47 protein-coding genes, 14 tRNA genes and 1 riboswitch (2 of these 62 only partly in view) are annotated in these 57,309 nt (G+C 62.1%); of the genes, 35 read left to right on the top strand and 26 right to left on the bottom strand.

Annotated features, from left to right (window positions below):
* Window positions 1-833: the 5' portion of a M28 family metallopeptidase gene (locus E5E96_RS02880; RefSeq protein ID WP_171281514.1), read on the bottom strand. Its footprint begins 235 nt before the window's first position; 833 of the gene's 1,068 nt are visible here — the first part of the coding sequence; it begins with the start codon at window positions 831-833; its stop codon lies beyond the left edge, outside the window.
* A 347-nt stretch (window positions 834-1,180) separates the two neighbouring features.
* On the opposite strand from E5E96_RS02880, the gene trmB reads away from it, so the two are divergent.
* From trmB to E5E96_RS02850, 6 genes are all read left to right on the top strand, one after another.
* Entirely contained in the window at window positions 1,181-1,894 is a 714-nt protein-coding gene (gene trmB / locus E5E96_RS02875; RefSeq protein WP_017410916.1) for a tRNA (guanosine(46)-N7)-methyltransferase TrmB, read from the top strand.
* Window positions 1,895-1,908: 14 nt separating this feature from the next.
* Window positions 1,909-2,241 (top strand): YggL family protein, encoded by a 333-nt coding sequence (locus tag E5E96_RS02870; RefSeq protein ID WP_011707230.1) that lies wholly within the window; start codon window positions 1,909-1,911, stop codon window positions 2,239-2,241.
* A 124-nt stretch (window positions 2,242-2,365) separates the two neighbouring features.
* Window positions 2,366-3,286 (top strand): glutaminase B, encoded by a 921-nt coding sequence (gene glsB / locus E5E96_RS02865; RefSeq protein WP_029299132.1) that lies wholly within the window; start codon window positions 2,366-2,368, stop codon window positions 3,284-3,286.
* Between the two features lie 28 nt (window positions 3,287-3,314).
* The gene (locus tag E5E96_RS02860) at window positions 3,315-4,607 is read left to right on the top strand and encodes a sulfurtransferase (protein WP_171281513.1); all 1,293 of its coding nucleotides are present in this window, start codon (window positions 3,315-3,317) and stop codon (window positions 4,605-4,607) included.
* Window positions 4,608-4,726: 119 nt separating this feature from the next.
* On the top strand, window positions 4,727-5,902 hold the full coding sequence (locus E5E96_RS02855; protein WP_171281512.1) for a S8 family peptidase: 1,176 nt from the start codon (window positions 4,727-4,729) through the stop codon (window positions 5,900-5,902).
* Between the two features lie 114 nt (window positions 5,903-6,016).
* Window positions 6,017-6,226 (top strand): YgdI/YgdR family lipoprotein, encoded by a 210-nt coding sequence (locus E5E96_RS02850; RefSeq protein WP_016351843.1) that lies wholly within the window; start codon window positions 6,017-6,019, stop codon window positions 6,224-6,226.
* Between the two features lie 55 nt (window positions 6,227-6,281).
* Here the strand turns inward: E5E96_RS02850 and E5E96_RS02845 are convergent, their stop codons facing one another.
* From E5E96_RS02845 to E5E96_RS02820, 6 genes are all read right to left on the bottom strand, one after another.
* Complete coding sequence (locus tag E5E96_RS02845; protein ID WP_171281511.1) at window positions 6,282-9,842, bottom strand: ATP-binding cassette domain-containing protein; 3,561 nt, start codon at window positions 9,840-9,842, stop codon at window positions 6,282-6,284.
* Between the two features lie 99 nt (window positions 9,843-9,941).
* On the bottom strand, window positions 9,942-11,219 hold the full coding sequence (locus E5E96_RS02840) for an alpha/beta hydrolase (RefSeq protein WP_171281510.1): 1,278 nt from the start codon (window positions 11,217-11,219) through the stop codon (window positions 9,942-9,944).
* 92 nt (window positions 11,220-11,311) lie between these two features.
* Window positions 11,312-11,620 carry a hypothetical protein gene (locus tag E5E96_RS02835; protein WP_171281509.1) on the bottom strand — a complete coding sequence of 103 codons (309 nt, stop codon included), beginning with the start codon at window positions 11,618-11,620 and terminating at the stop codon, window positions 11,312-11,314.
* A 3-nt stretch (window positions 11,621-11,623) separates the two neighbouring features.
* Window positions 11,624-11,699, bottom strand: a tRNA-Asn gene (locus E5E96_RS02830).
* 4 nt (window positions 11,700-11,703) lie between these two features.
* Window positions 11,704-11,779, bottom strand: a tRNA-Phe gene (locus tag E5E96_RS02825).
* A 186-nt stretch (window positions 11,780-11,965) separates the two neighbouring features.
* Window positions 11,966-14,242: an immune inhibitor A domain-containing protein gene (locus E5E96_RS02820; RefSeq protein ID WP_171281508.1), complete on the bottom strand. Its 2,277-nt coding sequence runs from the start codon at window positions 14,240-14,242 to the stop codon at window positions 11,966-11,968.
* 422 nt (window positions 14,243-14,664) lie between these two features.
* Between E5E96_RS02820 and rraB the strand changes: the two genes are divergently transcribed.
* Window positions 14,665-15,012 (top strand): ribonuclease E inhibitor RraB, encoded by a 348-nt coding sequence (gene rraB, locus E5E96_RS02815; protein ID WP_076360509.1) that lies wholly within the window; start codon window positions 14,665-14,667, stop codon window positions 15,010-15,012.
* Window positions 15,013-15,079: 67 nt separating this feature from the next.
* Here the strand turns inward: rraB and E5E96_RS02810 are convergent, their stop codons facing one another.
* The gene (locus tag E5E96_RS02810) at window positions 15,080-17,053 is read right to left on the bottom strand and encodes a bifunctional diguanylate cyclase/phosphodiesterase (protein WP_171281507.1); all 1,974 of its coding nucleotides are present in this window, start codon (window positions 17,051-17,053) and stop codon (window positions 15,080-15,082) included.
* Between the two features lie 171 nt (window positions 17,054-17,224).
* On the opposite strand from E5E96_RS02810, the gene E5E96_RS02805 reads away from it, so the two are divergent.
* Window positions 17,225-17,719, top strand: a complete 495-nt coding sequence (locus E5E96_RS02805) for a hypothetical protein (protein WP_017410927.1) — start codon at window positions 17,225-17,227, stop codon at window positions 17,717-17,719.
* Window positions 17,720-17,779: 60 nt separating this feature from the next.
* Here E5E96_RS02805 and E5E96_RS02800 read toward each other — a convergent pair whose 3' ends face one another.
* Window positions 17,780-18,697 carry an AraC family transcriptional regulator gene (locus E5E96_RS02800; protein WP_171281506.1) on the bottom strand — a complete coding sequence of 306 codons (918 nt, stop codon included), beginning with the start codon at window positions 18,695-18,697 and terminating at the stop codon, window positions 17,780-17,782.
* A gap of 113 nt (window positions 18,698-18,810) precedes the next feature.
* Between E5E96_RS02800 and E5E96_RS02795 the strand changes: the two genes are divergently transcribed.
* Window positions 18,811-19,140, top strand: coding sequence for a carboxymuconolactone decarboxylase family protein (locus E5E96_RS02795; protein WP_024945875.1), 330 nt, complete (start codon window positions 18,811-18,813; stop codon window positions 19,138-19,140).
* 29 nt (window positions 19,141-19,169) lie between these two features.
* A complete protein-coding gene (gene rclC / locus E5E96_RS02790; RefSeq protein ID WP_367396511.1) occupies window positions 19,170-19,751 on the top strand; it encodes a reactive chlorine resistance membrane protein RclC in 582 nt (193 codons plus the stop codon).
* A gap of 112 nt (window positions 19,752-19,863) precedes the next feature.
* Here the strand turns inward: rclC and E5E96_RS02785 are convergent, their stop codons facing one another.
* From E5E96_RS02785 to rsgA, 5 genes are read right to left on the bottom strand one after another with little or no spacing between them, the layout of a single operon-like run.
* Window positions 19,864-20,262, bottom strand: coding sequence for a hypothetical protein (locus E5E96_RS02785; protein WP_171281505.1), 399 nt, complete (start codon window positions 20,260-20,262; stop codon window positions 19,864-19,866).
* Window positions 20,263-20,264: 2 nt separating this feature from the next.
* Entirely contained in the window at window positions 20,265-20,516 is a 252-nt protein-coding gene (locus E5E96_RS02780; RefSeq protein ID WP_011707214.1) for a DUF2960 domain-containing protein, read from the bottom strand.
* A 4-nt stretch (window positions 20,517-20,520) separates the two neighbouring features.
* Window positions 20,521-20,772: a VF530 family DNA-binding protein gene (locus E5E96_RS02775; protein WP_041217797.1), complete on the bottom strand. Its 252-nt coding sequence runs from the start codon at window positions 20,770-20,772 to the stop codon at window positions 20,521-20,523.
* Window positions 20,769-21,641: an archaetidylserine decarboxylase gene (gene asd / locus E5E96_RS02770; RefSeq protein WP_017410933.1), complete on the bottom strand. Its 873-nt coding sequence runs from the start codon at window positions 21,639-21,641 to the stop codon at window positions 20,769-20,771. The genes E5E96_RS02775 and asd overlap by 4 nt, the downstream gene beginning before the upstream one ends.
* 28 nt (window positions 21,642-21,669) lie before the next feature.
* A complete protein-coding gene (gene rsgA / locus E5E96_RS02765) occupies window positions 21,670-22,704 on the bottom strand; it encodes a small ribosomal subunit biogenesis GTPase RsgA (protein WP_039215125.1) in 1,035 nt (344 codons plus the stop codon).
* Window positions 22,705-22,795: 91 nt separating this feature from the next.
* On the opposite strand from rsgA, the gene orn reads away from it, so the two are divergent.
* The 8 genes from orn (at window position 22,796) to E5E96_RS02725 (ending at window position 24,204) form a co-directional block, all read left to right on the top strand.
* Window positions 22,796-23,341: an oligoribonuclease gene (orn, locus tag E5E96_RS02760; protein ID WP_044800684.1), complete on the top strand. Its 546-nt coding sequence runs from the start codon at window positions 22,796-22,798 to the stop codon at window positions 23,339-23,341.
* 177 nt (window positions 23,342-23,518) lie between these two features.
* A tRNA-Gly gene (locus tag E5E96_RS02755) sits at window positions 23,519-23,594 on the top strand.
* A gap of 25 nt (window positions 23,595-23,619) precedes the next feature.
* Window positions 23,620-23,695: transfer RNA gene (locus E5E96_RS02750), tRNA-Gly, on the top strand.
* Window positions 23,696-23,728: 33 nt separating this feature from the next.
* Window positions 23,729-23,804 (top strand) — tRNA-Gly (locus tag E5E96_RS02745).
* 24 nt (window positions 23,805-23,828) lie between these two features.
* Window positions 23,829-23,904: transfer RNA gene (locus tag E5E96_RS02740), tRNA-Gly, on the top strand.
* A 24-nt stretch (window positions 23,905-23,928) separates the two neighbouring features.
* Window positions 23,929-24,004: transfer RNA gene (locus tag E5E96_RS02735), tRNA-Gly, on the top strand.
* Window positions 24,005-24,028: 24 nt separating this feature from the next.
* Window positions 24,029-24,104, top strand: a tRNA-Gly gene (locus tag E5E96_RS02730).
* A gap of 24 nt (window positions 24,105-24,128) precedes the next feature.
* Window positions 24,129-24,204 (top strand) — tRNA-Gly (locus E5E96_RS02725).
* Between the two features lie 283 nt (window positions 24,205-24,487).
* Here the strand turns inward: E5E96_RS02725 and E5E96_RS02720 are convergent.
* From E5E96_RS02720 to E5E96_RS02710, 3 genes are all read right to left on the bottom strand, one after another.
* A complete protein-coding gene (locus E5E96_RS02720) occupies window positions 24,488-24,697 on the bottom strand; it encodes a cold-shock protein (RefSeq protein WP_011707209.1) in 210 nt (69 codons plus the stop codon).
* Between the two features lie 272 nt (window positions 24,698-24,969).
* Window positions 24,970-25,638 (bottom strand): LysM-like peptidoglycan-binding domain-containing protein, encoded by a 669-nt coding sequence (locus E5E96_RS02715; RefSeq protein WP_024943508.1) that lies wholly within the window; start codon window positions 25,636-25,638, stop codon window positions 24,970-24,972.
* Window positions 25,639-25,736: 98 nt separating this feature from the next.
* Window positions 25,737-27,839 (bottom strand): methyl-accepting chemotaxis protein, encoded by a 2,103-nt coding sequence (locus E5E96_RS02710; RefSeq protein WP_026080472.1) that lies wholly within the window; start codon window positions 27,837-27,839, stop codon window positions 25,737-25,739.
* A gap of 260 nt (window positions 27,840-28,099) precedes the next feature.
* Between E5E96_RS02710 and gltX the strand changes: the two genes are divergently transcribed.
* The 7 genes from gltX (at window position 28,100) to E5E96_RS02675 (ending at window position 30,452) form a co-directional block, all read left to right on the top strand.
* On the top strand, window positions 28,100-29,515 hold the full coding sequence (gltX, locus tag E5E96_RS02705; RefSeq protein ID WP_171281504.1) for a glutamate--tRNA ligase: 1,416 nt from the start codon (window positions 28,100-28,102) through the stop codon (window positions 29,513-29,515).
* A 15-nt stretch (window positions 29,516-29,530) separates the two neighbouring features.
* Window positions 29,531-29,662, top strand: coding sequence for a glutamyl-tRNA synthetase (locus E5E96_RS22465; RefSeq protein WP_253264699.1), 132 nt, complete (start codon window positions 29,531-29,533; stop codon window positions 29,660-29,662).
* Between the two features lie 237 nt (window positions 29,663-29,899).
* A tRNA-Ala gene (locus E5E96_RS02695) sits at window positions 29,900-29,975 on the top strand.
* A gap of 28 nt (window positions 29,976-30,003) precedes the next feature.
* Window positions 30,004-30,079 (top strand) — tRNA-Ala (locus E5E96_RS02690).
* Between the two features lie 63 nt (window positions 30,080-30,142).
* Window positions 30,143-30,218, top strand: a tRNA-Ala gene (locus E5E96_RS02685).
* 48 nt (window positions 30,219-30,266) lie between these two features.
* Window positions 30,267-30,342, top strand: a tRNA-Ala gene (locus E5E96_RS02680).
* Between the two features lie 34 nt (window positions 30,343-30,376).
* Window positions 30,377-30,452: transfer RNA gene (locus tag E5E96_RS02675), tRNA-Ala, on the top strand.
* A gap of 136 nt (window positions 30,453-30,588) precedes the next feature.
* Here E5E96_RS02675 and E5E96_RS02670 read toward each other — a convergent pair.
* Window positions 30,589-32,733 carry an ExeM/NucH family extracellular endonuclease gene (locus tag E5E96_RS02670; RefSeq protein WP_171281503.1) on the bottom strand — a complete coding sequence of 715 codons (2,145 nt, stop codon included), beginning with the start codon at window positions 32,731-32,733 and terminating at the stop codon, window positions 30,589-30,591.
* Window positions 32,734-33,029: 296 nt separating this feature from the next.
* A riboswitch (cyclic di-GMP riboswitch) is annotated at window positions 33,030-33,115 on the top strand.
* A gap of 148 nt (window positions 33,116-33,263) precedes the next feature.
* Between E5E96_RS02670 and E5E96_RS02665 the strand changes: the two genes are divergently transcribed.
* On the top strand, window positions 33,264-36,266 hold the full coding sequence (locus tag E5E96_RS02665; protein WP_171283197.1) for a glycosyl hydrolase family 18 protein: 3,003 nt from the start codon (window positions 33,264-33,266) through the stop codon (window positions 36,264-36,266).
* A 276-nt stretch (window positions 36,267-36,542) separates the two neighbouring features.
* Here the strand turns inward: E5E96_RS02665 and E5E96_RS02660 are convergent, their stop codons facing one another.
* The 7 genes from E5E96_RS02660 to E5E96_RS02630 form a co-directional block, all read right to left on the bottom strand.
* The gene (locus E5E96_RS02660) at window positions 36,543-37,778 is read right to left on the bottom strand and encodes a lipopolysaccharide assembly protein LapB (protein ID WP_171281502.1); all 1,236 of its coding nucleotides are present in this window, start codon (window positions 37,776-37,778) and stop codon (window positions 36,543-36,545) included.
* Between the two features lie 11 nt (window positions 37,779-37,789).
* Window positions 37,790-38,425, bottom strand: coding sequence for an energy transducer TonB (locus E5E96_RS02655; RefSeq protein ID WP_024943514.1), 636 nt, complete (start codon window positions 38,423-38,425; stop codon window positions 37,790-37,792).
* Between the two features lie 16 nt (window positions 38,426-38,441).
* Window positions 38,442-38,849 (bottom strand): biopolymer transporter ExbD, encoded by a 408-nt coding sequence (locus E5E96_RS02650; RefSeq protein WP_010633018.1) that lies wholly within the window; start codon window positions 38,847-38,849, stop codon window positions 38,442-38,444.
* A gap of 67 nt (window positions 38,850-38,916) precedes the next feature.
* On the bottom strand, window positions 38,917-39,444 hold the full coding sequence (locus E5E96_RS02645; protein WP_010633019.1) for a MotA/TolQ/ExbB proton channel family protein: 528 nt from the start codon (window positions 39,442-39,444) through the stop codon (window positions 38,917-38,919).
* A gap of 10 nt (window positions 39,445-39,454) precedes the next feature.
* Window positions 39,455-40,828, bottom strand: a complete 1,374-nt coding sequence (locus E5E96_RS02640; protein ID WP_017410944.1) for a MotA/TolQ/ExbB proton channel family protein — start codon at window positions 40,826-40,828, stop codon at window positions 39,455-39,457.
* Window positions 40,825-41,589 carry a DUF3450 domain-containing protein gene (locus E5E96_RS02635; RefSeq protein ID WP_016351821.1) on the bottom strand — a complete coding sequence of 255 codons (765 nt, stop codon included), beginning with the start codon at window positions 41,587-41,589 and terminating at the stop codon, window positions 40,825-40,827. The genes E5E96_RS02640 and E5E96_RS02635 overlap by 4 nt, the downstream gene beginning before the upstream one ends.
* Window positions 41,590-41,699: 110 nt before the next feature.
* On the bottom strand, window positions 41,700-44,255 hold the full coding sequence (locus E5E96_RS02630; RefSeq protein ID WP_171281501.1) for a TonB-dependent receptor: 2,556 nt from the start codon (window positions 44,253-44,255) through the stop codon (window positions 41,700-41,702).
* Between the two features lie 737 nt (window positions 44,256-44,992).
* On the opposite strand from E5E96_RS02630, the gene E5E96_RS02625 reads away from it, so the two are divergent.
* The 5 genes from E5E96_RS02625 (at window position 44,993) to E5E96_RS02605 (ending at window position 51,146) form a co-directional block, all read left to right on the top strand.
* Window positions 44,993-46,018 carry an ABC transporter permease subunit gene (locus E5E96_RS02625; protein WP_011707197.1) on the top strand — a complete coding sequence of 342 codons (1,026 nt, stop codon included), beginning with the start codon at window positions 44,993-44,995 and terminating at the stop codon, window positions 46,016-46,018.
* Window positions 46,019-46,121: 103 nt separating this feature from the next.
* Window positions 46,122-47,165, top strand: coding sequence for an ABC transporter permease (locus tag E5E96_RS02620; protein ID WP_171281500.1), 1,044 nt, complete (start codon window positions 46,122-46,124; stop codon window positions 47,163-47,165).
* An 81-nt stretch (window positions 47,166-47,246) separates the two neighbouring features.
* Complete coding sequence (locus tag E5E96_RS02615) at window positions 47,247-49,064, top strand: extracellular solute-binding protein (protein ID WP_171281499.1); 1,818 nt, start codon at window positions 47,247-47,249, stop codon at window positions 49,062-49,064.
* Window positions 49,065-49,089: 25 nt separating this feature from the next.
* Entirely contained in the window at window positions 49,090-50,148 is a 1,059-nt protein-coding gene (locus tag E5E96_RS02610) for an ABC transporter ATP-binding protein (RefSeq protein ID WP_171281498.1), read from the top strand.
* A complete protein-coding gene (locus E5E96_RS02605) occupies window positions 50,145-51,146 on the top strand; it encodes an ABC transporter ATP-binding protein (RefSeq protein WP_017410949.1) in 1,002 nt (333 codons plus the stop codon). Before E5E96_RS02610 ends, E5E96_RS02605 begins: the two co-directional genes overlap by 4 nt.
* Window positions 51,147-51,816: 670 nt before the next feature.
* Here E5E96_RS02605 and E5E96_RS02600 read toward each other — a convergent pair.
* On the bottom strand, window positions 51,817-53,268 hold the full coding sequence (locus E5E96_RS02600; protein WP_171281497.1) for an aminoacyl-histidine dipeptidase: 1,452 nt from the start codon (window positions 53,266-53,268) through the stop codon (window positions 51,817-51,819).
* A 917-nt stretch (window positions 53,269-54,185) separates the two neighbouring features.
* On the opposite strand from E5E96_RS02600, the gene gpt reads away from it, so the two are divergent.
* The 4 genes from gpt to proB form a co-directional block, all read left to right on the top strand.
* Window positions 54,186-54,653, top strand: a complete 468-nt coding sequence (gpt, locus tag E5E96_RS02595; protein ID WP_016351815.1) for a xanthine phosphoribosyltransferase — start codon at window positions 54,186-54,188, stop codon at window positions 54,651-54,653.
* A 119-nt stretch (window positions 54,654-54,772) separates the two neighbouring features.
* Complete coding sequence (frsA, locus tag E5E96_RS02590) at window positions 54,773-56,041, top strand: esterase FrsA (protein WP_011707188.1); 1,269 nt, start codon at window positions 54,773-54,775, stop codon at window positions 56,039-56,041.
* A gap of 61 nt (window positions 56,042-56,102) precedes the next feature.
* Window positions 56,103-56,495, top strand: coding sequence for a sigma factor-binding protein Crl (gene crl, locus E5E96_RS02585; RefSeq protein ID WP_011707187.1), 393 nt, complete (start codon window positions 56,103-56,105; stop codon window positions 56,493-56,495).
* A gap of 160 nt (window positions 56,496-56,655) precedes the next feature.
* A protein-coding gene (proB, locus tag E5E96_RS02580; protein WP_011707186.1) for a glutamate 5-kinase crosses the window boundary here: on the top strand, window positions 56,656-57,309 show its 5' portion. The gene runs 450 nt beyond the window's last position; only the first 654 of its 1,104 coding nucleotides appear in the window; it begins with the start codon at window positions 56,656-56,658; its stop codon lies beyond the right edge, outside the window.

Raw genomic sequence — 57,309 nt, 5'->3', positions numbered from 1 at the left:
CCGTTGATGGTGAAGTTGGTGGCCTCCACGTAGGCGATGGGCACCCCGAGGCAGGCGAACGGCGCATGATCGGACCAGCTGCCGGTCTCCCCTTCCGGGTAGCCGCTGTAGCTGGGGTGGATGGCAAACGGGGTGGCGGTCTGCTTGGAGATGGCCAGCAGGCGATCCCGCACCTTGGGATCGAAGCTGTAGCGGCTCGGATCGGCGCAGTTGTACTCGGCCACGTCGGAGTGGGCCGAGTGGACGTAGACGATGTCGCCCCCGGCGATGGTGTCGTAGTTCACCATGGCCAGCAGCCTGGCGACGGCGGTGCTGTCGAGGCTGGCGGCATAGGCCTTGGAGCCGTTGAGGCCGTTCTCCTCGGCGCCGAAGAAGGCGAAGCGCACCGTGTAGGGCAGGGTCTGCCCCTTGAGCGCTTCGGCCACCGCCAGCAGGGCGGCGACCCCGGCACCGTTGTCGGTGGCCCCCTCGGAGCCCTTCTTGTCGCCGGTGCTGTCATAGTGGGCACCGATCAGGATCACCTTGTCGCTGCTGCCCTTGAGCTCGGCGACCAGGTTCTGGGAGGTCTTGCTGGCCCCGCTCTTGGTGTAGGTGAAGGGCTGGTTCTGCACCTCGTAGCCCCAGCCGGCCAGATGGTCCTGGATCCAGGCGGCGGCGCGGGTCTCGGCCTCGCTGCCGGTGGGTCTGGCGCCGATCCCCTCGGCGGTGGAACTCAGCTGCACCAGGTATTCATAGGCCTGCTCGGCGGCAGAGGGGGCCTGTGAATCGTTGCTGGAGGTGTTGCACCCGGTCAGCAGGGCTGTGATGGCAAACGCCAATGCGGTGTGTTTCATACTGCAATCCTTTGTTGTGTATGGTTTTATTTGCGCAGGTCAGCATGCACCCGGCGCCTGGCAGATTCTGTGAAGGGGGTGGCATTTGTCAATCGCAGTGGCGGAATTGGTCAGTGGCGGGGGATTTGTTGCGCGAAACACTTGCGCCCTGAGCCTATCTTGGGATAATTCGCTACCCTGTTTCGCCGAGCGATGAAATGACGAACAAGTTCGCGTTCGTCGGCGAGGTGGAACGATGAAACAACGAGCAATTCATCTCGGTCGTCTGTGACCAGTACGACGAGATAACGAGCAATCCATTTATGTGGTCTGTGACCCAGACCGATGCAATAACGAGCAATTTGATTATGCCAGTGACCCAAGATGTGTTTAACGAAGACGGCAAGTTCATGCGCAAGATCCGCAGCTTTGTCCGTCGCGAAGGCCGCCTGACCAAAGGGCAGGAGAAGGCCCTGGAAGAGCTCTGGCCGGTCATGGGTATCGATTTCGCACCGGAGCCGCTCGATCTGGTTGCCCTGTTTGGCCGCGAGGCCCCGGTGGTGCTGGAAATCGGCTTCGGCATGGGCGCCTCCCTGGTGGAGATGGCCAAGAATGCCCCCGAGAAGAACTTCATCGGCATCGAAGTGCACTCGCCGGGTGTCGGTGCCTGCCTCGGTACCGCCCAGGAGGCGGGAGTCACCAACCTGCGTGTCATCTGCCACGACGCGGTCGAGGTGCTGGAGCACATGATCCCGAACGGCTCGCTCGCCTGCCTGCAGCTGTTCTTCCCGGATCCCTGGCACAAGAGCCGTCACCACAAGCGCCGCATCGTGCAGCCGGCCTTTGCCCAGGACATTCGCCAGAAGCTGGCCATCGGTGGCGTGTTCCACATGGCCACCGACTGGGAAAACTACGCCGAGCACATGCTGGAAGTGATGAGCGCCGCCGAGGGGTATGAGAACACCTCCGCCACCGGCAACTGGGTGCCGCGTCCAGACTGGCGCCCGCTGACCAAATTCGAACAACGTGGCCACCGTCTCGGCCACGGGGTGTGGGATCTGATTTTCAAACGTGTCAACTAACTGAAGGAGCTATCATGGCCAATCGTAGCCGCCGCCTGCGCAAGAAACTGCGCGTCGATGAATTCCAGGAAATGGGCTTCGACATCAGTTTCAACTTCCCGGTCGGTACCGCCGAAGAGACCATCGATGCGGTAGTCGACGCGATGATCGATGAAGTGATCGAACCCCGCAAGCTGGCCTTCGCCGGCTCCGGCCACCTGGCCTGGGAAGGGATGATCTGCACCCAGCAGCTGGGCAAATGCAGCGAAGAAGACCGCGCCGCCGTCAAAGCCTGGCTGGAAGGCAAGGGGATGGAAGCCGTGGTGGTCACCGAGCTGTTCGACCTCTGGTACGGTGAACCGGCCTGATGACAGGCTGGCTGTAGCAGGCGCCCCGGTGTCGACAGCCTGCGACAGCAGATAGACAAGTCCCGCCGCTGGCGGGATTTTTGTCGGTGGTGATGGGATCGCCACGTTAGTTATGGAATCGCTTATGGTGTTGTCATCCGAATTACTGGCCAGCATCCTGGATGAGGTGCGCCCGCTGCTCGGACAGGGCAAGGTGGCCGACTACATTCCGGCGCTGGCCCAGGTGCCGGCCGACCGGCTCGGGATCGCCGTCTGTACCGTGGAAGGGGAGCTGTTCACCGCCGGTGATGCCAGCGAGCCCTTCTCGATCCAGAGTATCTCCAAGGCCCTCAGCCTGACGTTGGCGCTCACCCTCTATCAGGAGGAGGAGATCTGGGCCCGGGTCGGCAAGGAGCCCTCCGGCCAGCCCTTCAACTCCCTGGTGCAGCTGGAATTCGAGCAGGGCATTCCCCGCAACCCCTTCATCAATGCCGGTGCCCTGGTGGTGAGCGATCTGCTGGAGACCCGCCTCACCGCGCCACGCCAGCGTACCCTGGAGCTGGTGCGCCGCCTCTCGGGCAACCCGGCCATCATGGCGGATCAAGTGGTGGCCCGCTCCGAATATCAGCACTCTGCCCGCAACGCGGCCATCGCCTATCTGATGAAGGCGTATGGCAATTTCGAGAACGAAGTGGACAAGGTGCTGCAGAGCTACTTCAATGCCTGTGCGATCCGCATGAGTTGCGTCGATCTGGCGCGGGCATTCATCTATCTGGCCAATCGCGGGGTGCCGCTGGGCGCGACGACTCCCTTGCTGCCGGCCCGCACCACCAAACAGGTCAACGCCCTGCTCGCCACCTGCGGCCTCTATGACGAGGCGGGGGATTTTGCCTATCGGGTCGGCATGCCGGGCAAATCCGGGGTCGGTGGCGGTATCATCGCCCTGATCCCGGGGGAATTGTGCGTCTGTGTCTGGTCGCCCGAGCTCAACAAGGCGGGCAACTCGCTGGCGGGCACGGCGGCGCTGGAACTGCTGGCCGAGCGTCTGGGCCGCTCCATTTTTTAACCTTGTCACTCTGAATCGAGAGATCACCATGAAACGAATAATGAGCTTGTTACGGGCCACCCTGGCAACCTTGCTGCTCTGGCATGCCCTGCCGACCCTGGCTGCCGAACTGCCACCGCTTTCGCTGACGGATGCCAACGCCAAGCAGGCGGTCATTCTGGATACCCGTGCCAGCTACTTCTATCAGGGCTGGCCGATGGAGGGCGAGCAGCAGGGCGGCCACGTGGTCGGCGCCGAGAACCTCTCCGCCGAGTGGAAGTACAGCGATGAGGAGTGGCCGGCGGCACTGGCGACCAAGGGGCTGAAGGCCGATCGGCCGGTGGCGCTCTACGGTGCCCCGCGCGAGGTGGCCGAAGTGGCTCGTCTGCTGCGCCAGCAGGGCATCAAGCAGCTGTTTGAGCTGCAGGGCTGGAAAACCGCGCCGCGCGAGCATCTGGCCCGCTGGCAGCAGCTGGTCTACCCGCGCTGGCTGGCCGACCTGCAGGAGGGCAAGCCGGTGGTGGCTGCGCCCAAGGGCGACTGGAAGCTGTTCGAGGTGGCGTGGGGTTCACCCAAGGCCTATCTGCTGAGCCACATCCCGGGGGCCGGCTACATCGACACCAACCGGCTGGAAGAGGAGCCGCTGTGGAACAAGGTCTCTGACGAGGCGCTCAAGGCGCTGCTGCTGGAGAACGGCATCCGCCACGACACCACCGTCATCCTCTACGGCCGCAACACCATGGCGGCGGCCCGTGCGGCCCACCTGATGATGTATGCCGGCGTGCAGGACGTGCGGCTGCTGGACGGCGGCCTGGATGCCTGGTTCGTGCAGCATCTGCGCACCGAGACCGGGCTGGCCAACAAGTTCACCCCGGCCAAGGAGTTCGGCGTCGCCATTCCGGCCCATCCCGAGTACTACACCACCCTGAGCCAGGCCAAGGAGCTGCTCAAGCAGCCCGACGGCGCCCTGGTCAGCGTGCGCACCTGGGACGAGTTCGTCGGCAACACCTCCGGCTACAGCTACATCAAGCCGAAGGGCGACATTCCCGGCGCCAAGTGGGGTCGTGGTGGTGTCGATGCCAACAGCATGAGCGACTTCCACAACCCGGACGGCACCATGAAGCCGGCCCGCGAGATCCTCGCCATGTGGGACGAGTGGAACATAGAGCCGACCCAGCAGACCGCCTTCTACTGCGGCACCGGCTGGCGCGCCTCCGAGGCGTTCTTCTACGCCTGGCTGATGGACTGGAAGCGGATCAGCGTCTACGACGGCGGCTGGTACGAGTGGAGCGCCGATCCCAAGAACCCCATCGTGACCGGCGAGCGCAAGCCCGCCAAGTAACCGATGACGATGACAGAACAGGCCGGACCCATGTCCGGCCTTTTTGTACCCGCTCGGGCCTGCGCCAGCCGGACACTACACTTTGCGAGTGACAATCAGGTCGATGCAAGGAGTGACTGATGAGACGGATATGGCTAGGCCTGCTGGTGGCAGGCGTGCTGGGACAGGGGGCGATGGCCGCCGAGCGGGATCGCTATCTGGTGCAGCTGAAACCGGGGGCGGAGGCGGCAGTGTTGGCCCAGAGCAAGGGAATGGGGGGCGAGCTGGCCCTGGCGCTGCCCGAGCAGCACGCGCTGGCGCTCTGGTTGCCGGCGGCGGCAGCCACGGCGCTGGCGCACAATCCCAACGTGATCTGGGTGGAGCCGGACGCCAAACGCTATGCCAGCGCGGAGACCCTGCCCTACGGCATTCCCATGGTGCAGGCGCCGCAGCTGAGCGATGCCGCCGCCGGGGAGGTACTGGTGTGCATCATTGACTCAGGCTACAGCGGCGGCCACCCGGACCTGCCCCACGGGGCCCAGGTGCAGGGCAGCAACGATGCCGGCACCGGCAGCTGGAGCAGCGACGAGAACGGCCATGGCACCCACGTGGCAGGCACCATCGCCGCCGTGGGCGGCAACGATCTGGGGGTCGTCGGGGTGCTGCCGAACCAGAGCGTGCCGCTGCAGATCGTCAAGGTGTTCGGGGCCAACGGCTGGGCCTACTCCTCCAATCTGGTGGGGGCGCTCAATGCCTGCAAGCAGGGGATGAGCAACCGGGGATTCACCCGCATGGTCATCAACATGAGTCTGGGGGGCAGCGTGCCCAGCAAGACCGAGGAGCAGGCCTTCAATCAGGCCTATGGCCAGAACGTGCTGAGCGTGGCGGCGGCGGGCAACGCGGGCAACACCAGCAAGTCCTATCCCGCCTCCTACGGCAGCGTGGTGAGCGTGGCCGCCATCGATGCCAACAAGCAGCTGGCCTATTTCTCCCAGCGCAACGATCAGGTGGAGCTGGCGGCCCCCGGTGTCTCCGTGCTCTCCACCGTGCCGACCGGCTACGCCTACTACAGCGGCACCTCGATGGCGACGCCGCACGTGGTCGGGGTGGCGGCGCTGGTCTGGTCACAGCGGCTGGAGTGCAGCAACGATCAGCTGCGCCAGACCCTGCGCAGCAGTGCCCAGGATCTGGGGGCATTGGGGCGCGACAACAGCTATGGCTACGGCCTGGTGCAGGCGAAGGCGGCGGCAGACAGAATGGCGCTCGGTTGTGGGCCGGGAACCGGTGGCAGTGGCAAGCCGGGTGGGCGCAAGTAGCTGATTGTTGACGTTGATCCCGTTGCAGCAATGGCGGCAAACGGGCTCATCTGGTTGAACTAGGCTTCAGACACCACCCTCGTGGTGAGGGTGAAGCGGGAGGCAAAACAGGCGATGAAGCAACTGATGATGATCCTGGTATGTGCCCTGGCACTGGTGGCGTGCAGCTCTCAGTACATCATGAGCACCAAGGATGGCAAGATGATCACCACCGACAGCAAACCCAAGCTGGACGAGAGCACCGGCATGTACCGCTATTACGATACCGAAGGGCGGGAAGTGATGATCAAGAAGGATGACGTCACCCAGATCATGGAGCGTTGAGGCTCTCCTCAAGCAACAAGGGCTGCCCGCGGGCAGCCCTTGTCATTTTCGGTCCTCACACCGTCTGGGGCACCTGGCGGTTCACCTGACCCACGAACAGCTGGTGGAAGCGGGAGTGGGAGTTGGCCAGCAGGCTCACCGGCGACCCCTGCTCCACCACGGTGCCGGCCTCCATCACCACCACCCGGTCCACCGACAGCAGCGGCTCCAGATGGTGGGCGATCACCAGATAGCTGGCCTCGGGCCGGTAGCGATAGAGCAGCTCCGCCATCTTGCGCATGCCGATGTGATCGAGATCCGAGGTGGCCTCGTCCAGCACGATGAGCGGGCGGCGCGACAGCAGGATGCGGGCGATCACCAGCAGCTGGGTCTCGCCGGCGGAGAGCTGCAGCTTGTCGAGCTCCTCATCCAGCCGGCCGGCGCAGCGCTCGGCCAGCCCGACCCGGGCCAGCGCCTGCTCCAGTGCGGCGTCGTCGTGCTCGGTCAGGGGAGCCAGATTGGCACGCAGGGTACCGAAGAAGGTGAGCGGGATCTGGGAGACGGTGTCGTAGAGATCGCGCACCGCCTCCGGTGCCAGCCGGGACAGTGGCTGCTCGCCATAGTAGATCTCCCCCTGGGAGGCGGGATACATGGCCTGCAGCACCCCCAGCAGCGAGCTCTTGCCGGCGCCGGTGCGGCCGCACACGCCGACCTTCTCGCCGGGGGCCAGCTCGAAGTTGACCTTGTGCAGCGCCCACTGGCTGGCCTGCGGATAGCGCAGCCCCAGGTTGTCGAAACGCACCGCAGGGTGAGGGGTGGCGAGGGCCTCCCCCTCCTGACGCTCGCTCTCTATTTCGCTGTATTCGCGCACCCGCTCCACCGCGTTCATTACCTGCTCCACCTCGGCAAAGGTACGGATGAGGGAGTTGAGCATGGCGGAGGCGGTAAAGGCGTAGGTGATGGCCACGGCCCCCAGCAGCGAGCTGTTGCCAAAGGCCACCATCAGCGCCACGGCGCCCACCAGGGCGGCGGAGAGCAGGGTCTGGTGCATGCCGAGCCAGCGATTGATGGAGGTGGTGGTGTACCAACTGCGCAGGTTGTTGTCATAGTGCAGCAACACCTGATCCAGCGCGAAGCGCTCGGCCCCGGCCAGGCGCAGGGCGGGGGCACCGCGGATGGTCTCGCTGATGCTGATGTAGAGCGGCGAGCGCAGCACCGATGCCTGTCGCCGCAGCTTGAGCTGCACCGCCCGGTAGCGGCGCTGCAGTACGTAGAGGGCCCAGCCCACCAGGGGGGCGATGAGCAGTAACAGCGGCATGTTGACGCCGATCACCACCACCTGCAGCGCCACCGACACCAGCATGCCGAACAGCCCCATCAGCATCGACAGCAGGATCTCCTGGGCTTCCCCCAGATCCCGGTCGAAGCGGTTGAGGATGCGCCCCTGCGGCACCTTGTCGAAGAAGGCCATGGGGGCGCGGCTGATGCGTCCCAGCATGCCGTCGAACAGGGTCCAGGCCAGCTTGAGGCCGAGTTTGTAGTTGATGACCCGCACCACCATGATGCAGGTGAGAGAGCCCGCCCCCAGCAGCACATAAATGCCGAGCAGCTCGCTCACCCCGGTCACCCCGGCCTTGCCGCCGAGCCAGAGATCCGAGGCGATGCGCAGCCCCTCCTGACCCAGGGTGAGCAGCAGGGCGAGCAGGATGGCGCCGGGGGCGGCCAGGCGCTGCCACATGAAGCCGAACAGCCCCCAGTCCACCTTGCCTTCCACCACCTTCTCTTCGCTGAACTGCTCCGCCTCCTGAGGCGGCACCGGCGGGGTGGGGCGGGGATGCTGGATGAGATCCGCCAGCTGGTGGGCATCGAGTTCCACCAGTCGGCCCTGCTCGATGCGGATCACCCGATCGCAGTGGGCCAGCACGTCCGGATCGTGGCTCACCAGCAGCCGGGTCGGCCCCGGCTTGAAGGCGAGCCCCTGCTCCAGCACCTGGGCCGAGACGATGGGATCGAGCGCCGACAGCGGGTTGTCCAGCAGCAGGATGTCGGCTTGGGCGTAGAGGGCGCGGGCAAGCGCGACCCGCTGTTGCTGGCCGCCGGAGAGGCGGGTGCCGAGCTCGCCCACCAGGGTCTGGTCGCCGTGGCTGAGCAGGGTGAGGTCGGCGCCCAGCGCACAGGCCCCCAGCACCCAGCGATAGCGCTCGCCATGCCAGGGCTGGCCGAACAGGATGTTGTTGCGGATGGTGTCGTTCATCAGCCAGGGCTTGTGGCCCAGATGGGCGACCCGGCCGTGGCGACGGATGCTGCCCTCGAAGCCGTTGTCGAAACCGGCGATGAGGTGCAGCAGGCAGCTCTTGCCTGCCCCGGTGGCACCGGTGATCCCCACCAGTTCCCCCGGCTGGATGTGCAGACTGATCCCCTCCAGCACCGGTTTTTGCTGGTGCAGGGCGGTGACGTTGTCGAGCCGCAGGCCGCCCACCGGCAAGCTGGGGTCGGTGAGATCCCGGTGCTGCTCGGGGCCGTTCAGGAACTCGCACAACCGGTTGAAGCCGGTGTTGAAGTTGATCAGGGTGCGGATGAGGTAGGGCAGCCGCATCATGGGGATGCGCAGCACGGTGAACAGGGCGATGGTGGTGAACACCTGGGGCAGGGTGAGCTCTCTGCCCGAGACCAGATAGGTGGTGAAGGTGGCCAGGGTCACCAGCAGCGGGGTGCTCAGCATCAGGCTCTGGTTGATGGCATCGAGCCTGAGCACTCGCCCCAGCCCCCCCAGCTCCTGCTGGCGCTTGTGGCCGGCGGCCCGGGTGAAGAAGGCGCCGAGCCCGTTCTGGCGCACCAGCCGCAGCTTCTTGATGTACTCCGCCAGGATGCCGTTGCGCTCGTCCTGTTGACGCTTGAGCTGCTGCTCCTGCTGGTTCATGCGTCGCACCACCCGGGTGGAGATGAGCAGCAGCAGGGTGAGCACGGCAAAGCCGACCAGCCCGGCGCTGCCCACCTGCCACACCAGCAGGGCGATGGTGCCGAGCAGTTGCAGCAGCATGGTGAGCGGCATGGCGGGGTCCGCAAGAATCCAGGTAATGTCCCACACGTCCCGGTTGATGAGGTTCTGCACCCGGCCACCGGCCCGGTCGTCGAAGCTCTTGCCGCCGAGCTTCATCACCTTGGCGAGCAGGGACTCGGCCAGCAGGCGGCGGATGGGCACGTGCATCTTGAGTGCCAGCTGCAGCGAGTGCTCCGCCAGCATGCCGGAGGCGAGCACCGAGGCAAACAGGGCGAACGCCAGCAGCAATTTCTGCTCGGTGGGGGCGCCGGCACCGAGCTGGGTCATGCTGTGGTTGAGCAGCCAGGGGCTGGCCAGGGTGGCCAGCATGCCGAGCATCTGCAGCAGGGTGAGCAGACCAATGCGCCCGCGGTAATGGCGCCAGATGAAGGCGGTGATGGGCCAGGGGCGCACCGGCTGGGCGGCGGTGAGTGCGAGGAAGGCGTCGGCGCGGCCATCGCGCCTGTCTTCCGGCAGCAGGGGATAGAGATCGTCGAGGTTGACCTGGGGCTCGCTCAGCCCCTTGCGCTGCAGCGGGCCGGTCCAGTGATAGAAGAGGCGGCTCAGCCAGCCGGCCGAGATTTCCGGATGATCCAATGGGTGTCCTTATTATTTTGTGCTGCTTCCAGAGGGGCGGGGCGACTCATGGGCCGCCCTCGATATTGTCGTCTTGCTGCGGGCGCGAGCCCGGCGGGATCAGCGATCCCGATTCATGCGGATGAGCCGGTCCAGGATCTGCTCACCATCGACCCGCAGGCCGTTGTGTTCGTATTCGTTGGTGATCCAGGCGCGGCTGTTGCCAAGCCCCTTGAGGGTGTCGCGGCAGTAGTCGAACTCCACGTACATGTCCTCGGCATAGACGGCGCAGGCCACCGGCACGGTGTTGCGGGCCAGCTGCACCGGGTCGTAGAGGGGGCCCCAGTCCGCTTTCTGGGCCAGCAGGTGGGCGGCTTCCTTCAGCGGGATGAGCTCGCGGAACTGCTCGAACATCCAGGGGAAGATCATCTCGCCGGTAAAGGCGAAATCCTTGCCCGGCGCCCAGGCCAGGGCCGGGTATTCGCCTCTCACCCGCTCGGCCGCCCAGTTGCTGGCGCTCCCCTCGCAATAGATGGACTCGTGCAGGATGGCGAACACCGGGTTGGTGTTGAACGGCTGCATCGCCTGCACTTGGTAGAGGAAGGCGGGGTTGAGCCGCTCACCGATGAAGGCGTCCTCCAGCAAGTAGTAGAGCTCCTCGAAGGCGCCGCTGGCACCCAGATCCAGCCCCTGCTGCTGCAACTGCTCCACCGTCAGGCGCTGGCCGTTAGGCAGGCGCACCTCATGGCTGTGCAGGTGGTTGGCCAGCCGGTTGGCGATGGCCTGGGCGTGGGGGAAACGGGCGAAGAAGGCGCGGTTCTTGTCTGCCACTCGCTGGTAGGTGGCGCGGTAGACCTCGTCTGCACGGCGGCCGATGGGGGCCACCCCGCCGGTGAGGTAGACCTCGTGCAGGCTGTCCGGGAACAGGGAGAGGTAGGTGAGGCTGCAAAAGCCGCCGAAGCTCTGGCCGAGCAGGCTCCAGGGACGCCCCGGGCTCAGCACTTCGCGAATGTATTCGGCGTCGCGCACTATGCTGTCGGCGCGAAAATGGCCGAGGTACTCCGCCTGCTGTGGGGCGGTGAGCTGGGCCAGCGCCTCGGCGCTGATGGGGCTGGAGTGGCCGGTGCCGCGCTGATCGAGCAGCAGCACCCGAAACTCCTGCAGAGCCCGCTTGATCCAGCCGCTGTCGGCGGTCGGACGCGGGGCACCAAAGCCGGGCCCGCCCTGCAGGAACAGCAGCCAAGGCAGATCGTCGTGCAGCCGGTCCTGGCGACAGAGGGTGCGGCCGAACAGGGTGAGGGTCTCCTCGTCATCCGGTCGCTGGTGGTCGAGGGGCACGGTGAAGAAGCGGGGCTCGCAATGGATGCCATCCAGCACGTAACGCAACGGGCTGCTCATCTGGGGTCTCCCTGAGGGTAGGAAAATCGTCGGCCTCATCATAGCCCCGGCGTGGGAACGGGTCACGCCGGTTTTCCAAATTGTTAACATTGTCACGAAGGGAAAACGGGCGGTGGCAGCGTGATGAATTTATTGTCGGCAAGGGAGTTGACGGCGCCGGGCGGCTGCACAAAGATGGCTCGCCTGCCGACGGGGCAGGGGTCGTAACAGGACGAGGTGGGCTTGATGAAGCCTAAGTGGATACGATTTCGCAAAAAAGAGAAACGGGTAAACCCGGAGGGTGTGCTGCAGACAGGATTGCTGCTGTTCAGTGCCACCTGCGGAGCGACCCTGCTGCTGGCAACCTGCAACGGCAGCTGACCGAAATGAAAAAAAGCCCGCTCGATGAGCGGGCTTTTCAAATTTGGCTCCTCCTACTGGACTTGAACCAGTGACATACGGATTAACAGTCCGCCGTTCTACCGACTGAACTAAGGAGGAATTGTGGTGCCCAGAGACGGAATCGAACCGCCGACACGGGGATTTTCAATCCCCTGCTCTACCGACTGAGCTATCTGGGCAACGGCGCGCATTAAACCCTTTCTGAACGGATGTGTCAACCGCAGGGCGCAGATAGTCGGACTGTTCGCTCGACAAGTGAGCAATCAGGGCGTTTGTTGGGCGGTTTGGCCCGTTTTCATCTTGGGCGGCAGGTCAGCAGATAAAAAAAGGGGGCCTGAGAGGCCCCCTGCTCATAACTGTCGTGCTCAGTGGCGGCTGACGATGATCCGCCCGGTGCTCATGTCACGGGCCTGGCCGGTGACGCTGATCTTGAGCCCATATTCGGGCAGCAGGCGACCGGCATCCGGGATCTCCTTGCTCTGGTAGCTGCGGGAATCCTTGAACACCCGGTTCGGGGTGATCCAGAAGTCGCGCAGCAGGGAGCCGCTCGGGTGCTTGAGGTTGAGCGGCTGCTGGAAGCCCAGGCTGAAGGTGGCGTCGTGGATCTGGTAGCGGGTGCCGGCCACGGCGCCGTCGCTCCACTTGAGGGTGCGCTGATCCGCATCCACCACCCCGAGGAAGCCCTCACCCGGATGGACACCCACCCAGTTGTTGGCCTGGCTGTTGTCCACGTACCAGAGCAGCATGCCCGGCTCGTAGCGCATCAGCTGGTCGGCCACGTTGATGTGGGCCAGCCCCTTGTCCACCCCGGCGTGGTTGCGCCACTCGGCCAGGTAGTAGTGATCCTTGGCCTCGTTGCCGTTGCTCTTCACAAAGCCGGCCAGGGTAAAGGCAGAGCTGCCCTCGGCCCCGTCGCTCAGCAGGGTGTCGCCATCGGCGAGGATCTGCAGCTCGTCCACGAACAGCCCGTTTTCGGCCACGCCGCCATCGCTCTGGTATTGCAGAGTGAGGGTGACCTGCTGACCGGCCCAGGGGGTGAGATCGAACTCGGCATCGGTCCAGCCGTTGGAGTTGCCGGTGATGCCGATCCCAAAGCCCACCCCGTTGGGATCGTCGCTGGTGGTCAGGTTGCCCGCGATGGGCTGGCCATTGACCAGCACCCTGGCGTAGTCGTACCCCTCTTCAATCTGATACCAGGCCTTGAAGCCGAGGCTGGCGCTCTGTTTGCCGCTCAGATCCAGCTTGAGGCTCATGCGGTTGTCGAGGTTGTTGCCCTTGCCGCCATGGTATTGGTACTGGCCGGCGTAGGGCGGGTTGAGCGGGATCTGCTTGGCCGGCAGGTTGATGCGCACCACGTCGTCGTTGCGCCCCTTGTCGTTGGCCTGATCCAGCATGTAGACGTTGCCGCGGGGGCTGAGATCGGCGAGCTGCACGTTGCTGCCGTGCAGCCAGTTGCCGCCGAGGGAGGCCTGCAGGAACTCTTTGGCCCAGGCGGAGAACCCGGTTGGCTCGGTGCCGCCGATGACCCCGGCCCAGGAGCCGGAGGACATGATGGACCAGGTCGCCACCGGTTCACCCTTGCCGGTGTACTTGGTGTCGTACTCGTCCGGCAGCCCCAGGTCATGGCCATATTCGTGGGCACAGACCCCGGCCGCCGCATCGATGGGCTGGATGGTGTAGTCGTAGGCGGCAAACTGGCCGCCGAAGTTCTGGCTCGGGCTGCTGGTGCCGGGGATGGGGTAGGGGGCACCCAGGTTCCAGCGATGGGCCCAGATGGCGTCTTCGCCGAGATCGCCGCCACCGGCCTCCTCGCCGACGCTGGAGTGGAAGATCATCAGGTGGTCGATGAGACCGTCCGGCTCGTTGCGGTTGCCGTTGCCGTTGAGATCGTAGCGATCCTCCTGGTCAAACTGCGCCAGATCGATGGAGGGGTCGTTCGCCACCTGGATCAGCGCCTCCTTCACCAGCTCCCGGATGGTGTTCGGGGTGGCGTTGGCGCCGTAGTAGGCTGCGTTCTTGTCGGCGGTATACCAGCCCGCCACCTGACCGCGCACGCTGTAGCTCTGGCCGGACTGCTGCTCGTAGAACTGGCGCATGGAGATGAACCGCTCGCCGTTCGGGCCGGCATAGCCTTTGGACGAGAACAGCAGATCGTTGTAGTGCGCCGGGGTGTAATCCGGGTAGTACATCTTGGTGAGCTCGGGGCGCACGCTGTTCTTCGGGTAGTCGGGGAAGTCCACCAGGATGGCGAGGATCTTGTCCTTGCGCATCTGGCCCTGGTAGTGCTCCCGCTCGATGGCCTTGAGCAGCAGGGTGGGTACCCGATCGCCGGGACGGGCGGTGCCGTTGAGGCGGATCTTCTTGAGGATGGTTTCGCGCACCTTGCCCTCTTTCACCGCCAGAGTGCCGCTGTTGCCCTGATAGGCTCGCGATTTCTCGCGATAGTAGCTGGCGAGGGCCGCCTGCTCCTGCTCGGGGGAGGCCAGGGTGGGGATGCGGCCGCTTTTTTTAAGCATCTCCAGCACCTTCACCTCGTCGGCCAAGGGGGCATCGAACGGACCGTGGACCGGGGCGGCCATGGTCTGGTTTCCAATCATAAGGGTTGAGCCGACAAGCAGGCTCATTATTGTTTTTTTAGGCATTATCTATGTGCTCCTTCACATGATAAAAAGGGAGCCTGGCTGGCTCCTCTTTCCGTACGGGCAGTGCTCCGCCCGCGTCCCTTGATACACCTCGTCCATGGCCTTTGTCACCGGGGCGATGCTGGTGGATCCTGCTGATTTAAAACGGCTTGTTGCGGGGGTTGTGCGGTTTTCCCGTGTCTCTCTGAAGCTCCATATGGAGCAATTCATTCCCGGCAAAAGATTACGCTTTATTAACCTTTTGTGATGGCACCCCATTTGGGGTGGCCGCCGCCAGCTGCTTATCTTGGCTTGCCGCATTGAGCCAAGGTGGCTGTGCGGGTATGCTTTGCCGCAACCATGCCTGCGGGGCAGGGGCACAGCCGCTACGGCGCTCGCCCGCGCGGGCATTTGATACCAACACAGTCGCATCTGGGGTTAATATGAGTCTTGATATGCAAGAGTGGCGCGAAGAGACCACCGCCATCGTCAACGAGTTGCTGGCCGATGGCAGCAACCCGGATCTGGAATACGAGATTGAGCACCACTTTGCCTGCCAGGATTTCGATCTGCTGGAGAAGGCGGCGGTCGACCTGTTCAAGGCCGGTTTCGAAGTGACCGATGCCGAAGAGATGGAGCTGGATGACGGCGCCACCATCTTCTGCTTCGACGCCACCACCGAGTGCAAGCTGGACATCGAAACCATAGTCGCGGACATCGCCAAGATGCTGCCCATCCTCGAAAAATACGGCGTGGATTACGACGGTTGGGGCACCTACTTCCAGGAGTAAGGTACCCGCTCACGCACGCGTTGCAAAAACAACAAGGCCACCCTCGGGTGGCCTTGTTGTTGCTGGCTTACTGCTCCGGCAGCTGGTAGCTGCGGGCAAACTCGGCGGGGGGCAGGGGGCGGCTGAACAGGTAGCCCTGCAGCCGATCGCAGCCGGCCTGCACCAGCCACGTTTGCTGCTCCTGCGTCTCCACCCCTTCGGCGGTGATCTTGATGCCGAGCTCGTGGCCCAGCCCGATGACGGAGCGCACGATGGCGGTGGTCGCCTGGTTGGTGGCCAGCCCCTGGGTGAAGCTGCGGTCCAGCTTGAGGGTGGCCACCTGCAGCCTGGGCAGATAGGCCAGCGAGCAGTAACCGGTGCCGAAGTCGTCGATGGCAAGCTGAAAGCCGGCCTCGATCAGGTTGGCCAGGTTGCTCTCAATCTCGTCGGCATTCTCCATCAGCACCCCTTCGGTGATCTCCAGCTCCAGCTGCCAGGGGGCGAGCCCGTGGCGTTCGATGCAGGCGAAGATCTGCGGGCAGAGCTCGGGGTCGCGAAATTGCAGCGGCGACAGGTTGATGGAGAGCACCAGATCCGGCGCCGCCACCTGCCAGCGGGCTAGCTGGGCACAGCCCTGCTCCAGCATGTGGCTGCCGAGCAGACCGATGAGCCCCAGCTCCTCCGCCAGCGGGATGAACTCGTCCGGCGAGATCATGCCAAGCTCGGGGTGGGGCCAGCGGCAGAGCAGCTCGGCCCCGTGCAGCTGGCTGGTGCGGGTGCTGATGATGGGCTGGTAGACGGCGGTCAGCTGGCCGGATTTGATGGCCAGCGGCAGTTGGGCGGCGATCAGCTGGCGGCGCTTGAGCTTGGCATCGAGTTCGGGATCGAACAGGGTGCAGTGCTGCTGCTGGCGCTTGCCCTGGGCCAGCGCGGCTTCGGCGTGGCTCAGCAGGCGTTCGGCGTCATTGGCCTTGCCGTGGGCGATGCCGAGGAACACCGGGATCTGGATCCTGTGCTCTTCCACCTGGTAGGGTACCATCAGTGCCCCCTGCAGGCGGCGGCTCCAGCTGGTCAGCGGCTCGCTCAGTTCGGGTAGCAGCATGGCAAAGTCGTCGGCGGCGACCCGGCATACCAGCGACTGGGGCGGGGCCAGCTGTTGCAGGCGGCGGGCCACCTGATTGAGCAGCCGGTCGGCGACCCGGATGCCGAAGCGGTCGTTGATCTCGCGAAAGTGCTGCAAATCGACCAGCACCAGGCTCGCCTTGCGGGCGCCGAGATGGCGGCTGGTCTGCAGAAAGTGGGAGAGCTTGAGCAGGCCGGTTAGGCTGTCGTAGTGCTGCTCCTGCTGCAGCTGGGCCTGGGTGGTGCGCAGCCCGGTGATGTCGCGGCTCAGGGTGAGGATACCAAGGGAGTTGCCCTCGTCGTCCGGCACATCGACCCGGGTCACTTCCAGATGGCGACCCTGGCCGTTGGCGTCCACCAGGCAGTATTCACCGCGCCCCATCGGCAGCTCGGTGGAGAGACGGTGGGCGACCCGCTGGCCGAGCGCCTCGCTCGCCACCATGCCCATGAAGTCGAGAAAGGCCTGGTTGCAGTCGATCAGCAGCCCCTGGTGGTCTTCCAGCCGGATCGGATCCGGGATGGCATCCAGCAGGCGGCGTTGCAGCAGTTGCTGCTGGCGAAAGGTCTGCTCCAGCTCCTTGCGCTGGCCAATTTCATTGACCATGCCGAACAGGGCCACCGGTTTGCCTTGCACATCGTAGAGCGGGATCTTGTGGATCTCCATCCAGCTGGTGGCATCACCGCTGCTGCAGTGCAACTGCTGATAGAGCAGCGGTTTGCCCTCCGCCAGCAGGCGCAGATCCTCTTCCCGAAAGATGTCGCCCCAGGGCATGTCGGCATCGGTCTTGCCGATGAGATCCGCCGGTTGCGGCAGGCCCGCCTGCTCCGTGAAGGCACGGTTGGCAAACAGGTAGCGCCCATCCGTATCCCGGCAGAAGATATTCATGGGTAGCTGGTCGATGATCTGCTGCAGCAGGGGCAGGGTGAGCAAGGAGTTCACACAGACACTCACGGGGGAAATTTCGAGCAAATCTATGATAGCAGGCTGGTTTTGTAAAGCTTGGGTTAAGGCTGACTCATTTCTGCCGATCCCTGCTGACAGTCTGTGTCGCTGACGCCATAATAGCCGCCGGTCGGCCGATGGCCGGATTATATGGATGAGAGAAGCAGCATGAAAAAGATTGTGGGAGTAGCACTGGCCCTGTTGATGGCCGGTTGTGCCAGCGATAACAATGGCGGCGAACAGTACCGCTATACCCCGCCGGTAGCCAAGGCGACCAACAACACCCAGGAGATGCAGATCCCGGTGGATCTGGTGTGGGCCCGTGCCGAGAAGTGGTTTGGCGATCACGGTCTTAACATCGAGAACAGCCAGCGTGGCTCCGGCCTGATGACCGCCAACGTCGAGAATTCGGCCGACGGTCTGGAGTGGCTGGATTGCGGTACCATGGGTTCAAAGGTCGCACTGGGCAACCCCAACCTGCAGATCAACCTGATCATCACCCAGAGCGGCAACAACAGCGTGGCGACCGTCAACGTCAAGGGCAACACCCAGCTCTACTTCGTCGAGTCCTCCGGCGAGCGGGTGCTGGCACCCTCCATCACCCCGGTGTGCGTCTCCCGTGGCAGCCTGGAACAGAGCCTGTTCTCCACCCTCGGCAATTAAGTCGCGCCGAGTGCCAGCAAAAACCCCGTTGCCTGCAACGGGGTTTTTGTTTGTGGCCCGCTAGCCGGGCAGGGCCGGCCAGCCCTGCTGGCGAAAGCGGCCAGGCGCCATCCCGCTCGACTGTTTGAATGCCTTGGCAAAGGAGGCCTCCGACTGATAGCCGACCCGCTGCGCGACCTCGCCGAGGGGGAGCTGATCCGGGTGGCGCAGCAGCTCGGCCGCCCGCACCATCCGCACCCGCACCATGAACTCCCAGACGCTGCAGCCCAGCCGTTGGCGAAAGTGGCGAAAAAAGGTGGCGCGGGACATGGCGGCCCGCGCCGCCAGTTCATCCACGTTCCAGGGGTGGGCCGGGTCGGCCAGCATGGCCTGCAACGAGCGCCCCAGCCTGGGGTCCTGCAGGGCGCCGACCAGCCCGAGCGCCCCGTGCGGATCGCTGGCATGGGCCCGCAGCCCCATGGCCAGCAGCACCTGGCTGAGGGCCGTCAGCACCGCCCCCGAGCCCTGCTGCTCGCGCTGCAGCTCCTGGTGGATCAGCCTGAGCACCAGGCTCAGCGCCTGTTGCGACTCGCTGGCGAGCAGCGGGATGCAGAGCGGGCTGGGCAGGGCATCCAGCAACAGCGGCCGCAGCGGCCCCTGATAGCGGTACTCGCCGCACAGAAACTCCACCTGATCGCCGCCATCGCCCCTTAGCGGCAGCAGCCCGTCGCCCGGCTCTGCCAGGGCCAGGGTATCGCCTTCGCGCCAGATGGTATGGGGCTCGCCACCGGGCAGCAGCAGCAGATCGCCCGGCCGCAGGACCACGTCATCGCCCTGCGCCGTGCTGACCCGGATCTCTCCTTTCATCAGCAGGTGAAACGGCATCACCCCGGCCGGGCTCTGCTCATGGGGCAGTCTGAAACCGCCGCGATAGAGGCAGCGCACGTCGAACGTGCCCTGGATGCCGGCCTGACTGATCAGCTGGTCTATCTGGTTCATGATTCTATTTGACGGTTATTTGCGTCTTTAAAGTATTAAACGACTCACTCCTCGATGCAATACTGGCTTCATCGAGCAGGCAGGGGCCTGTTCTGCCAAACCGGAGAGTCAAGATGCAAGACTGGGATCAATACCGTAAACAGTTGATGGGCCGCGTCATGGAGCTGGGCACTCTGAGCCCGGATACCCTCAAGGGCTATCAGCAGCTGTCATCCGCCGGCAGCAAGAGCGGCGTGCTCGATGGCAAGACCCGCGAGCTCATCTCGCTGGCGGTGGCCGTCACGACCCGCTGCGATGGCTGCATCGCCGTCCATGCCGATGCCGCCCTCAAGCAGGGGGCCAGCCGGGCGGAGATCGCCGATGCACTGGGCGTCGCCGTTGCCATGAATGCCGGAGCCGCCATGGTCTATTCCGCCCGGGTGCTGGATGCCATCGATCGTTGAGGCCGTGCGGGGCCGGCTGCGGCCGGCCCCTGAGGAGTAAGGATGTTGATATTCAATCGCTTGCTGACCGTGCTCGCGGGGGTGATCGTCTGGGCGCGACCCTCTGTCGCATTGCCGTCGGGGTCGTGTTCATCTGGATCGGGCTCTTGAAGTTCATCCCCTACGAGGCGGACAGCATCACCCCTTTCGTGGCCAACAGCCCCTTCATGTCGTTCTTCTATGAACATCCGGACCAGTATCGTCAGCACCTCAATCACGAGGGGGAGCTGGTGCCGGAAAACCGGGCCTGGCACGAGCAGAACAACACCTATGGCTACTCCCATGGCCTGGGCGTGGTGGAACTGGTGTTCGCCCTGCTGATCCTGGCCAATTTCCGCTTTCCCCTGCTGGGATTGATCGGGGCCTTGATGGCGTTTCTGACCCCCTTCGTGACCTTCAGCTTTCTGGTGTTCACGCCGGAAACCTGGGTGCCGGCGCTGGGCGATGCCCACCACGGTTTCCCCTATTTGTCGGGAGCGGGGCGGCTGGTGCTGAAGGACATCATGATGCTGGCGTGTGGTTATATCGCCATGGTGGATTCGGCCAGGACCCTGCTGGCCAGACGTGGATGAGTGACCCTGCCTGCCGTTTGCCGCACCCTCTCGGGTGCGGCTTTTTTATGGGGCGCGAGGCATGCATAAAAAAGCCCCCGGCGGGGCTGGGGGCTTGCAGAAGATTGCCGCGTTAGCGGGCGACGTCGCCGTGAAACAGCGTCTGCTCGCCGGCTTTGAGCACATAGCCCTTCCAGGGGAAGAGGGTGTAGCCGCCGCCTTGCCACGACCAGTTGCCTTCCGCCCCCTGGCGGGTGAGCAGGTGCTGCTCGCCGCTTGGCAGGGTCAGCTCGGCCTGGCTCTGATCGGCGTTGAACAGCACGAAGGCGCTGCTGGTCTGGCCGGCATCGGTCGGATTGAGCCGGATGCCCTGCTCGAACAGCCGCACGCACTGCTTGGTCAGCGCCGACCACTGATAGCCCGCACTGCCGATGCAGCCGTGGCTGTCGCGATCACTGCCAACCAGATGTTGTTCCGGGGTACTGCAGGCCGCCAGCAGCAGGGAGGCGGCCATCAGGGTCAGGGTGCGCATGCTTACTCCTTGGCGTCCCGCTCGATGACGATGTTGGAGAAGCCCAGCTCCTTGAAGTAGTTCTCCCGGTAATCCTTCACGCTCTTCTTGTCGCGCCGGCACACCTGGGCCAGCTGCTCTTCCATGGCGTGGAAGCTGGCCAGGTTGATCCCCTCGGCAGCGGCAATGGCATCGTAGATGCTGTTGAATTTGTCGTTGGCGTAGCCAATCTCTTTGGTTTTTTTGCCGTAGGTGTAGGTAATCTTGAACGCCATGGCGTTATTCCTTTGATTTGGCCTGCTTGCGCTGGACATATAGATAGAGGCTCTCGACCTTCTCTCTGGCCCAGGGGGTCTTGCGCAAGAACTTCAGGCTGGACTTGATGCTGGGATTATCGGTGAAGCAACGGATATTGATCTGCTGTCCCAGCTCTTCCCAGCCATAGTATTCGACCAGCGCGGTGACGATGGCTTCCAGCGTCAGCCCGTGCAGCGGGTTGTTCTTCTGCGAGGAGGCGGGCTGTTCGCTCATGCCTGCGCCGCCAGCTTGGCAAAGGGCTGACCCATGCGGGTGGTGACCCCGTTGGCCAGATGGGGCTCGAAACCGGCCAGCATGCCCGGGCCAAACAGGCAGACCACGGTACTGCCCAGTTTGAACAGGCCCATCTCGGCACCTTTTTGCAGGGTGATGGCTTCGTCGCCGCTGTAGTCCCAGCGCACGACGCGCTTCTCTTTGGTCGGCGCAATGTTGCCGGCCCAGATGGTCTCGATGCTGGCCACGATAGTGGCACCGACCAGCACCAGCGCCATGGGGCCGTGCGGGGTGCGGAAGGTGGCCACCACCCGCTCATTGCGGGCAAACAGGTTGGGCACGTTCTCGGCGGTGAGCGGGTTGACGGAGAAGAGATCCCCCGGCACGAACACCATGCTCTCCAGCACGCCATCCAGCGGCATGTGGATGCGGTGGTAATCCTTGGGCGCCAGGTAGATGGTGGCGAAGTCGCCATCCTTGAACGGCGCCACCAGATCCTCATAACCGCCCAGCAGCTCACGGGCGCTGTAGTCGTGGCCCTTGGCCTGGATGATGCGACCCTGCTGGATCGGGCCGAGCTGGCTGACGGTGCCATCCACCGGCAGCGCCAGGGTCATGGCATCCTCGACCAGGGGGCGGATCCCCGGCTTGAGTTCGCGGGTGAAGAATTCGTTGAAGCTCTTGTAGTGGGCCGGACTCTCGTGCAGCGCCTCGCTCATGTCGACCTGGTACTGCTTGATAAAGGCCTCGATCACCCTGGTGGTGAGGTTGCCTGCTTCGGCAGCCGCAAGTTTGCCGACCAGGCGGGAGAGGGCGTGTTTGGGCAGACAATATTGACCGGCAATTTTCAGGTTGTCAGTAATGCTCATGTTCATCATCAAGGTAGGTTGAATAGGGTCACAGGCGCGCCTGTTGGCGACCGTGACGGGCTTCCTGCATGGTTTCCAGGATGCGGTGATAGTTGTGGAAGCGATCGGCGCTGATGGCGCCACTGTCGACGGCGGCCCGCAGGGCGCAGCCGGGATCGTCCTTGTGGGTGCAGTCGCGGAACTTGCAGCCACCCAGATAGTCGCGAAACTCGACGAAGCACCAGGTGATGCGGTCGGCTTCCAGATGCCAGAGGGCGAACTCGCGGATCCCCGGGGAGTCGATGAGATCGCCACCGCTCGGGAAGTGATAGAGCCGCGCCGTGGTGGTGGTGTGCTGGCCGAGCCCCGAGTTCTCGGAGATCTCGCCGGTGAGCACATCCAGCCCCGGCATCAGGGCATTGGTGAGGGACGACTTGCCGACCCCGGACTGGCCGACGAAGATGCTGATCTTGTCGGTCAGGGCGGCTTTCAGCTCATCGAGCCCTTCGCCGCTCTCGCAGCTTACCAGCAACACCTCGTAACCGAGCTTGCGGTAGGTTTCGAGCTGGCGCTCGATACGGGCACGGGCCGCGTCATCGAGCATGTCGACCTTGTTCAGCACGATCAGGGGGCGGATCTCCACATCCTCGGCGGCCACCAGATAGCGGTCGACGATGTTGGTGGAGAACTCGGGCATCACCGCCGAGACGATGATGATCTGGTCGATGTTGGCGGCGATGGGTTTGACCCCGTCGTAGAAGTCCGGCCGGGTCAGCACCGAGTGACGCGGATGCACCGCCTCGATGACGCCGGCAGTCGCGGCATTGAGGCCGGGACGCCACACCACCTTGTCGCCGCACACCAGGCTGCTGATGCTGCTGCGCCGCAGGTTGCTGCGGTGGATGGCACCATCGCTTGCCTCGACATCTGCGTGCTGACCAAAACGGCTGATCACCACCCCTTCGATGGCCGGGCCAAACAGGGTGTCATCCACGACCGTGGTGTGCTCTTTCTGCAGCCGCCGCTCGCGGTTGGCCTGGACGCGCCTTTGTTGACCCAGATTGAGTTTTGCTTTCTTTGCCACTCGATTCGCCAGTTTATGAACAGATCCAAAGCCAGTATGATACATGCAAATTGGCAAAATTCCGCCATTCCTCCCAATAGAGAGAGCAATCATGACAGTCAGCGCGCAGAACCTGGTATGGATCGACATGGAGATGACGGGTCTGGACCCCGAGCAGAATGTGGTACTGGAGATCGCCACCATCGTCACCGACAAGGACCTGAACGTGCTGGCCGAGGGGCCGGTCATCGCCATTCACCAGAGCGATGAAGAGCTGGGCAAGATGGACGACTGGAACGTCAACACCCATACCAACAGCGGTCTGGTGGCCCGGGTCAAGGCGAGCCAGCATGATGAGGCGAAAGCCGTCGCCGAGACCCTCGAGTTCATTCGCCAGTGGGTGCCGGAGCGCACCAGCCCGCTGTGCGGCAACAGCATCGGTCAGGATCGCCGCTTCATGGTCAAGCACATGAGCGAGCTGGAAGCCTTCTTCCACTATCGCAACGTCGACGTCAGCACCATCAAGGAGCTGGTACGCCGCTGGCAGCCGGCGCTGCTGGACCAGTTCAAGAAGAGCGGTACCCATCAGGCGCTGGACGACATCCGCGAATCCATTGCCGAACTGCAGTTTTACCGCAGCCACGTCTTCAAGATCTGAGTCTGCGGCAAGGGCTTGTGCTCTCCCGGTTGCTAAAATCGACAGTTCGACCAGCTTTTGAGCGAACGCGCGCAACCAGACAAAAAAGCCCTTGCAATTGGAATGTCTGCTCTTATAATTCGGCTCCCGTACAGTAGCGCAAGCAACCAAATGCTGTACGGCCGTTTTAAGGTAGTTGCGGGAATAGCTCAGTTGGTAGAGCACGACCTTGCCAAGGTCGGGGTCGCGAGTTCGAGTCTCGTTTCCCGCTCCAAAAAGTTTGCTGATGACGTTCCGATGCGGGAATAGCTCAGTTGGTAGAGCACGACCTTGCCAAGGTCGGGGTCGCGAGTTCGAGTCTCGTTTCCCGCTCCAATCATCAGCACAGCCTCAAGACAATCTAATGTTGCGGGAATAGCTCAGTTGGTAGAGCACGACCTTGCCAAGGTCGGGGTCGCGAGTTCGAGTCTCGTTTCCCGCTCCAAAAATTTGTAAGTGATATTCCGATGCGGGAATAGCTCAGTTGGTAGAGCACGACCTTGCCAAGGTCGGGGTCGCGAGTTCGAGTCTCGTTTCCCGCTCCAATCACTTGCAGATGACATCCTGTTGCGGGAATAGCTCAGTTGGTAGAGCACGACCTTGCCAAGGTCGGGGTCGCGAGTTCGAGTCTCGTTTCCCGCTCCAAAAATTTGTAAGTGACATTCCGTTGCGGGAATAGCTCAGTTGGTAGAGCACGACCTTGCCAAGGTCGGGGTCGCGAGTTCGAGTCTCGTTTCCCGCTCCAATCACTTGCAGATGACATCCTGTTGCGGGAATAGCTCAGTTGGTAGAGCACGACCTTGCCAAGGTCGGGGTCGCGAGTTCGAGTCTCGTTTCCCGCTCCAATCTCTCTTAATTTCTTCAATATCTCCCCCCAATTTGAATTGCCCATCACATCGCGCCGCGATGATTTGCCGTATCCGGCGTTTAGCCAGATCAGGCCCATGTCTTCTGTACCCGCGTGGTACACAGGTGCTGGGGAGGGCTGTGGTTATAGGCAAGCCTATGATTGCCGTTGGGAAAGTTGTTGTTGCTGCGGGCAGGTTTATTGCCGTGGCGGGGAAGGGGGAACGGCGGGCAAAAAAATAGGAGGGCCGATGGCTCCTCCTACAGGCTCACTGGCGTGGCTTAGAGCAGGGTAACGTTCTCAGCCTGAGGGCCTTTTTTGCCCTGGGTCACAGTGAACTGGACTTTTTGACCTTCAGCCAGGGTCTTGAAACCGGCGCTCTGGATGGAGGAGAAGTGAACGAAAACGTCCGGTCCCTGGGATTGCTCGATGAAGCCAAAACCCTTGGTCTCATTGAACCATTTTACTTGGCCGGTGCGAATGTCAGACATGTGGTAAGTCCTATCTATAACAAAATGAAACTAAGCCTTGTTGGGCAGCATTTGCCTAGAAATCAGGGGTTGAAGCATGACTGACCACGTCAATTTGTCCCAGTAGCATGTAGAACAATCCCTGTCTAAAGCACAAACGATTGTACGTGAGCGCGATCCCTTGTCAATTTGGCACTTTTCATTTTTTGAGCAAGCTAAAAATATTGTGAACTCAGCGGCTTATTTCATGGATTCAGGTCAAAAAAACGGGAGGCACCAGGCCTCCCGTTGTTTCATTCCTTGAGGGCGAATCCTTCACCCTGTCGGTCGTAGCGGTAGATGGCCTGACCGTAGGAGCGGATCTCGACCCGCTGGATGCGGCGGGTGTCATCGATCAGGATGAACACGGCCCGCCCCGATTGCAGGCGGGTCAGCGGCCGATCAGGCCCTTCGATGGCGATCAGGCGGCTCAGCTCGGCGCCCGGCAGCTCGAACTTGCGGAAGATGGAGTAGAGGGTCTCGCCGGCTTGCACGTCGTGCTGCAGCCAGGTGCCATCCACCTTCTCTTCGACCGGTTTGGCAGCGGCCGGTGCACTGCCTGTGGCGCCATTGCCGACGGTGAGGGCCTGCGCCGGTACGGCGATGGGGACCGCCAGCGAACCGGACGGCGCGGCTTTGGGCGCGGGGACTGCCGGCTCCCAGGCCAGCACCAGCAACCAGAGCGGGATCAGGATCAGCAGCCCTATGGTGTGCTTGCGCGGCAGCGGGCTGGCCAGCTTGAACTTGCCTGTTTTGGCTTCCTGGCCGCGTTGGCCAAGCCCGCTCATGCCCTGGCCGATGCGTTGGCGCAGGGGCAGGGTGGCGGCATTGATACGATGGAGCAGGGATCCTTGTGATTCGTCTTGGCGACGCTGCTGGGCTCGTCTGTTGTGGCCACGGGGGCGACGGTCCGGGGTGGGCACGGCATTTACCTCTCACTACATTGCCTGCCATCAGGCAAATTCGTGCCTATGGTAAACGGACTCGCCCCCGAGGGGGAGAGTCCTGAGGTGGAAAATTATCAGCTGAGACGAAATTGTCCCAGTAATTGCTGTAAACGCTCGGCCGCCTGGCGCAACGCCTGACTGGCTTTGGCCGTTTCGGTCGCATCCAGTGCGATATCGTTGGCCAGTGCGTTGGTTTTTGACAGGTTGCCGGAGACGGTCTCGGAAACCGAGCTCTGCTCTTCGGCGGCGGAGGCGATCTGGTAGGTCATGTCGTTGATGGTGGAGATGGCCTGATAGATGCTGCCGAGCGCCTCTTCCGCCAGATCCGCCTCGCCCACCGCCTGATGGGTCAGCTGCTGGCTCTGGTTGATGGCATTGACCGCGTTGGCCGAGCTGTGGCGGATCTTCTCGATCAGCTCCTGGGTATTCTGCACCGCCTGCTGGGTGTTGCCCGCCAGCTTGCGTACCTCGTCGGCCACCACCGCAAAGCCGCGGCCCTGCTCGCCGGCCCGGGCCGCCTCGATGGCGGCGTTGAGCGCCAGCAGGTTGGTCTGATCGGCGATCCCCTGAATGACGGTGAGGATGCTGGTGATCTGCTCGCTGTCGTGGGCCAGCCCCTCGACCACCTCGGCACCCTTGCCGGCCTCGGCGGCCACCTTGTGCATCGACTGGATCACCTGCTGGAAGCGGACCTTGCCCTGATCCGCCGCCCCCTGGGCCTGCTTGGCCGAGTCGGCGGTGTTGTTGGCGTGGGTCGCCACCTCCTGGCTGACGTAGGACATCTCTTGCACCGCGGTCAGCATCTGCTCCATCTCCGCCTGGTGGTGCTGCAGGTTGGTGTCGGTCTGGCCGGCGATGCGATCCGTGTCGCCGGCGTGACGGTTGACCTCGCTGGCGGTCTTGAGCACATCCCCCAGCAGCACCTGCAGCTTGTCGATGAAGCGGTTGATGCCCTTGGCCAGATCCCCCAATTCATCGCGGGACTGGGTATTGAGCCGCTTGGTGAGATCCCCCTCGCCATCGGCGATGTCATCCACCAGGCTGACCATCTGGCGGATGGGGCCGGTGATGCTGCGGGCAATGACCAGCATGGTGGCCAGCGCCAGCACCAGCACGACGACGGCGCCCACCAGTTGCTGGGTCATGGCGGCCCGGTTCATGTCGCTCAGCTGGGCTTCCAGCTGGTCGGCCCCGGCCAGCACCACCTTGTAGGGCAGGGTGACGATGATGGCCCAGTTGCGGCTCATGCCCGGCACCGCGATGGGTACCGAGATACGAAACGCATCGTCGAGCTCCTGGCGCTGAACCTCGGGTTTGAGGTACTGCTGCCAGCCGTTGCCAAGCAGCTTGTCGGCGCGGCTGCCGAGCAGGCTGGCATCACCGCTGGTGCCGGTGATGACGCCGGCGGCGCTGACGATCAGGGTCTCGCCCTTGCCGTCATAGATGTTGCTGTTGAGGGACTGGGCCTGACGGCTGATGGAGTCCACCGCCAGATCGAGCGCGGCGATCCCCTTGAACTGGCCGCCCACCATGATGGGGGTGGTGATGGTGCTCACCAGCACCTGCTGGCCGTTGATGTCCACCTTGAAGGGGTCGATCAGGCAGGAGCGTCCCTCCCGTTTCGGGCAGGCGTAGTAGTCGTTGGCCGGATTGCCGAATTCATCCGGATCGCTCTTCTCGATGGAGAGCAGCAGGTCGGTGCCTATGCTCTCCTTGTCGCGATAGAAATAGGGTACGAAGCGCCCCTTGCTGTCACTGCCCAGCGCCGTCTGGCCGGCGAAGCTGGCATCCTGGCCGTCGAAGCCGTTGGGTTCGAAGCCGGCGAAGGCACCGTAGAGCTGGGGTTCGAGGGCGAGCTGGGCCTTGAGCAGGTCGGTGGCCTGCTGGCGATCTAGCGGTAGCTTGCCCTCCTGCTGCAGGGCGAGGGCACTGGCCATCTGCTGGGTATAGGAGAGCCCTTTTTGCAGCAACTGGGTGATGGTGGCGGCCTCGGCACGGGCGTTGGCGCTGACCTTCTGCCATGCCTCCTGCTGCAGGGCGGCGCGGCTGGAGCTGATGGTCAGCTTCTGGGTCTGTTGACCCGAGTACTGGTTGAGCAGGATCAGGATGACCAGGGCGGCGGTCATGGCGATCCCGGCCATCACCAGAATGCGATTCTGGATAGAACGGAACTGCATCGTCTCTTCCTTGTTGGTGAGCGTTATTTGGATATCGGCCGGAGGAGGCAGCTCTCCAACACTTGTCATAGCAAAACGGAAACCGGGATTTTGTTTTGCGATCCCCTTCAAATATCAGGCGGCAAGCGGCTGGGACGCCTGTGCAACCCCCTACTTTTGCCCGCTGCGGCTGCATGGTTTTCCCATCCGTCATTGTCGGTGCTAAAATGCGACGGTTTTTTTAACGAATTGGCCCAAGGCCCTCTACACAAGGCTTAAAGATGAAAGTCAAAACCCGTTTTGCTCCCAGCCCGACCGGCTTTTTGCATGTCGGCGGTGCCCGTACCGCACTCTATTCCTGGTTGTTTGCAAAGAACCAGGGCGGTGAGTTCGTGCTGCGTATCGAGGATACCGACCTGGAACGTTCCACTCAGGAGGCGATCGACGCCATCATTGAGGGCATGGAATGGCTGGAGCTGAACTGGGATGAGGGCCCCTACTACCAGACCAAGCGCTTCGATCGCTACAACGGGCTGATCGACGAGATGCTGGCTGACGGCCGTGCCTACAAGTGCTACTGCTCCAAGGAGCGGCTGGAAGCGCTGCGCGAAGGCCAGATGGCCAACGGCGAGAAGCCCCGCTATGACGGCAAGTGCCGCGATCACGCCCACGATCACCCGGCCGATGCGCCGCACGTGATTCGCTTCCGCAACCCGACCGAAGGCTCCGTGGTGTTCGATGACCACGTCCGTGGCCGCATCGAGTTCGCCAACACCGAGCTGGATGATCTGATCATCCGCCGTACCGACGGCGCGCCGACCTACAACTTCTGCGTAGTGGTCGATGACTGGGACATGGAGATCACCCACGTGGTGCGTGGCGAAGACCACATCAACAACACCCCGCGCCAGATCAACATCTACAAGGCGCTGAACGCGCCGGTGCCGGAGTTTGCCCACGTCTCCATGATCCTGGGTGACGACGGCGCCAAGCTCTCCAAGCGCCACGGTGCGGTCTCCGTGATGCAGTACCGCGATGACGGTTACCTGCCGGAAGCGCTGCTGAACTATCTGGTGCGTCTGGGCTGGTCCCACGGCGATCAGGAGATCTTCAGCCTGGAAGAGATGATCAAGCTGTTCAGCCTGGATGCCATCTCCAAGTCTGCCTCCGCCTTCAACACCGACAAGCTGCTGTGGCTGAACAACCACTACATGCGCAGCCTGGATCCGGTCTATGTGGCCAAGCATCTGGCCTGGCACATGGCCGACCAGAAGATCGATACCAGCAAGGGCCCGTCACTGCCAGAGGTGGTGACCCTGCTGGCCGAGCGCTGCAACACCCTGGTCGAGATGGCTGCCCAGAGCCGCTACCTGTTCGAAGATTTTGAGGCCATCGACGAAGCGGCTGCCAAGAAGCATCTGCGCGGCGTGGCTGCCGAGCCGCTGACCCTGGCCAAGGCCAAGCTGGCTGCCCTGGATAGCTGGACCACCGAAGCGCTGCACGAGCTGATTGAAGCGACCGCCGCCGAGCTGGGTCAGGGCATGGGCAAGGTCGGCATGCCGCTGCGTGTGGCGGTCACCGGTCTCGGTCAGTCCCCCGCCATCGACGCCGTGATGGCGCTGGTGGGCAAGGAGCGGGTACTGGCCCGCATCGACCGCGCCCTGGCGTACATCGAAGCACGCATGGCTGCCGAGTAAGCTTGCCGTCGCACATTGCCGTCAGCGGTCTGGGGTAATCTCCCTCCCGCCATCGACGCCGTGATGGCGCTGGTGGGCAAGGAGCGAGTACTGGCCCGCATCGACCGCGCCCTGGCATATATCGAAGCGCGCATGGCCGCCGAGTAAGCGCCAGTCAACGCTTGAGAAAGGGCTCCCGTACGGGGGCCCTTTGTTTTTGGCCAAAGGCCGGTTTTGTGACATAAAACAGCGAGATAGCTGTGTCATTGCCGGTTAAATCGGCTAACTGCTTGAATTTTGACTAAACGCGCGAATAGGCGCTATTTTTGGGTTGACAGCAAAGCGGTCGGTGCCTATCATGCGCCTCCGTTGCCGGAGATAACTTTGGTAGCGCCGAGGTGAGTTGGGGTTATAGCTCAGCTGGGAGAGCGCTTGCATGGCATGCAAGAGGTCCGCGGTTCGATCCCGCGTAGCTCCACCAAATTCTCCTCGAACAATCTGGAATCCAAGGGGTTATAGCTCAGCTGGGAGAGCGCTTGCATGGCATGCAAGAGGTCCGCGGTTCGATCCCGCGTAGCTCCACCAGGTTCCTGATTGAAATGAAGTACCCAGGGCAGTGCGGTGTGTATCACCCAGGCCGACCTTTGTGGGGTTATAGCTCAGCTGGGAGAGCGCTTGCATGGCATGCAAGAGGTCCGCGGTTCGATCCCGCGTAGCTCCACCATTATTGAGGATGAATGGCCGCCAGAACCATTCGTTCAGTGCCGAATTTGGGGTTATAGCTCAGCTGGGAGAGCGCTTGCATGGCATGCAAGAGGTCCGCGGTTCGATCCCGCGTAGCTCCACCAAATTCAGAGTGACTCAACGTTACTCACACACATCGGGGTTATAGCTCAGCTGGGAGAGCGCTTGCATGGCATGCAAGAGGTCCGCGGTTCGATCCCGCGTAGCTCCACCATCTTTCGTAATGAAAGTAGAAAAGGCCACCGCACTGCGGTGGCCTTTTTGTTTTTCGCTCGGCACACCGGTTATGCCGGCCGGCCCATAAAAAAGCCCGCATCGCTGCGGGCTTTTGGTTTGATGGCGATGAGTCATCAGCCGTGGCGACGGCGCCAGGCCAGCGGCAGCAGTGCCAGCAGCAGGGCGCCCATGGCACCGCCACCGCCGTTGCTCTCCTCTTTCAGCTTGAGGTCGACGATGATGGGGTCGTGGTCGGAGGCGCTGAACGGGTTGTCAGATTTGATCATATCGCCGGTGAAGTCCCGGCCGTACTCGAACAGGTTGCTCTCGAACGAGTTGATGTGCCAGTCGGCCACGGCGATCACCTTGCCGGCCAGCGCCGGGTTGGCGAGGGCATAGTCTAGGGTGCCGAGCTCGGCCTCGTAGCTGTAGGAGATGGCCTTCTCCTTGTTGAACTTGACGTTCATGTCCACCAGGCCGTAGCTCTTGGCCACTTCGCTGCCGGTCTGCTCAAAGACCTGGTCGCCGAGGAAGGTCTGGGAGGCGGAGACAATCTTGCGCTGGCCGTCGGTCGGCACATAGTCGGTCAGCACCCGGATCGCATCTTCCCGGGCGTAGGAGTTGAAGTCGCCCACCAGCAGCACCTGACCGGGCAGCTTGCTCACCGCGTCGCCCAGCACCTTGGCGGCACTGACCCGGAACTCGGTGCACTTGCCCTGCAGGTCGGCCGGCTCCTTGCCGTCCAGGTTTTCCAGGCAGCCTGAGCCCTTGGACTTCAGGTGGTTGACCACCAGGGTCAGCGGATCCTTGCTGCCCTCGACGGTGAAGGTCTGCACCAGGGAGTCACGCTGGGAGGCCTGTTTCTCGACCCCTTTGGCATCCAGGTATTTCTGCACCGGCAGGGTGATGACGTTGGCGTCCCCTTGCGGAGCCAGCTTGGCCGGCCGGTAGATCATGGCCACCATGATGGCGTCGCCACCGAAGTAGTGCTCGTCCTGCAGCAGCGCCTTGGGCAGGGTGACGAAGGCGTACTGCTTGCCCGCCTCTTTCTGCTGGGCGTTGAGGGCCTGTACCAGGTCGCTGATGGCGGAGTGGCTGTCAAAGCCGTTGTTCTCCATCTCCATCAGGCCGAGCAGGTCGGCATCCATCTCGGTGATGGCATTGACGATCTTGGCGCGCTGTTTCTGGAAATCTTCCAGGTTCTTGGCGCCGCGGTTGCAGCCCTTGGCGCTGTCCGCATCCGCCTGATCCTTGCACAGCACGTTGAGGGCACCGCCCACGCTGGAGTGGCTGGTGAAGTAGTTGAGCACGTTGAAGCTGCCGACGCGCAGATCGGTGCCGTCGGCACGGGCCGGGGCGCTCTGGCGGTCGTTGTCGCTGGTGCGCAGCAGATCGCCGGCGGTGATCACCTGATCTTGCGGCACGATCAGCCGGTACTCGTTGTAGCTGTAGCCCACCATGGCGTCCAGATTGACCGGGGCGTCGCCGATGCGCAGGTAACCCTGCTCCGGCTCCCAGGCCGGCAGCCAGGGCAGTTTGCCGTCGGCGGCCTTGAAGTCCGACTCGAGGAACACCCGGTTGCCGGCGTTGGCCTTGGCCAGCGCCTTGGCGGCCTTGCTGTCGGCGTCGTGCAGCTGGGTCGGTTTCATCAGCGGCGCCTGGTGGGAGAGCACCAGGTTGTTGCGCCGGGCGGCGTAGTCATAGCTGAAGTTGCGGCTGATTTTGAGCGCGCTGTCGGCATCGAGCCGTACCCGCATCCCTTCGTGGCGCTCCAGCGCCCGGGCCAGGGTCTCGTTTTCCAGCACCCGCAGCGGGATGGCGGCCGGGACCGCCCCCTGGGCGACGACCTGCAGGCGCGGGGTACCGCTGTCAAACACCGGCTTGAGCTGGGTGTGGTTGTAATACTCCTCGACCTTGGCCTCCAGGCAGACTTCGGCACCCGGCTTGATGTCCGGGTACTTGCTGGCGAAGTTCTTGTCGTTCAGGAAGACGAAGATGCCGTCCGAGGTCTGGGGGTTGCCGTCGCCCTGCACATCCAGCAGGTAGAACCCCTTGTTGAGGCTCTCGCCAAGGCCAGAGACCACCGCCTTGACCGTGACGCTCTGGGGGCTTTCGAACTTGTCGGCGGGAATGAGCGGGCTCTTGTCGCCGCTGCCCTGAATGACCGGGATCGGGGTGAGGGCGCTGTCGGCCGGGCAGCTGAAGCCGGCGGCATAGACGGACGGGGAGGCGAGCGCAAGCCCCACGGCCAGCGACAGCAGGGTACGTGTTCCTTTCATAACTGTTCCTTTTTTATTTTTTGCCAGTGTTTCCATAGCCTTGGCGCATTGGCCAAGGGCGCGCATTGTCACATTTCTGGCATGTCATACCAGTGAGCCAACGCACATTACGGGGATACAAATGAGGGCAATGCCGGTTTTTTTGACTTGGCTAACAGTATGAAATTAATGACAAAACAGTTATTTCGTCACATCAGTGAAAATGTGATCTGGCTGGCATCCACATATTTTTCCTCGAGAATGAAGATTGAGACTCGGCTGGTTGATTCCTATACTCGGCTTGTTCCTCACGGAACCCAGGTAAAGGGCAAACCGGTCGAGATGCCGGGACGCAATGCCTCCGGTCTTCAGATCGCGCGATCCAGATAGCGTGGCTTCCCAGGGTGAGGGTGACGTTTGTGGCAGGTCCATTGCCAGTTGTCTGCGCCCATCACGCAGGTTGCGCTTGTTCTTTGCCTTGGTGACCAATGCCAAGACAAAACAAGGAAGATAACAATATGCAACAGACCCTAAGGCCCAGCAGGCTTGCCATGCTGGTGGCTTTGGCTGCCATGCCCGCCTGGGCACAGGCCGCCTATCCTGCCTATCAGGCCGGTACCGCCTACAAGGCCGGCGACATCGTCAGCAACGTCGGCAATCTCTATGAGTGCAAAGAATTTCCCTACTCCGGCTGGTGCGGGGCTTCGCCCTATCACTACGCCCCCGGGGTGGGTGTGGTCTGGGCCGATGCCTGGAAACTCTATGGTGGGGACGTGCCACCCCCAGCACTCGGCGTAGCCGTCAGCTCGCCGGCTGCCGGCGCCAGTTTCAACGAGGGGGCCAGCGTTGCGCTGGCGGTGACCCTGAGCGGCCCGGTGACGGCGCTGGTTAGGGTGGAATACCTCATCGACGGCAAGCTGGTGGCCACGGCGAGCGCCTCGCCCTGGAACGGCAGCTGGAGTGCCGCCGGTGTCGGCGCCCACGCCCTCAAGGCTCGGGCACTGGATAAAGATGGCAAGGTGCTGAGCGAGGCGGATTCGAGCTTCAACGTCGCCGCCGTGGTGGCGCCAGAGGCGCCCAAGGTGAGCATCAGCAGCCCGGCCAGCGGCGCCAAGGTGACCCTGGGTCGCAGCGTGGCGGTGAGCGGCAACGTCACCGATGCCAACAACGACGTCGCCAAGGTCGAGCTGTTCGTTGATGGCAAGAAAGTGGGCGAAGACACCAGTGCCCCCTGGCAGGTGAACTGGACGCCCCAGAGCAAGGGGCTGGCCGGCCTCAAGCTGGTGGCGACCGACAAGGAGAACCTGAGCGGCGAATCGAGCCAGGTCGACGTACAGGTGGAAGAGGCGGCCCTACCGCCCACCGGCGGCAACCTCTCCTGCGACATTCGCCAGATCTACCGCCCGGACGGCTACGAGTGCATGGGGGATGACCATGCCCGTCGGGTCATCGGCTACTTCACCTCCTGGCGTACCGGCAAGAACGGTCTGCCCTCCTATCTGGTGAGCGACATCCCCTGGGACAAGATCACCCACATCAACTATGCCTTCGCAGCGGTGGATGAGCAGAGCCACACCATCAAGGTGGACGACTCGGCGACCAAGATGACCTGGGACGGCGTGCCGGGTGCCGAGATGGATCCGGAGTTTACCTACAAGGGTCACTTCAACCTGCTGTCGAAGTACAAGAAGCAGTATCCGGACGTGAAGACCCTGATCTCGGTGGGGGGCTGGGCCGATACCCGTGGCTTCTATACCGCCACCACCAAGGGTGACTGCTCGGTCAACAGCGACGGCATCAACGCCTTTGCCAACTCGGCGGTGAGCTTCATCCGTCAGTACGGCTTTGACGGGGTCGACGTCGACTACGAATACCCCACCTCCATGAAGGATGCGGGCAACCCCAATGACTTCCCGCTCTCCAACCAGTGCCGCGGCAAGCTGTTTGCCAACTACAAGGTGCTGATGCAGACCTTGCGCAGCAAGCTCGACAGCGCCGGCAGCGAGGATGGCCGCAAGTACATGCTGACCATCGCCTCGCCGGCCTCGGCCTACCTGCTGCGCGGCATGGAGAACTTCCAGGTCACCCAGTACCTCGACTACGTCAACCTGATGACCTACGACTTCCACGGCGCCTGGAACAACTTCGTCGGTCACAACGCCGCCCTGTTCGACAACAAGGCGGATGCCGAACTCGCCCACTGGGGCGTCTATACCCAGAGCCAGTTTGGCGGCATCGGCTACCTCAACGCGGCCTGGTCTGCCCACTACTTCCGTGGCGCCCTGGCGGCCGGCAAGATCAACGTGGGTGTGCCTTACTACACCCGCGGCTGGCAAGGGGTCAGCGGTGGCACCCACGGCCTTGCCGGCAAGGCAGCCCTGCCGAGCCAGAGCGATTGTCAGCCGGGTACCGGTGGCAGCACCATTCCGTGCGGCAACGGGGCGGTCGGCATCGACAACATCTGGCATGATCTCGACAAGAACGGCAAGGAGATCGGTGGTGGCGCCGTGCCCATGTGGCATGCCAAGAACCTGGAGAACGCCGCCAGCCTGGGTATCACCACCATGCCGAGCTACGGCCAGGCCTGGGGTCTGGATCCCAACAACCCGGCTCACGTGATGCAGGGCAAGTACGTGCGTTACTACGATGACAAGGCGCAGGCGCCCTGGCTGTGGAACGAAGAGAAGAAGGTGTTCCTCTCCACCGAAGATGAAGAGTCCATGGGCCACAAGCTCGACTACATCGTCAAGCGGGGCCTGGGCGGGGTCATGTTCTGGGAGATGGCGGGTGACTACGCCTTCGATCCGGCCAAGAACGAGTACGGCATGGGCAGCACGCTGACCACGCTCGCCTACGAGAAGTTTGCCAAGGCAGCCAAGTACAACACCAAGCAGAACGATCTGGCGGCGCCAACCACCCAGCTCGACATCGCGGTGAGCCTCTCCGGCTTCAAGGAGGGGGATTCCAACTACCCGATCAACCCGACCCTGAAGCTCACCAACAACTCGACCCAGACCATTCCTGGCGGTACTCGCATCGAGTTCCTGGTGCCCACCTCCACCTCCGACACCATCACCGACCAGAGCGGGATGGGGCTGAAAGTGGTGGAGAGCGGCGGCAACCAGAACTCCGACGGCATCGCGGGCGAGAAGGACTTCCACAAGGCGGCCTTTACGCTGCCGACCTGGAAGGCGTGGGCACCGGGCAGCGACGTGGAAGTGGCGATGACCTACTATCTGCCAGCCGCCGGTGTGCCGAGCGGTATCCGCATCATCAGCGGCACCCAGACCGCCGGCCTCAAGGCCGAGTTCCCGACCCTGCCGGAGGCCGTATTGGGCAGCAGTGGTGGCGGTGAGAACCCGGGCGGCGCCACCTGCAGCAGCCAGAACGTCAACCCGGCCGCCTACAAGGCCTATCCGACCTGGCCGCAGGGGGATCACGCCAACGGCGGTGACCGGATGACCAACAACAAGGCGGTGTGGCAGGCCAACTGGTGGACCAGCAGCGAGCCCAAGGCGGGCGATGGCAGCTGGAAACTGGTATGCAGCTACTGAACTGATGGCCGTTTCAGAGGCAGGCCGGTACTCAGCCTGTCCTCTCGCAAGGCAATGACCCAATCCGGAGCCCAGGCTCCGGATTTTTTTATGGCGGGATAATAAAGGCAGAGTCATAAAAAAGACCGCTCCGGGGAGCGGCCAATTGCCACCAAGGCAATCTGCGGGGTGACCCCCTTGTTGTTGGCCGGCAGGGCGGGGAGGGTGCCTGTCCTGCCGGGTGTCATTGCGTGTCATGCCGGGAACAGATGCCCCAGGCCGGCACGCCTGGGTTGCTTATTGGGTGACGGCGCCGCCCTGCTGCTCTTTCAAGAAGCTGATCCAGGGTGACGCGCGACCACTGACGTTGCCGTTCTGGGCAGCCTGAGTGAAGGCGCTGAGCGCCTCCTTCGGTTTTTGCTGCTCAAAATAGGCGACCCCGGTCAGGAACTTCAGATCCGCCCGCTGCTCGCTGCTGGCATTGGCGGCGGGCTTGGCGGCGAAGGCAACCAGATCCTGGTAGCGCTTGCTCTGGATCATCATGCGCGCCATCTTGAGCTGCAGCTCGGCGTTGGGGGCCAGCTTGTAGGACTTGGCCAGGGTATCGATGGCCGGGTCCAGCTCCTTGGCCTGGTGCCAGTAGTTGGCCAGCGCCTTGTAGTTGGCCGCGTTGCTCTCGATGGTCCCCTCCTTCATCGCCTTCTCCATCACGCGGGCGGCGCGGTGGGGAATGCCGGCGAAGGCCAGGTAGTTGGCCAGACGCTGCAATTCGGCCGCCTCGGTCAGCATGCCGAGGTTGTAGGCCCCCTCCAGCGCCGCCAGCGCCTTGCCATCGTTGCCAGCCTGCATGTGCATGGCCGACAGCTGGGTCCAGTACTTCTTCTTCTCCGGATAGCGGTCGACCAGCGCGGTCAGCACCTCGGTGGCCGGCTTGTACTGCTTCAGCTCGTAGTGGGCCGCCATCTTCAGCAGATACCAGGACTCTGGCGCCTTGCCGGCGGAGAGCTTGATCGCGTTGTCCACCGCCGGTATGGCTTCCCGATACTGCTTGAGCTGCACATGGGCGTTGGCCAGCGTGATGTAGGCGTGCGGGGTCGGCTTCTCGTCCTTGCCCAGGCTCGCAAACCACTGGTTCATGGTGCTGATGGAGGCCTTGAAGTTGCCCTCCGCCATGTAGAGCTGGGCCAGGTTGTAGCGCACCTGCTGGGCCACCGGCTGGGGCAACCCGCCGGTGGCGATGGCGTCGGCGAAGTACTTGGTCGCCTGACCGTACTTCTCCTGCTGCGCCGCCACGAAGCCCAGGGTCTGCAGAATGACCCCCTTGTCGTAGACCCGCTCGCCGGCGCCGGACAGCGCCTCCTGCAGCTTGGTATTGGCCTCGCCGTATTTCTTCTCGGTGATCAGTGCCTGCGCCTTGTTGACCGCGCGGTAGGCGCGATCAGAGAGAGCAGGCTGCTCGGCGGCCCAGCCGGCGGTGCTGAGCAGCACCGCCATGGCGACCGGGGCGAGGATCAGGGTATGTAACTTTTTCATCGCCACCTTCCTTAGTTGACCGCAAACTCGATTTCTTGCTGCATGCGGGTGGCCTGCGGCTTGCCATCGACCATGGCCGGCTTGAACGTCCATTTGGCGATGGTCTTGCGGGCCTCCTTGCCGAGGTCGTAGCTGCGGGGATCCTCTTTGACGATCCGCACGTTGCTGACGGTGCCGCGCTCGGTGACGGTGAACTCCACCAGCACCTTGCCGGAGGCAAGGCCGGCCAGCGCCGCCTTGCGGGGCATCATGGGCTCGAAGGTCGCCAGCGGAATGGCGCCGTTGTTGCCACCCATGCCACCACCACCGCCGCCGGTGCTGTAGGCGCCGAGGGCGTTGCCGCCACCGATGTTGACCGGGATGTCGAGTTTGGGCATGTCCATCGGCGAGCTCTCCATCTGCGGCCGATCCGTGCTGGCCACTTCCATCTCGGGAGGGGGAGGGGGCCGGTTCGGGGGCGGCGGCTTGGGCAGCTCGCGTTGTCTCTCTTGCAGGGTCTCCTGAGGCTTGATGCGGATGAAGTCGGTCATGCTGACGTCCTCCTTCTCCACCAACTCCCGGTGATCCGGTGTGATGAGCTTGTTCATTCCCAGAAACAGGAAGAACACCACCACACAGGAGACCGCCAACGATATCAGGTATCTCATGGTGCTCGCTCCGGCATCAGCTGCTCTTGCTCGCCGCGATGGAGATGTTCTGGACACCGGCCATGCGGATCTGATCCATGACCTGGACCACCAGACCTGAACGGGATTCGGTATCGGCCTGGATCACCACGGCGCTCTCCGGGTTCTCGGCCCGCAGCCGCTCGATGTTGGCGCGCACGGCACCCACTTCGACGATGCGCTTGTCGACCCAGACCTGGCCGTTTTCACGGACCGCGACCATGATGTTCCCCTTCTTCACCGTCTCGGCCGTGCTGGCGCTCGGGCGGTTGATCTCCACGCCGGACTCCTTGACGAACGAGGTGGTGACGATGAAGAAGATCAGCATGATGAACACTATGTCCAGCATGGGGGTCAAATCGATGGCCGCCTCATCAGCACTGCTGTCGCTGTGACGTTTTCTCATGGCAAAAACTCCTTGCTTGTTCTGTGCCCCCGCCAGAGCCGGGCCCGGCGGGGGAGTGCATCCTGCATCAACCGTGTTTCAGGTTGTCTTCCAGCTTCTCGACCGCCAGCTTGGCCTTGTGATCGAGCTGGTTGACAAAAAACAGGCCGGAAAGGGCGGCAATCATGCCCGCCATGGTCGGTACCGTCGCCTTGGAGATCCCCGAGGCCATCGCCCGCGGTGAGCCGGTGCCGGTGATGGCCAGGGTGTCGAACACCTGTACCATGCCGACCACGGTCCCGAGCAGCCCCATCAGCGGGCAGAGGGCGATCAGCACCTTGATGACCGGCATCCCCTTGTCCACCGCCATGGCCACCCGGGAGACCAGCTCGCGCCGGATCTGCTTGGCAGACCAGGAGAGGTGATCGCTGCGGGCCAGCCAGGCGGCCTTGGTCTGTTTCACCTGCTTGGGGTAGACCGCCATGAAGTAGAACCAGCGCTCCAGCAGCAGGGCCCACATCATCAGGGTCAGGAAGAACAGGGCGACCAGTACGTCGCCCCCCAATCCCAGAAACCGGCGGACCGACTCGACTTCTTCAATCAACCAGAACCACATGGGTGACTCCTTACGCTGCGGCTTTGGAGGCGTGCAGACGTTCTTGGTAGCGGGCGACGAAACCGGCGCTCTGCTCTTCCAGCACCTGGATCAGACGACGGCTCTGGGTCTGTACGATGGTGTAGAGGAACAGCATGGGCACGGCGACCACCAGACCCTGCATGGTGGTGACCAGGGCTTCGGAGATACCGCCCGCCATCAGCTTGGGATCACCGGTACCGAACAGGGTGATGGCCTGGAAGGTGGCGATCATGCCGACCACGGTACCCAGCAGACCCAGCAGCGGCGCGACCGAGGCGATCAGCTTGATGATGCTGATGCCCTTCTCGAACTTGGGCACGTTGCGCAGGATGATCTCGTCGAGCTTGGACTCCAGATCCTCGATGTTGTCGCCACGATGGCTCTGGTAGGCCCCCAGCATCTCGCCGATGGGATTGCCCTTGATGATCTGATCGGATTTGAGCTGCTTGCGCATGGATCCGCCGATGAGGGAGAGGCGAGCGCCGCAGAACAGCGCCAGCAGGGTGCCGAGCACGCCGAGCACCATGATGACGTAGCCCACTTCACCACCCTGGTCGATCCGCTCCTTCAGGGTTGGCGACTGCACCAGCAGGGAGAGGATCACGCCGCGGGACGGGTCGACGAAGATCGGCTTGACGCCGCCGCCACCCTGTTCAAAGTCGGCGATGGGTTCCAGCACCCCCTTGTCGGGTTGGCGGGGCAGCTGTTCGAACTTGCCGGTCTCCGGCACGAAGGTCAGGTACTTGCCTTCGGAAACGGTGTTGAACTCGCCGATCTGGGTGACGGTCTTCTCGGCCTGGTTGCCCTCGCCATAGACCACGGTGGCCGGGATCTGGCTCACCTTGCCACCGTCGACCATGCGGCTGAGGGTGGTGGTCCAGAAGGCGGTCAGGTCATCGCTGGAGGGCAGCTCCTTGCTCTCGGCCAGGCGGGTCAGCAGGGCGGTCTGTTCCGGATGCTCGACCCGGCGGGCAGAGGCGTTGAAGATCCCCTTGAACTCGCCGGCGAACTGGCGCAGTACCCCGAACATCTCGCCCATGTTGCCGGCACGCTGGCGCAGGGTCTCGGTCAGCTCGGTCAGCTGCTTGTCGTTGGCATCGAAGGTGGCCTTGAGCCGCTCACCCTTGGCCGTTTCGGCGGCCAGTTCTGCCTTGGCCTTGGCCAGCAGGGCAGCCTGCTCGTTCTTGTCGGCCAGGAAGCGGGCTTCCCGCTCCTTGTTGAGCTGGGATTCGGTGGTGCTGGCGGCCTTGACCTGATTGAGCAGGGCGTTCAGGTCCACCGGTTTCTCGGCGGCGGTCACCGGCAGGGTGATCAGGGTGGCGCCCGCGATCAGCGAGGCGATGGCAAGTTTGATTCCTTTCATGATGCTTTCTCCGCAGTTTGAACCGGCAGCTTGATGAGGGCGGGGGGCGCCTGCTTCTTGGCGATGCGAAGGCCCTGTTCCACTGCACTGCGATACTCCTGGGGCAACTCTTCCCACTGACGGGTCTTCTTGTTCCACATGCCGGTCTCATTGCCGTCCGGGGACTGGTAGAGCAGGGCGATGCGGCCGACGCGCAGGAACTCGTAGGTCTTCTCGCCACCATCCTTGGCCAGGCTGGCCTTGTAGGATTCGATGGTGCGGCTGAAGCCCTCCTCGATCTGGTAGGCCTCCAGGATCTTGCGGTACTTCTCGGAGATGGTGACGTCAGCCCGGTTCATCAGGTCGGTCAGGGCCGCGACGCGATCCTCCCGCTCGACCTTCTGGAACGGCAGATCCAGCGCCACGAACTGCTCGAGGGAGTCGATCATCTTGAGCATCAGCGGCACCACTTCGGTGCTGGTCTGATCGATCTGGGCGATCTGGCGCTGCATCGAGGCCAGTTCGCTGCTCTGGGAGTCGACCATCTTGCCCACCTGCTCGTTGTAGGTACGCAGGCTGTCGACCTGACGCAGGGCGGCCTTGTACTGGGCGAGGGCGGATTCGGCAGAGTCGGCATAGTTGTCGATCTTCTGCTGGGACACTTTGGATGCATTGTCGGTGGCGGCTTGAGCGTCCACTGCCTGGCTGGCAGAGGCGGCACTCAGATTGAAGCTGGTCAGCAAGGCAGCGGAAACCAGGCTGCCGAGGAGCGCTTTCTTCATTGTAATTGTCCTTGTTTTCATAGGATTACCCTATCTCCGTAACTTCCTTGGACGTTGGGCAAAGCCGGCCCGACCGGGCCGGCTTGGGTTTATATCTCAACGGGAATTGATTAGAACTTCTGGGTGTAGTCGAGGTAGACGATGCGCCCGTCGATGCTGTAGAGATCGTCGTCGTAGGTGAAGCCGTCGCTGGAGAGCGAGGGGCCTACGTTGAACATGTTCTTCACACCGGCTTGCAGCTTGCCGTTCCAGGGGGTGTCCACACCGACGTTCAGGTTCCAGGTGGTCTGGGAGGCGATATGGCCCTCTGTCTGACCATCCACGTAGTCCTGGCTCTGGGAGTCGATGTAGTTGGCACTCAGGTAGGCGTCCATGTTCCACCACTGCGGCACATTGACCCCGACACCGGAGTTGAAGCGCAGTTCAGGCTTGGCGTTCCAACCTTTCTTGTCGACCATGGGACCACCGGCGAACAGACCCTCTTCGTATTTCAGGATGTAGGTGCTGCCGAAGTCGTAGCGCACGGTCACGACGTTGAAGTCGTACTTGTAGTCAGCCTTGAAGTCCAGACCGCTGGTCTTGAGCTGACCCAGGTTGACCATGCCGGCGTAAACCTGTTCCACATCGCCATTGGCATCGCGGATGACGTTCGGGTTGCTGCCGGTGTTCAGCTCCTGATAGAACTGGGTCTGGGTGGTGGCCAGCTGGATCACGTCATCAATCTTGATGTAGTAGTAGTCCAGCGAGAGGTTGAGATCGTCGATCGGGCTGTAGGCCGCGCCGATGCCGAAGGTGTCAGCCGTCTCTTCCTTCAGGTTCTTGTTGGATTGACGCACCGTGGTGTACTGCTCTTCCGGACAGTTGGCGACACCGTTGGCCTGGCAGGAGACATAGTCCTTGGCGAAGTCGGCTGAGTCGGCATCGGCTGCATACAGGTCATCCAGACCCGGGGCACGGAAGGATTGTGACCAGGAGGTACGGAACAACAGGTTGTCCAGCGGCTGGTAACGCAGGCTCGCCTTGGGCGAGAAGGCGCTGCCAAAGTCGCTGTACTTGTCGAAACGGCCGGCCAGGTTCAGCTCGATCTGCTCGGTGATGGGGATCAGGCTCTCGATGTAGGCGGCGAAGACGTCGCGCACGCCACCGCCCGAGTTGCCGGAAGAACCGATGACGTTGCCGGCCGCAGACTGGCTGTCATAGGTGTCGGAGTAGACCCAGTCGTTGTACTCGGCCCCCAGGTACCAGCCGATGGGGCCGGCTGGCAGTTCACCCATGCTCCAGCCCAAACCACCGTACCACTGGAAGAAGTCCATCTTGGAGGTGCGGCTGGTGTCGTAGGAGAGGCTGTTGGTGGCGGCACTGGAGAACTCGCCGTTCTTGAAGTTGCCGCTGTCGACCTCCTGCTGGACCGCCGGGTTCAGCACATAGCCGGTGCCGCGGTTCTTGTTGTCGGTCTTGGAATACATGTAGCCCGCATTCCACTCCACATCGCCCACCGCTTCGGTCGGCAGGGTGCCTTCGAAGCCCAGGTTCATGCTGCCGGTCATGTCGGTGACATCGTTGTCACGGGGACCGACGTTGCTGAAGCGGTAGTAGACGGTGGCCTTGTCGCCGATGAAGCCGTTTTCGGCCAGCAGTTCGGCGCCGCCCGGAGTGGTGCCGTCGATGGAGAAGGGGCCGGCGGCCGGGGCGAAGCGGCCGAAGCTGGTGACTCGCGAGCCGATCAGCTGGGGTACGAAGTCGACGTTGTCATTGATGTGATAGCGACCGTTGACGTAGACGGTGTCCCGGGTACGGGAAGCGGTCTTGGCGGCGACCTGGGCAAAGTCGAAGCGGCAGGCGGTTCCGACCGGCACGAAGCCAGGGCCGGTATTGGCACAGTCGATGCCATCCAGGGTACGGGTCACGGTCTTGCCGGTGGCGGCATCGATGCCCTTGATGTTGCGGCCATACAGGCTGGGAGCGGAAGAACCCTGCAATGCCAAGTAATCGCGATCCTTGTAGTAGATCTCGTCCTTGACATCGTGCTCGTAGACCATCATCAGGGCGCCTTTCTCCCCGGTGATGCCGCTGACGATGGAGCCGCTCTTCTCGTCACCACCCTCTTCGGTGGGAGATCCGATACGGCCCTGGAATTCCAAGCCTTCATAGTCCTGTTTCAGGATGACGTTGATGACGCCGCCGATGGCATCGGAACCATACAGGGCAGAGCCGCCATCCAGGTTCACTTCCACCCGCTCCACCGCCGCCATGGGGATGGAGTTGAGGTTGATGGAGCTGCCCCCCATGGAAGGAGAGCCGGCGACCCGCTTGCCGTTGAGCAGCACCAGGGTGCGCTCTGAGCCAAGGCCGCGCAGGCTCACAGTGGCCTGGGATTGGGCAGAGTTGCCGGAGGAAGGGGAAATACTGCCGAAGGAGTTGTAGGAGGCTTGTTTCAGGTAGTCGGCCACGGTCTGCTGACCAGATTGCTCGATCTTGGCCTTGCTGATGGCGACGACCGGAGTGGCGCCTTCCACGTCGACACGGGAGATGCGTGAACCGGTAACCTTGATCTTCTGGAGTTTTTCGACGTTTTGGCCTTCTTCGGCCAAGACAGGGGTGGCCACTACTGCCGCGCTCGCCAAGGCAAACGCTACGGCAGCAGAGAGTCTGCTTTTCCTAAGCATCGCTATATCCTTCCTGGTTGTTTTTTTGTTTGCTTCCATACCGCCCTCGTTGGAGCGATGCGTAAGGCTTATCAAGCTTTGACGGCTGACGTCAATTGAGGCGGTGCGGATGGGGAAAGAGAGCGCAATAAGCTGACTATGTTTTAATACTTCTGGTTTTGCAGCGATTTATTCTGACTTGATGATATTTTACGATGTGAAATCGATGTTAAAATGAGAGGTTTCCATTTTATTGATTAATTTTGAACTTATCGATAAGGGGGATGTCTCGCTAGTTTTTATATTGTTAACCAAGACTTTTTTAGCATTATTTTCTGTTTTGGTAGCGTGTTCGGCTGAGGTTCAGATTGCATAGTCGAAGCGGATTTCAGTTTGTGCATATAGAGAAGGGATTTTTATTTTGGTTTTTCACTATGTCATTGTTTTGTAATTTAAAATAACTTTTCTGAGACTGTTTTTATGGATTTTATTTAAGTTTTAAACGTTATTTAAATTGTTCATCTCGCAGTTTTTTATCTTGAAGTTGGCTTTTTCATAAAAAACTCACAGTAAATTCCACGGTTTGCCAAAGGGGCATGTCATGCCCTTCGTTCTACTTGATTTTTGTTGCAGAGCTTTTACAGTGACCAAGCGGATAGTCTGTCAATAACCGGCTATCCAGTGAGTAATGCCAGGAAGGACAGGCCCGTCGCCGGATGTGACTGGCCATAAAAGAACAACAAGGACGAGGTTCCACCATGCTGTCGTATTTCTTACGTCGGATGCTTTTGATCATCCCGACGTTTCTCGGTATCACCCTGCTCGTCTTCACCATCACCCGCTTCGTGCCGGGCGGCCCGGTCGAACGCATGCTGCTGCAAGCCCAGGTTTCTCAGAACGAATCGGGCCGCTCCAGCGGCAGCAAGGGGGCGCAGGCGCTCTCCGACGAGCAGATCGAGGAGCTCAAGGCCTTTTACGGGCTAGACAAGCCCATGCTGGTCGCCTATTGGGAGTGGCTGCAGAAGCTGGCAGTGCTGGATCTTGGCGAATCGACCCGCTATTACGAACCGGTGTGGGGCCTCATCAAGGACAGGTTGCCGGTGACCGCCTTCTTCGGGCTGGCGACCTTTCTGCTCAGTTATGCCGTTTCCATTCCGCTCGGGGTGGCCAAGGCGCTCAGGCACAACAGCCGCTTCGATTCGCTCAGCTCCATGCTCATCTACATGGCCTATGCGCTGCCCGCCTACGTGGTGGGGATCTTCCTCATCACAGTGTTCGCGTTTCATCTGGAGTGGCTGCCGATGGGGGGCTTCCCGGGGGACGAGTTCGACGGCATGGAGAGCAGCTGGGATCAGATCCGCACCGTGTTTGCCCATGCCCTGCTGCCGCTTATCGCCTACGCCATCGGTGATTTCGCCATCCTCACCATGACCATGAAGAACAGCCTGATGGAGAATCTGTCGGCGGATTATGTGCGCACCGCCGTGGCCAAGGGGCTGCCGTTTCGCAAGGCGGTGACCGATCATGCCATGCGCAACAGCCTGATCCCCATCGCCAGTCACCTAGGGTCGGTGCTCACCGTCTTCTTCGGCGGATCCTTTCTCATCGAGACCATCTTCAACATCGACGGCATCGGTCTGCTCGGCTACGAGGCCATCGTCGAGCGGGATTACCCCACCGTGATGGGCATTCTGGCCATCACTTCCATGCTGATGCTGGTGGGCAATATCGTCTCCGACATCTGCGTTGCCCTGGTCGATCCCCGAGTACGGTTTGGAGAGTGAGCATGAATCCAATCTCTCTTGTCATGCCGATGCTGATATCACGCCATATCGTCTCCGATATCTGCGTTGCACCTTTTGTTGCCCCCCGCGTGCGGTTCGGAGAGTGAACATGAACCCTGTCACCTTAAAAAAACTCAAACGTTTCAAGTCGATCAAGCGCGGTTACTACTCCTTCATCATCTTCACCACCCTGGTGCTGCTCTCCCTGCTGGCGGAGCTCTTGGTCAACAGTCGGGCACTGATGGTGAGCTATCAGGGGGAGCTCTATTTTCCCACCTATGGCGACGTGATCCCGGGTCAGCAGTTCGGGCTCGATTACGAGTACGAGACCAATTATCGCCAGCTCAAAGACAAATTCGCTGCCGATGGCAAGGAGGATTGGGTGGTGTTGCCGCCGGTGCCTTGGAACCCCTATGAGCAGGATTTCAAGCAGGATGCCTACCCACCCTATGCGCCGAGCCTGGCCGAGCGCCACCTGCTTGGCACCGACACCAGCGGCCGCGACGTGTTGGCACGCTTGGTCTACGGCTTTCGCATCGCCATCGGTTTCGCCTTCATCGCGCTGGTGGCCAGCTATGCCATCGGGGTCACCATCGGCTGCATGATGGGCTTTCTTGGCGGGCGGTTTGATCTGGTGCTGCAGCGCTTTATCGAGATCTGGTCCCAGGTGCCGTTTCTCTACGTCATCATGATCCTGGTGTCGCTGGCCAAGCCCAACTTCGGCCTGTTTGTGGCCATCAACGTGCTGTTCGGCTGGATGGGCATCACCTGGTACATGCGCACCCTCACCTACAAGGAGCGGGCGCGGGACTACGTGATGGCGGCGCGGGCCCAGGGGGCCGGCACCGGGCGGATCATCTTCCACCACATTCTGCCCAACACCCTGATGATGATCGTGACCCTGGCGCCGTTTGCCGTGGTGGGCAACATATCCACCCTGACGGCGCTGGACTATCTGGGCTTCGGCCTGGCTCCGCCCACCCCGAGCTGGGGGGAGCTGCTCTCCCAGGGCATCAACAACCTGGATGCCATCTGGATCGTGAGCTCTGTGGTGGCGGCGGTGAGCCTGGTGCTGATCATGGTCTCCTTCATTGGCGAGGCGATCCGCGAGGCGTTCGATCCGCGTAAATTTACCCGTTATCAGTGACCTGGGGCGGGCTTGTGGCCCCGGTTGCTCACCCTTGAATCGACAAGCCCCCAGTGCAGGGGTATGACCTGGAAGTCAAACATGAAAAATAAAATCAAATGGATAGGTGCTCTCTTTGTGCTGGTGAACGGCTCCTGGGTGTGGGCGGCCAGCCTGCCTGCGGATCTCAAGTGGGAGACCAATGACACCGACCCCGTGTTCGCCTCGCCCAAGGCGCTGCCGGGTGGCAGCATCACCATGTTCGTGGACAGTTTTCCACTGACGTTTCGCACCGTGGGGCCCGACTCCAACGGCGCGTTCCGCTCCTTCATCATGGACAACCAGCTGAGGCTCATCAGCTTCCACCCCAATACCGGCAACCCCATTCCGTCGCTCGCGACCCACTGGGCCATCGCGCCGGACAACCAGACCGTCTACTTCAAGCTGGATCCGCGCGCCAAGTGGTCGGACGGCAAGCCGGTGGTTGCCGATGACTACACCTTCGGCTACGAGATGATGCGCTCCAAGGACATCAAGGGGCCCTGGTTCAACAACTACTACACCACCGAAGTGGTGGCGGTGGAGAAGGTTGACGACCACACCATTCTGGTCAAGGCGGGTACCCGCAAGGCCAAGCTGGACCTGCTCAACACCACCGAGCTGTGGCCGCAGCCCAAGCACTACTACAAGCTGACCCCCAACTGGGTGAAGCAGTACAACTGGGCCGTGGTGCCCACCACCGGCCCCTACGTGATGAGCGACGTGAAGAAGGGCAAGTCCATCACCTTCAGCAAGCAGAAGGAGTGGTGGGCAAAGGACGATCGCTACAACCAGCACAGGTTCAACCTCGACACAATCAAGGTGCAGGTGATCCGCGATCACAACATCGCCTTTCGTCACTTCCTGAAAGGAGAGCTGGATACCTTCGAGATGATCCTGCCCAACTGGTGGCATGAAAAAGCGGTCACTCCCGAATACAAGCAGGGATACGTGCAGAAGGTGATGGCCATGACCGACACCAAGCAGGGCGGTCAAGGGCTGCATCTCAATATCGCCACTCCCAAGCTGGCTGACCTCAACGTGCGGCTCGGCATCCAGCATGCCCTCAACATCGACAAGATGATTAAAACCGTGCTGCGTGGCGACTACGACAGAGCCACCACCTTCGGCTCGGGTTTTGGCGAGTTCACCGACATGCAGCTGCCGGAGCGGGCCTACGACATCAGCAAGGCGCGCGACTACTTTGCCAAGGCGGGTTACAGCAAACCGGGGCCGGACGGCATCCTGCAGAACGACAAGGGGGAGCGGCTGACCCTCGCGCTCACCTACACCAGCCAGGAGCACTCCAAGCGGTTGACCGTGCTCAAAGAAGAGGCCAAGAAGGCGGGGCTGGATCTGGAGCTCAACCTGGTGGACGGCGCCACCGGCTTCAAGGCGATGCTGGAGAAGAAACACGAGGCGGCCTGGATGGGCTGGGCCGGCGGCGGTCTCTATCCGCAGTATTGGGAGTCGTTCCACTCGGCCAACGCCAACAAGCCGCAGACCAACAACCTGTTCAACGTGGCCGACAAAGAGCTCGATGGGCTGATCGACGCCTACAACGTCGAGTTCGACATGGCCAAGCGGGCCGAGCTCTCTCGCCAGATCCAGCAGCGTATCTATGATCTCGCCATCTTCGTGCCCGGGGTGCAGCTCAACTACGTGCGGGCCAGCAGCTGGCGCTACGTGATGCTGCCCGAGGTGCCCGCCACCAAGAACACGCCGGATCTGCTCTACTGGCCCATGGATGGCTACCCTCACAGCAGCGGCGGCCTGCTCTGGCTCGATTCCAAGGTGAAGGAAGAGACCCTGAAGGCCAAGGAGGCAGGGGAGGCGCTGACGCCCATCAACCTGCTCGACAAGACTTATGCACGTCATTGATATGGCGCAGAAGGGAGCAGCAGTCATGTCCAACACACAGGCTCCTCACCCCGAAACCCGGGATCATGGGGGGCAGCTCGGCGTTGATGATGACCAGAGCAAGGCCCCCATTCTGGAGGTGCGCGATCTGGCGGTGGAGTTTGCCGTCGACGACGGCAAGATCAAGGTGCTCGACGGGGTCAGCTTCAAGGTGGCCCCGGGTCAGACACTGGGGGTGGTCGGTGAGTCCGGCTGTGGCAAGAGCGTCACCTCGCTTGCCATCATGGGGCTGTTGCCCAAGCCCCATGGTCAGGTGGTGGCGGGCTCCATCCGCTTTCAGGGGGAGGAGCTGCTGTCGCTTGCGCCGGATCAGATGTACAAGGTGCGCGGCAACCGCATCTCGATGATCTTTCAGGAGCCGATGACGGCGCTCAACCCGGTGCAGACGGTCGGCGATCAGCTGATGGAGGTGTTCCACCTTCATCGTCCCGATTACAGCAAGGCCCAGCGCAGGGAGGCGGCCATCGCCATGCTGCAGAAGGTGGGGATCCCCGACCCCGCCCAGCGCTTTGCCGTCTATCCCCACAACCTCTCCGGCGGCATGCGCCAGCGGGTGATGATCGCCATGGCGCTCGCCTGCGAGCCAGCGCTGCTCATCTGCGACGAGCCGACCACGGCGCTCGATGTGACCATCCAGGCCCAGATCCTGGAGTTGATGAAGGAGCTGCAGGCCCAGACCGGCATGGCCATTATCTTCATCACCCATGATCTCGGGGTGGTGGCGGAGCTGTGCGACGAGGTGGTGGTGATGTATGCCGGCCGGGCGGTGGAGCAGGCCGACGTGTTCGAGCTGTTTGACCACCCGCGCCATCCCTATACTCATGGTCTGATGAGCTCGATCCCGCGGCTCGAAGATGAGCCCAAGAGCCTGCTCAAGACCATCAAGGGGCAGGTGCCCGCCCTGCACGAGATGCCGGCCGGATGCCGTTTCTCCAACCGTTGTCCCCATGCCACCGAGATCTGCGTGAGCGCCATTCCGGCCACCGAGCAGCTCGCCGAGCGGCATGGAGTGGCCTGCCACCACTGGAGGGAGCTAGCCGTATGAAGACGCTTTTATCGGTGCGCGACGTGAAGCAGCACTTCCAGCTGGGCGGCGGCTTGTTGCGCAAGAAGTATCATGTCTACGCGGTGGACGGCATCAGCTTCGATCTCAAGCAGGGGGAGACGCTGGGGCTGGTGGGCGAGTCCGGCTGCGGCAAGTCGACCCTGGGGCGCACCCTGCTCAAGTTGTTCGAGCCGACCGCCGGCACCATCACCTTCGAGGGGCGTGACATCACCCACCTTCCGCCCAAGGAGATGCGATCTTTGCGCCAGGAGATGCAGATCGTGTTTCAGGATCCTGCGGAATCCCTCAACAGCCGCCACACGGTGGGGCAGATCCTGGAGGAGCCCTTCGTCATCCACGGCAAGGGCAACGCCGAACAGCGGCGCGTCTGGGTGCAGGAGCTGCTGGAGAAGGTGGGGCTGCCCGGCAGCGCGGTGGATCGCTATCCCCATGAGTTTTCGGGCGGCCAGCGCCAGCGCATCGGCATTGCCCGGGCCATCGCCCTCAAGCCCAAGCTGTTGGTCTGTGACGAGGCGGTGTCGGCGCTGGATGTGTCGGTGCAGTCCCAAATAGTCAACCTGCTGCTCACCCTGCAGCGGGAGATGAACCTCGCCATCATCTTCATCGCCCACGACCTGTCGGTGGTCAAGCACATCTCGGATCGGATTGCGGTGATGTATCTGGGCCGGATCGTTGAACTGGCCGAGGCCCAGTCGCTCTACCTGGCGCCCCGCCACCCCTATACCCAGGCGCTCATCTCGGCCATTCCGGTGCCGGACCCGCGTCGGCGCAGCCAGCGTATCCTGCTGACGGGGGATGTGCCGTCTCCCATCTCGCCGCCGAGCGGCTGCCACTTTCATCAGCGCTGCCCTTACGCCGGCGAGCTGTGCCGCACCAAGGCGCCGAGCCTGCAGCCGTGCGACGGGGCCGATCATCAGGTAGCCTGCCACACGCCGTTGCCGCTGGCCGAGGCCATCCCCCTGGGAAAGGCGGTATGATGCCGGTGCCCGCATCGCAGCAAGATGGCACGGGAAACAGCGAATAAAAAATGGGGCCTGCGGGCCCCATCTTCATGGTTGGAGTTCAGGTTTGGCCGTGGAACATCTGGCCAGGGCAGGACAGCTCCCCCGCAAGGGGATGGCTGCTGTGTGGATTGCTGTTTTTGTAATTTTACTACTTAAAAGTTCGATCACGCTTTCACGAAATTGCCCGCTGGCGGCATCAGGCGCCATAGCGGAAGTAGTAGTTGCGGGTTGCCGGCGCATAGGTATCTTTCTCTACGACGCCTTTCTTGCTGGTTACACCCTTCAGGTGGAACAGGACTGCCAGATTCTCAAACATATATTCACCTCATCGCTCTGTCGTTGACTTGTTATCTGTGACCTGGGTCACGCTTTGATCCTATGGCCTCCTGTGAGCTGGATCAACTTTTTGTGTTGTAAATTTACATAAATCATAGAAAGGGTTTTCAAATCCAAGGTTGCTTATGGAGACGGTTTCAGCAGACTCTCAGATTGATACCCGTGGTCTGGCTGAGCCACGGATGGGGGCGGCAGAGCCGTCCGGCGGTTTCGAGGGTAAACATGCCAGGGGGGGTTGGAGCAGGCAAAAAAATACCCCGCACCTGGCGGGGTATGTGGTGTGGCCGGTCGGCCTTGACCTGCGGGCTTATTTGGCCGGGATCTGTTCCAGCACGTGAACCAGCAGCTGCCAGAACCGCTCGACCGCCGGGATGTGCACCTTCTCGCCCGGGGCGTGGGCGCCGCGGATGGTCGGGCCGAAGGAGACCATGTCCCACTCCGGGTAGGCGCTCTTGAACAGACCGCACTCGAGGCCGGCGTGGATCACCATGACGTTCGGCATCTCGCCGAACAGGGTCTGGTAGCTGTTGCGTACCAGCGCCATCACCGGGGAGTCCACGTTCGGTGCCCAGCCAGGATAGGCGCCGGTAAACTCGCAGCTGGCGCCAGCCAGATTGAACAGGGAGCGGGTCATCTGTTCGACGCTCTCGCGACCGGAGTCGATGAGGGAGCGGATCAGGCACTGTACGTACACTTCGCCATCCTGGGTCTTGATGACCCCCAGGTTGGTGGAGGTCTCGGTGACGCCCGGGATGGCATCGCTCATGCGGATGACGCCGTTCGGGCAGGCCATCAGGGAGTCCAGCAGGCGGGCCTGCAGGGACTCGCTCATCAGCTGGGCCGGTTTTTCCTGGGATGTGAGCAGCACGGTCAGGTTGGCTTCGGTGGCGGCGAGCTCGCTCTGGTAGATGCCGGTATAACGATCAATCAGGGCCTTGAATTCGTTGACGCTGGCGGCGGGCACCAGCAGCTTGGCACGGGCCTCGCGCGGGATGGCGTTGCGCAGGGTGCCGCCATGGATCTCGGCCAGACGCACGCCCAGTGGCTCGGCGGCCTTGAGCAGACGCACCAGCAGCTTGTTGGCGTTGCCGCGGCCGCGATGGATGTCGACCCCGGAGTGACCGCCGCGCAGGCCCTTGACCAGCAGCTCGAAACCTTCACCCTCGGTGGCGGCGACCAGCTCCAGCGGGAAGCGGATATTGGCATCCACCCCGCCGGCGCAGCCCATGTAGACCTCGCCATCCTCTTCGGAGTCGGTGTTGAGCAGGATCTCGCCCTCCAGCCAGCCCGCTTCCAGACCGAAGGCGCCGGTCATGCCGGTCTCTTCGTCGGTGGTCAGCAGCACTTCCAGCGGACCGTGCTTGATGGTCTTGTCGGCCAGCACGGCCAGGCAGCCGGCCATGCCCATGCCGTTGTCGGCGCCCAGGGTGGTGCCGCGGGCGGTGACCCATTCACCGTCGATGTAGGCATCGATGGGATCCTTGGTGAAATCGTGCTGGGTGTCGGCGTTGGCCTGCGGCACCATGTCGATGTGCGCCTGCAGCACCACGGCCTTGCGGTTTTCCATCCCCGGCGTGGCCGGTTTCTTGATGATGATGTTGCCGACGGCATCTTGCTTGACCGCCAGACCTTCCCCTTGGGCCCATTGGACGATCCAGGCGCTCAGCTGGGCTTCGTGCTTGGAAGGGTGGGGGATGGAGCAGATCTGTTCGAAGAAATGCCAAATCAGTTTGGGAGAGAGAGAACTAAGCTGTGCCACGTCGGGACTCCTTACCAGCACGGAAGATGACAGGGCCCCGGTAGCGGGGCGAGCAAGAGGATAACGATAATACAGTCAATCACACAAAAATGTGAGCGATCAGCGCAAATTGCGGGCGGCTTGTGCTGGCAAGCGGGGGAATGGCAGCGTACAGCTCCGGTATGGACGAAACGAACCAGCACAAAAGAAAATTTGTGACTCGCATCACAAAAATATTGAGTTTATGGCGCCGGCTGGTAAATTAACGACCGTGGTTCGCCACCCGTCAGGATGACGATGAATGCCTCCAGGGAACCGAAGCAAAGCAAGTGCGCCTCCATGGAACCGAGTGTCCGTTCAAGGATCTGAACCCGCATTAAGGTACGTAACTTGTTAAGCAATCAGGAGTTTATGATGTCAGGCAGCAATTCAACCTATTGGTTCGCCCAGTCTCTTTATACCCAGGGTTTCAACTATCCGAACCCCTACGCCAGCCGCCGTTAAGGCAGGTTGCCGGCCGGGCTGACAGGCAGATCGAAAACAGCAGGCGAGTGAGGAATCCATCCTCCCCCTGCTATTTTTTTATCTGCTGCTCGGCGAGCGTCGCCCGTGAGAGGGAAAAGAGGGAGTCAGCCGGACTTGCTTCGATTTTTTTCCTGCATTTCGCATACGTTTGCCAGTCAATTTATCCGCAAACGATGGTATCATGCCCGCCCAACAGCCTGTCTGCGGTCCTGCCCCCTCTGTGACATGACCGCCAGCTCTGCCCATCCTGCTTCCATTGCATCTGTTTTCGCTGCCGAGGGTCTTCTCCCGAGGCGGTCGTAGTGCAAGCCGAATTTGGGAAAAAGGGCCGTCAGCATTAACGAAATCACGTGCGTCAGCACGGGTTTTCAAGTCGTAAGTGATTGTTTTTATAACTCGTTGAGATCGATAGCATGCCAAAAAAATTCTACGTATCGTGGGACAACCTGCAACGTGAAGCGCGCCGTCTGGCCCGTCGTCAACTGCCCGTCAGCCAATGGAAAGGGATCATCGCGGTCAGCCGCGGCGGCCTGGTACCGGCTGCACTGATGGCGCGTGAACTTGGCATCCGCAACGTCGAAACCCTCTGCATCTCCAGCTATGACCACAACAGCCAGCGTGACCTGGTGGTGGTGAAGGCCGCCACCACCGCGGGTGACGGCGAAGGCTGGCTGGTGGTGGAAGACCTGGTGGACACAGGCACTACCGCCAAGGCGATCCGCGAGCTCTACCCCAAGGCCAAGTTCATCGCGATCTTCGCCAAGCCGATGGGTGAGCAACTGCTGGATGACTTCGAAGTCGCCATCCCGCAAGACACCTGGATCGAACAGCCGTGGGATATGGCGCTGGAGTTTGCCACGCCGATCTGCGACGAAGAGTAAGCAGCGAATCAGCTTCACAGGGCTCCTATATGGAGCCCTGTTTTTTTGTGGTGCAACTGGCTGCCGGGCGGGAAAAGTGGTTAAGATGGAGCCATTGCATGACAGTATGAGTAATAGCTTTGGACTTGAACGACGACCTTAACCTGACCGAGAAGCTCTTTACCCGGGTAAAAAAGGTGCTGGAGACCTCTGAAGTCTCCAATTCCAGCCCGGTCGCGGAGCAGGATGACAATGTCGATGAGACCTTCATCGACGGTTCCATGTCATCGCGCTGGTATCGTCTGCTGCGCCGGCCGACCTGGGCCTGGCAGGGAGCGGACCCGGTCGAGGTGGAGCAGACCCTGGCCTGCATCGCCATGGGAGAGGGCGAGCGTACCCACGAGCGCTTCCTGGATACCATCAAGGGTTATGTGCCCGGCAACTGGGTCTATGAGTGGAGCCAGCTGGCCGGCCGCTACTTCAACCGGGGTCGCGAGTTGGTGGCACAGGGCGAGCGGGCCGCCGCTCTGAAAAGCCTGCTCAAGGCGGTGCGCTACTATTCCATCGCCAGCTATCCCCATCTGAAGAATGACGAGCTGGCGGATCAGGCCCAGCTGCTCGGCAACATGGCCTACCGCGAGGCGGGACGCCTGTTCAAGGTGCCGCTCAAGGAGCTGCAGGTGCCGTTTCGCGGCAAGCACATTCAGGGCTACCTGCATCTGCCGACCACCGACAAGCCGGTGCCTCTGGTCATCGTCAGCGGTGGCATCGATTCGCTGCAGGTCGATTTCCTCAATTTCTATCTCAAATGCCTGGAGCCCAACGGCATCGGCATGTTGTCGCTCGATATGCCGGGCATCGGCTATGCCGAGCACTGGCCGCTGGTGCAGGACACCAGCCGGCTGCATCAGGCGGTATTGAATCATCTGTCCGAAGTGGCCTGGGTCGATCACCAGCGCATCGCCATGGTGGGTTTTCGCCTGGCGGGCAATGTGGCGGCGCGCCTCGCCTTCATCGAGCCGTTCAAGCTCAGGACCGTGGTCTGCATCGGTGCCGGCGTCAATCAGGTGTTTACCAACCAGGAGATGTTTGCCCGTTGCCCGCGCATGATGCGCGACGGGCTGGCCAACCGGCTGGGGGCTGATGCGGCCCAGTGGGAGTCGCTGCGTACCAAGTGCCAGGTATTTTCACTCAAGACGCAAGGATTGCTGGGGACTCGCACTTCCGTGCCGATATTGAGTATTGGACACAAGAAAGATTTTATTTGTCCCGAGCAGGATGTCCGGGCATTGGCGTCCGCCAGCCGCAACGGCAAGGCGGTGGTGTTCGACAAGCAACCCTTGCTGGAGGTATACGACGAGGCGTTGAAAGAGATGGTCGACTGGCTCAAGAAGCACCTATGTACATGATATAGCGCTAAAATATAACGTCATCCCAGGGTGATGTGGCTTGTTCAACAGGGAGGTTAACATGTCAGAAAGAGTGACCTACAAGCGACTGCTGAGGCAGTTTGCCGCGATTGGCCCCTATTTACGTGAGGACCTGTGTGAAGAGGGGCGTTACCGTTTCGACTGCCTTTCCGTCTGTGTCAGCGCCAAGCCGGCGCCGGACAAACGGGAATTCTGGGGCTGGTGGCTGGTGCTGGAGCAGCAGGATCACAGCTTCAGCTATCACTATCAGGTCGGCTTCTACAACGCCGAAGGGGAGTGGCTCAACAAGCCGCTGCCCAAGAAGCATCAGGCTGAAGTCGAACGTACCCTCAATCACTTCTACAAGCTCATCAGTGACAAGCTGCATCAGCTTGGTTGCCAGCTCGCTCCCGCCGAGCAGGTCACCAACGAGCTGACCGTCACCGCCGCCTGATGACCCGCCGCCCCGCCAGCCACCCATCGGCTGGCGGGGCGTTTCTTTGCCGCTTGCTCCGCTTTGCCTGCACCCGCCGCTGCCCTGGTGTTAATTGCCTTGCAGGGCAACAGGGCCGTGGGTATAAAGGGATTCCTTATATTTCAGCCTTTTTGCTCCCATGGAAAACAGAACCATAGTCGTCAAACTGGGCACCAGCGTGCTCACAGGGGGATCTTCCCAGCTCAATCGTGCCCACATGGTCGAGCTGGTCAGACAGTGTGCAGCCTTGCACCGTCACGGCCACAGGGTCGTGGTGGTCACCTCGGGGGCCATCGCGGCTGGCCGTGAGCATCTGGGCCACCCTCCATTGGCGCCAACCCTGCCCAACAAGCAGATGCTGGCGGCCGTCGGCCAGACCCAGCTGATCCGGGTATGGCAGGATCTGTTCAACCTCTATGGGCTGCACATCGGTCAAATGCTGCTGACCCGCGCCGATCTTGAAGATCGCGAGCGTTACCTCAATGCCCGCGACACCCTGCGTACCCTGCTCGATCACCGCATCATCCCGGTCATCAACGAGAACGACGCGGTGGCAACTGCCGAGATCAAGGTGGGGGACAACGACAACCTCTCCGCTCGCGCCGCCATCCTGGCCGATGCGGATCTGCTGATCCTGCTGACCGACCAGAAGGGGCTGTTTACCGCCGATCCCCGTACCAACCCGGATGCCCAGCTCATCGAAGAGGTACAGACTATCGACGACACCCTGCGCAAGCTGGCGGGTGACAGCGTCAGCGGGCTCGGTACCGGCGGCATGGCCACCAAGCTGCAG

This window comes from Aeromonas sp. 1805 (assembly GCF_013085525.1).
Taxonomy (GTDB): Bacteria; Pseudomonadota; Gammaproteobacteria; order Enterobacterales; family Aeromonadaceae; genus Aeromonas; species Aeromonas hydrophila.
Note: the sequence above shows the minus strand (reverse complement) of the source record. Positions and strands in the feature narration are given on the sequence as shown.

Bases quoted from the DNA above. Each gene is read 5' to 3' on its own strand.
- E5E96_RS02780 (WP_011707214.1), bottom strand. From the start codon at position 20,516: ATGGCGTTCAAGATTACCTACACCTACGGCAAAAAAACCAAAGAGATT.
- E5E96_RS02640 (WP_017410944.1), bottom strand. From the start codon at position 40,828: ATGAAAGGAATCAAACTTGCCATCGCCTCGCTGATCGCGGGCGCCACC.
- asd (WP_017410933.1), bottom strand. From the start codon at position 21,641: ATGAGCATTACTGACAACCTGAAAATTGCCGGTCAATATTGTCTGCCC.
- E5E96_RS02630 (WP_171281501.1), bottom strand. From the start codon at position 44,255: ATGCTTAGGAAAAGCAGACTCTCTGCTGCCGTAGCGTTTGCCTTGGCG.
- E5E96_RS02855 (WP_171281512.1), top strand. From the start codon at position 4,727: ATGAGACGGATATGGCTAGGCCTGCTGGTGGCAGGCGTGCTGGGACAG.
- crl (WP_011707187.1), top strand. From the start codon at position 56,103: ATGTCAGAAAGAGTGACCTACAAGCGACTGCTGAGGCAGTTTGCCGCG.
- E5E96_RS02625 (WP_011707197.1), top strand. From the start codon at position 44,993: ATGCTGTCGTATTTCTTACGTCGGATGCTTTTGATCATCCCGACGTTT.
- E5E96_RS02710 (WP_026080472.1), bottom strand. From the start codon at position 27,839: ATGCAGTTCCGTTCTATCCAGAATCGCATTCTGGTGATGGCCGGGATC.
- E5E96_RS02840 (WP_171281510.1), bottom strand. From the start codon at position 11,219: ATGAGCAGCCCGTTGCGTTACGTGCTGGATGGCATCCATTGCGAGCCC.
- E5E96_RS02720 (WP_011707209.1), bottom strand. From the start codon at position 24,697: ATGTCTGACATTCGCACCGGCCAAGTAAAATGGTTCAATGAGACCAAG.
- E5E96_RS02645 (WP_010633019.1), bottom strand. From the start codon at position 39,444: ATGTGGTTCTGGTTGATTGAAGAAGTCGAGTCGGTCCGCCGGTTTCTG.
- E5E96_RS02605 (WP_017410949.1), top strand. From the start codon at position 50,145: ATGAAGACGCTTTTATCGGTGCGCGACGTGAAGCAGCACTTCCAGCTG.
- E5E96_RS02660 (WP_171281502.1), bottom strand. From the start codon at position 37,778: ATGAAAAAGTTACATACCCTGATCCTCGCCCCGGTCGCCATGGCGGTG.
- orn (WP_044800684.1), top strand. From the start codon at position 22,796: ATGACAGTCAGCGCGCAGAACCTGGTATGGATCGACATGGAGATGACG.
- E5E96_RS02805 (WP_017410927.1), top strand. From the start codon at position 17,225: ATGAAAAAGATTGTGGGAGTAGCACTGGCCCTGTTGATGGCCGGTTGT.
- rraB (WP_076360509.1), top strand. From the start codon at position 14,665: ATGAGTCTTGATATGCAAGAGTGGCGCGAAGAGACCACCGCCATCGTC.
- E5E96_RS02795 (WP_024945875.1), top strand. From the start codon at position 18,811: ATGCAAGACTGGGATCAATACCGTAAACAGTTGATGGGCCGCGTCATG.
- E5E96_RS02850 (WP_016351843.1), top strand. From the start codon at position 6,017: ATGAAGCAACTGATGATGATCCTGGTATGTGCCCTGGCACTGGTGGCG.
- E5E96_RS02650 (WP_010633018.1), bottom strand. From the start codon at position 38,849: ATGAGAAAACGTCACAGCGACAGCAGTGCTGATGAGGCGGCCATCGAT.
- gpt (WP_016351815.1), top strand. From the start codon at position 54,186: ATGCCAAAAAAATTCTACGTATCGTGGGACAACCTGCAACGTGAAGCG.
- E5E96_RS02610 (WP_171281498.1), top strand. From the start codon at position 49,090: ATGTCCAACACACAGGCTCCTCACCCCGAAACCCGGGATCATGGGGGG.
- E5E96_RS02670 (WP_171281503.1), bottom strand. From the start codon at position 32,733: ATGAAAGGAACACGTACCCTGCTGTCGCTGGCCGTGGGGCTTGCGCTC.
- E5E96_RS02775 (WP_041217797.1), bottom strand. From the start codon at position 20,772: ATGAGCGAACAGCCCGCCTCCTCGCAGAAGAACAACCCGCTGCACGGG.
- E5E96_RS02665 (WP_171283197.1), top strand. From the start codon at position 33,264: ATGCTGGTGGCTTTGGCTGCCATGCCCGCCTGGGCACAGGCCGCCTAT.
- E5E96_RS02785 (WP_171281505.1), bottom strand. From the start codon at position 20,262: ATGCGCACCCTGACCCTGATGGCCGCCTCCCTGCTGCTGGCGGCCTGC.
- E5E96_RS02860 (WP_171281513.1), top strand. From the start codon at position 3,315: ATGAAACGAATAATGAGCTTGTTACGGGCCACCCTGGCAACCTTGCTG.
- trmB (WP_017410916.1), top strand. From the start codon at position 1,181: ATGCCAGTGACCCAAGATGTGTTTAACGAAGACGGCAAGTTCATGCGC.
- gltX (WP_171281504.1), top strand. From the start codon at position 28,100: ATGAAAGTCAAAACCCGTTTTGCTCCCAGCCCGACCGGCTTTTTGCAT.
- E5E96_RS02615 (WP_171281499.1), top strand. From the start codon at position 47,247: ATGAAAAATAAAATCAAATGGATAGGTGCTCTCTTTGTGCTGGTGAAC.
- E5E96_RS02800 (WP_171281506.1), bottom strand. From the start codon at position 18,697: ATGAACCAGATAGACCAGCTGATCAGTCAGGCCGGCATCCAGGGCACG.
- E5E96_RS02635 (WP_016351821.1), bottom strand. From the start codon at position 41,589: ATGAAGAAAGCGCTCCTCGGCAGCCTGGTTTCCGCTGCCTTGCTGACC.
- E5E96_RS02655 (WP_024943514.1), bottom strand. From the start codon at position 38,425: ATGAGATACCTGATATCGTTGGCGGTCTCCTGTGTGGTGGTGTTCTTC.
- E5E96_RS02870 (WP_011707230.1), top strand. From the start codon at position 1,909: ATGGCCAATCGTAGCCGCCGCCTGCGCAAGAAACTGCGCGTCGATGAA.
- glsB (WP_029299132.1), top strand. From the start codon at position 2,366: ATGGTGTTGTCATCCGAATTACTGGCCAGCATCCTGGATGAGGTGCGC.
- E5E96_RS02820 (WP_171281508.1), bottom strand. From the start codon at position 14,242: ATGCCTAAAAAAACAATAATGAGCCTGCTTGTCGGCTCAACCCTTATG.